Origin of the sequence: uncultured Pedobacter sp. (assembly GCF_913776295.1) — a bacterium.
Classification (GTDB): Bacteria; Bacteroidota; Bacteroidia; order Sphingobacteriales; family Sphingobacteriaceae; genus Pedobacter.
On sequence record NZ_CAJYOJ010000053.1, the window covers coordinates 115344 to 173014 of the forward strand.

57 protein-coding genes (2 of these 57 cut by a window edge) are annotated in these 57671 nt (G+C 38.5%); 27 read left to right on the forward strand and 30 right to left on the reverse strand.

The genetic code is table 11. The features are described 5' to 3' along the window. From QZ738_RS11370 to QZ738_RS11380, 3 genes are all read right to left on the reverse strand, one after another. Positions 1–251, reverse strand: the 5' end (the start) of a protein-coding gene (locus QZ738_RS11370) for a glycosyltransferase family 2 protein (RefSeq protein ID WP_293787584.1). 496 nt of this gene lie to the left of the window's left edge; the window shows 251 of its 747 coding nt (coding positions 1–251); it begins with the start codon at positions 249–251; the stop codon falls past the left edge of the window. Positions 252–253: 2 nt separating this feature from the next. Then, entirely contained in the window at positions 254–1399 is a 1146-nt protein-coding gene (locus tag QZ738_RS11375; protein ID WP_293787585.1) for a PDDEXK nuclease domain-containing protein, read from the reverse strand. A gap of 122 nt (positions 1400–1521) precedes the next feature. Continuing rightward, the gene (locus QZ738_RS11380; RefSeq protein WP_293787586.1) at positions 1522–2793 is read right to left on the reverse strand and encodes a glycosyltransferase family 4 protein; all 1272 of its coding nucleotides are present in this window, start codon (positions 2791–2793) and stop codon (positions 1522–1524) included. Between the two features lie 136 nt (positions 2794–2929). Here QZ738_RS11380 and QZ738_RS11385 point away from each other — a divergent pair, with 136 nt between their 5' ends. After that, a complete protein-coding gene (locus QZ738_RS11385) occupies positions 2930–6127 on the forward strand; it encodes a S41 family peptidase (protein WP_293787588.1) in 3198 nt (1065 codons plus the stop codon). Positions 6128–6393: 266 nt separating this feature from the next. Continuing rightward, a complete protein-coding gene (locus tag QZ738_RS11390; RefSeq protein WP_293787590.1) occupies positions 6394–7143 on the forward strand; it encodes a methyltransferase domain-containing protein in 750 nt (249 codons plus the stop codon). Between the two features lie 172 nt (positions 7144–7315). Here QZ738_RS11390 and QZ738_RS11395 read toward each other — a convergent pair whose 3' ends face one another. Then, positions 7316–8767 carry an alpha-L-fucosidase gene (locus tag QZ738_RS11395; RefSeq protein ID WP_293787592.1) on the reverse strand — a complete coding sequence of 484 codons (1452 nt, stop codon included), beginning with the start codon at positions 8765–8767 and terminating at the stop codon, positions 7316–7318. 164 nt (positions 8768–8931) lie between these two features. Between QZ738_RS11395 and QZ738_RS11400 the strand changes: the two genes are divergently transcribed. Continuing rightward, positions 8932–9621 carry a hypothetical protein gene (locus QZ738_RS11400; protein WP_293787594.1) on the forward strand — a complete coding sequence of 230 codons (690 nt, stop codon included), beginning with the start codon at positions 8932–8934 and terminating at the stop codon, positions 9619–9621. 17 nt (positions 9622–9638) lie between these two features. Continuing rightward, a complete protein-coding gene (locus QZ738_RS11405) occupies positions 9639–10019 on the forward strand; it encodes a hypothetical protein (protein WP_293787596.1) in 381 nt (126 codons plus the stop codon). 74 nt (positions 10020–10093) lie between these two features. On the opposite strand, the gene QZ738_RS11410 is transcribed toward QZ738_RS11405, so the two are convergent. The 6 genes from QZ738_RS11410 to fumC all read right to left on the reverse strand — a co-directional run bounded on the left by QZ738_RS11410 (position 10094) and on the right by fumC (position 14600). Further along, positions 10094–10861 carry a ThuA domain-containing protein gene (locus tag QZ738_RS11410; protein ID WP_293787598.1) on the reverse strand — a complete coding sequence of 256 codons (768 nt, stop codon included), beginning with the start codon at positions 10859–10861 and terminating at the stop codon, positions 10094–10096. A 44-nt stretch (positions 10862–10905) separates the two neighbouring features. Beyond that, complete coding sequence (locus tag QZ738_RS11415; RefSeq protein ID WP_293787600.1) at positions 10906–11340, reverse strand: low molecular weight protein-tyrosine-phosphatase; 435 nt, start codon at positions 11338–11340, stop codon at positions 10906–10908. A gap of 29 nt (positions 11341–11369) precedes the next feature. Beyond that, positions 11370–12176 carry a S1/P1 nuclease gene (locus QZ738_RS11420; protein ID WP_293787602.1) on the reverse strand — a complete coding sequence of 269 codons (807 nt, stop codon included), beginning with the start codon at positions 12174–12176 and terminating at the stop codon, positions 11370–11372. 2 nt (positions 12177–12178) lie between these two features. Continuing rightward, on the reverse strand, positions 12179–12694 hold the full coding sequence (locus QZ738_RS11425) for a fumarate hydratase (protein ID WP_293787604.1): 516 nt from the start codon (positions 12692–12694) through the stop codon (positions 12179–12181). A gap of 8 nt (positions 12695–12702) precedes the next feature. After that, a complete protein-coding gene (locus tag QZ738_RS11430; RefSeq protein ID WP_293787605.1) occupies positions 12703–13053 on the reverse strand; it encodes a hypothetical protein in 351 nt (116 codons plus the stop codon). A 149-nt stretch (positions 13054–13202) separates the two neighbouring features. After that, the gene (gene fumC, locus QZ738_RS11435; protein ID WP_293787607.1) at positions 13203–14600 is read right to left on the reverse strand and encodes a class II fumarate hydratase; all 1398 of its coding nucleotides are present in this window, start codon (positions 14598–14600) and stop codon (positions 13203–13205) included. 196 nt (positions 14601–14796) lie between these two features. On the opposite strand from fumC, the gene rsgA reads away from it, so the two are divergent. From rsgA to QZ738_RS11510, 15 genes are all read left to right on the forward strand, one after another. Then, positions 14797–15717, forward strand: coding sequence for a ribosome small subunit-dependent GTPase A (gene rsgA / locus QZ738_RS11440; RefSeq protein WP_293787609.1), 921 nt, complete (start codon positions 14797–14799; stop codon positions 15715–15717). 108 nt (positions 15718–15825) lie between these two features. Next, complete coding sequence (locus QZ738_RS11445) at positions 15826–16779, forward strand: Smr/MutS family protein (RefSeq protein WP_293787611.1); 954 nt, start codon at positions 15826–15828, stop codon at positions 16777–16779. Positions 16780–17049: 270 nt separating this feature from the next. Further along, positions 17050–17349, forward strand: a complete 300-nt coding sequence (locus QZ738_RS11450; protein WP_293787613.1) for a hypothetical protein — start codon at positions 17050–17052, stop codon at positions 17347–17349. A gap of 135 nt (positions 17350–17484) precedes the next feature. Further along, on the forward strand, positions 17485–20961 hold the full coding sequence (locus QZ738_RS11455) for a preprotein translocase subunit SecA (RefSeq protein ID WP_293787615.1): 3477 nt from the start codon (positions 17485–17487) through the stop codon (positions 20959–20961). A gap of 286 nt (positions 20962–21247) precedes the next feature. Next, positions 21248–21460 carry a hypothetical protein gene (locus QZ738_RS11460; RefSeq protein ID WP_293787617.1) on the forward strand — a complete coding sequence of 71 codons (213 nt, stop codon included), beginning with the start codon at positions 21248–21250 and terminating at the stop codon, positions 21458–21460. Further along, the gene (locus QZ738_RS11465) at positions 21451–21843 is read left to right on the forward strand and encodes a type II toxin-antitoxin system VapC family toxin (RefSeq protein ID WP_293787619.1); all 393 of its coding nucleotides are present in this window, start codon (positions 21451–21453) and stop codon (positions 21841–21843) included. The genes QZ738_RS11460 and QZ738_RS11465 overlap by 10 nt, the downstream gene beginning before the upstream one ends. A 129-nt stretch (positions 21844–21972) precedes the next feature. Then, positions 21973–22416, forward strand: a complete 444-nt coding sequence (locus QZ738_RS11470; protein ID WP_293787621.1) for an SPOR domain-containing protein — start codon at positions 21973–21975, stop codon at positions 22414–22416. Beyond that, positions 22403–23587: a M20 family metallopeptidase gene (locus tag QZ738_RS11475; protein ID WP_293787623.1), complete on the forward strand. Its 1185-nt coding sequence runs from the start codon at positions 22403–22405 to the stop codon at positions 23585–23587. The genes QZ738_RS11470 and QZ738_RS11475 overlap by 14 nt, the downstream gene beginning before the upstream one ends. 91 nt (positions 23588–23678) lie before the next feature. After that, positions 23679–24620: a hypothetical protein gene (locus QZ738_RS11480; RefSeq protein ID WP_293787625.1), complete on the forward strand. Its 942-nt coding sequence runs from the start codon at positions 23679–23681 to the stop codon at positions 24618–24620. Between the two features lie 249 nt (positions 24621–24869). Next, entirely contained in the window at positions 24870–26438 is a 1569-nt protein-coding gene (locus tag QZ738_RS11485) for a serine hydrolase (protein ID WP_293787626.1), read from the forward strand. A gap of 18 nt (positions 26439–26456) precedes the next feature. Then, positions 26457–27116 (forward strand): SGNH/GDSL hydrolase family protein, encoded by a 660-nt coding sequence (locus QZ738_RS11490; RefSeq protein WP_293787628.1) that lies wholly within the window; start codon positions 26457–26459, stop codon positions 27114–27116. Positions 27117–27308: 192 nt separating this feature from the next. Further along, positions 27309–27608, forward strand: a complete 300-nt coding sequence (locus tag QZ738_RS11495) for a GIY-YIG nuclease family protein (protein WP_293787630.1) — start codon at positions 27309–27311, stop codon at positions 27606–27608. Positions 27609–27766: 158 nt separating this feature from the next. Continuing rightward, positions 27767–29752 carry a DNA primase gene (dnaG, locus tag QZ738_RS11500; RefSeq protein WP_293787632.1) on the forward strand — a complete coding sequence of 662 codons (1986 nt, stop codon included), beginning with the start codon at positions 27767–27769 and terminating at the stop codon, positions 29750–29752. A gap of 221 nt (positions 29753–29973) precedes the next feature. Beyond that, positions 29974–30339 (forward strand): YraN family protein, encoded by a 366-nt coding sequence (locus tag QZ738_RS11505; protein ID WP_293787634.1) that lies wholly within the window; start codon positions 29974–29976, stop codon positions 30337–30339. Next, positions 30317–31399, forward strand: a complete 1083-nt coding sequence (locus QZ738_RS11510) for a glutaminyl-peptide cyclotransferase (RefSeq protein ID WP_293787636.1) — start codon at positions 30317–30319, stop codon at positions 31397–31399. Before QZ738_RS11505 ends, QZ738_RS11510 begins: the two co-directional genes overlap by 23 nt. Before the next feature lie 116 nt (positions 31400–31515). Here the strand turns inward: QZ738_RS11510 and QZ738_RS11515 are convergent, their stop codons facing one another. The 4 genes from QZ738_RS11515 to QZ738_RS11530 form a co-directional block, all read right to left on the reverse strand. Continuing rightward, positions 31516–32046 carry a DUF4251 domain-containing protein gene (locus tag QZ738_RS11515; RefSeq protein ID WP_293787638.1) on the reverse strand — a complete coding sequence of 177 codons (531 nt, stop codon included), beginning with the start codon at positions 32044–32046 and terminating at the stop codon, positions 31516–31518. 107 nt (positions 32047–32153) lie between these two features. Continuing rightward, positions 32154–32774, reverse strand: a complete 621-nt coding sequence (locus QZ738_RS11520) for a hypothetical protein (protein WP_293787640.1) — start codon at positions 32772–32774, stop codon at positions 32154–32156. A 263-nt stretch (positions 32775–33037) separates the two neighbouring features. Beyond that, on the reverse strand, positions 33038–33388 hold the full coding sequence (locus QZ738_RS11525; RefSeq protein WP_293787642.1) for a TfoX/Sxy family protein: 351 nt from the start codon (positions 33386–33388) through the stop codon (positions 33038–33040). Continuing rightward, positions 33388–33972, reverse strand: a complete 585-nt coding sequence (locus QZ738_RS11530; RefSeq protein ID WP_293787644.1) for a hypothetical protein — start codon at positions 33970–33972, stop codon at positions 33388–33390. The genes QZ738_RS11525 and QZ738_RS11530 overlap by 1 nt, the downstream gene beginning before the upstream one ends. 97 nt (positions 33973–34069) lie before the next feature. Between QZ738_RS11530 and QZ738_RS11535 the strand changes: the two genes are divergently transcribed. From QZ738_RS11535 to QZ738_RS11555, 5 genes are all read left to right on the forward strand, one after another. Beyond that, on the forward strand, positions 34070–34678 hold the full coding sequence (locus tag QZ738_RS11535) for a ribonuclease HII (protein WP_293787646.1): 609 nt from the start codon (positions 34070–34072) through the stop codon (positions 34676–34678). Positions 34679–34700: 22 nt separating this feature from the next. Continuing rightward, positions 34701–35903, forward strand: coding sequence for a glycosyltransferase (locus QZ738_RS11540; RefSeq protein WP_293787648.1), 1203 nt, complete (start codon positions 34701–34703; stop codon positions 35901–35903). Positions 35904–36098: 195 nt separating this feature from the next. After that, positions 36099–37178 carry a glycine cleavage system aminomethyltransferase GcvT gene (gcvT, locus tag QZ738_RS11545; RefSeq protein WP_293787650.1) on the forward strand — a complete coding sequence of 360 codons (1080 nt, stop codon included), beginning with the start codon at positions 36099–36101 and terminating at the stop codon, positions 37176–37178. Positions 37179–37211: 33 nt separating this feature from the next. Next, positions 37212–38276: a PDDEXK nuclease domain-containing protein gene (locus QZ738_RS11550; protein ID WP_293787652.1), complete on the forward strand. Its 1065-nt coding sequence runs from the start codon at positions 37212–37214 to the stop codon at positions 38274–38276. Between the two features lie 10 nt (positions 38277–38286). Beyond that, positions 38287–39006, forward strand: a complete 720-nt coding sequence (locus QZ738_RS11555) for a 2-phosphosulfolactate phosphatase (protein ID WP_293787654.1) — start codon at positions 38287–38289, stop codon at positions 39004–39006. 373 nt (positions 39007–39379) lie between these two features. Here QZ738_RS11555 and QZ738_RS11560 read toward each other — a convergent pair whose 3' ends face one another. The 3 genes from QZ738_RS11560 to gldB are packed head-to-tail and all read right to left on the reverse strand — an operon-like array spanning position 39380 to position 42459. Continuing rightward, positions 39380–40678 (reverse strand): hypothetical protein, encoded by a 1299-nt coding sequence (locus QZ738_RS11560; RefSeq protein WP_293787656.1) that lies wholly within the window; start codon positions 40676–40678, stop codon positions 39380–39382. Positions 40679–40691: 13 nt separating this feature from the next. Then, positions 40692–41462: a patatin-like phospholipase family protein gene (locus QZ738_RS11565; RefSeq protein WP_293787658.1), complete on the reverse strand. Its 771-nt coding sequence runs from the start codon at positions 41460–41462 to the stop codon at positions 40692–40694. A 52-nt stretch (positions 41463–41514) separates the two neighbouring features. Beyond that, positions 41515–42459 (reverse strand): gliding motility lipoprotein GldB, encoded by a 945-nt coding sequence (gene gldB, locus QZ738_RS11570; protein WP_367268584.1) that lies wholly within the window; start codon positions 42457–42459, stop codon positions 41515–41517. A 118-nt stretch (positions 42460–42577) separates the two neighbouring features. Between gldB and QZ738_RS11575 the strand changes: the two genes are divergently transcribed. Together QZ738_RS11575 and QZ738_RS11580 are read left to right on the forward strand one after the other, a co-directional pair. Continuing rightward, positions 42578–43252: a porin family protein gene (locus QZ738_RS11575; protein WP_293787662.1), complete on the forward strand. Its 675-nt coding sequence runs from the start codon at positions 42578–42580 to the stop codon at positions 43250–43252. 71 nt (positions 43253–43323) lie between these two features. After that, positions 43324–44964 carry an NAD+ synthase gene (locus QZ738_RS11580; protein ID WP_293787664.1) on the forward strand — a complete coding sequence of 547 codons (1641 nt, stop codon included), beginning with the start codon at positions 43324–43326 and terminating at the stop codon, positions 44962–44964. A 48-nt stretch (positions 44965–45012) separates the two neighbouring features. On the opposite strand, the gene QZ738_RS11585 is transcribed toward QZ738_RS11580, so the two are convergent. From QZ738_RS11585 to rsmI, 8 genes are all read right to left on the reverse strand, one after another. Beyond that, entirely contained in the window at positions 45013–45702 is a 690-nt protein-coding gene (locus QZ738_RS11585; protein WP_293787666.1) for a hypothetical protein, read from the reverse strand. 106 nt (positions 45703–45808) lie between these two features. Next, positions 45809–46225, reverse strand: a complete 417-nt coding sequence (locus QZ738_RS11590; protein ID WP_293787668.1) for an OsmC family protein — start codon at positions 46223–46225, stop codon at positions 45809–45811. 202 nt (positions 46226–46427) lie between these two features. Further along, entirely contained in the window at positions 46428–47177 is a 750-nt protein-coding gene (locus QZ738_RS11595; protein WP_293787669.1) for a M57 family metalloprotease, read from the reverse strand. Positions 47178–47308: 131 nt separating this feature from the next. Then, positions 47309–47815, reverse strand: a complete 507-nt coding sequence (gene lspA / locus QZ738_RS11600) for a signal peptidase II (protein ID WP_293787670.1) — start codon at positions 47813–47815, stop codon at positions 47309–47311. A gap of 3 nt (positions 47816–47818) precedes the next feature. Continuing rightward, the gene (locus QZ738_RS11605) at positions 47819–48280 is read right to left on the reverse strand and encodes a DinB family protein (protein ID WP_293787671.1); all 462 of its coding nucleotides are present in this window, start codon (positions 48278–48280) and stop codon (positions 47819–47821) included. Then, positions 48273–49901 carry an apolipoprotein N-acyltransferase gene (lnt, locus tag QZ738_RS11610; protein WP_293787672.1) on the reverse strand — a complete coding sequence of 543 codons (1629 nt, stop codon included), beginning with the start codon at positions 49899–49901 and terminating at the stop codon, positions 48273–48275. The genes QZ738_RS11605 and lnt overlap by 8 nt, the downstream gene beginning before the upstream one ends. A 131-nt stretch (positions 49902–50032) precedes the next feature. Then, entirely contained in the window at positions 50033–50686 is a 654-nt protein-coding gene (locus QZ738_RS11615; RefSeq protein ID WP_293787674.1) for a PH domain-containing protein, read from the reverse strand. A gap of 37 nt (positions 50687–50723) precedes the next feature. Beyond that, positions 50724–51437, reverse strand: coding sequence for a 16S rRNA (cytidine(1402)-2'-O)-methyltransferase (gene rsmI / locus QZ738_RS11620; protein ID WP_293787676.1), 714 nt, complete (start codon positions 51435–51437; stop codon positions 50724–50726). Between the two features lie 98 nt (positions 51438–51535). Between rsmI and serS the strand changes: the two genes are divergently transcribed. After that, complete coding sequence (serS, locus tag QZ738_RS11625) at positions 51536–52807, forward strand: serine--tRNA ligase (protein WP_293787678.1); 1272 nt, start codon at positions 51536–51538, stop codon at positions 52805–52807. Positions 52808–52906: 99 nt separating this feature from the next. Here serS and QZ738_RS11630 read toward each other — a convergent pair whose 3' ends face one another. The 5 genes from QZ738_RS11630 to kdpB form a co-directional block, all read right to left on the reverse strand. After that, a complete protein-coding gene (locus QZ738_RS11630) occupies positions 52907–53221 on the reverse strand; it encodes a hypothetical protein (protein ID WP_293787680.1) in 315 nt (104 codons plus the stop codon). 98 nt (positions 53222–53319) lie between these two features. Then, positions 53320–54006 (reverse strand): SIMPL domain-containing protein, encoded by a 687-nt coding sequence (locus QZ738_RS11635; protein ID WP_293787682.1) that lies wholly within the window; start codon positions 54004–54006, stop codon positions 53320–53322. 512 nt (positions 54007–54518) lie between these two features. Next, positions 54519–54971 carry a cold-shock protein gene (locus QZ738_RS11640; RefSeq protein ID WP_090983040.1) on the reverse strand — a complete coding sequence of 151 codons (453 nt, stop codon included), beginning with the start codon at positions 54969–54971 and terminating at the stop codon, positions 54519–54521. 299 nt (positions 54972–55270) lie between these two features. After that, the gene (locus QZ738_RS11645; RefSeq protein WP_293787684.1) at positions 55271–55807 is read right to left on the reverse strand and encodes a GNAT family N-acetyltransferase; all 537 of its coding nucleotides are present in this window, start codon (positions 55805–55807) and stop codon (positions 55271–55273) included. A 500-nt stretch (positions 55808–56307) separates the two neighbouring features. Further along, positions 56308–57671, reverse strand: partial view of a potassium-transporting ATPase subunit KdpB gene (gene kdpB / locus QZ738_RS11650; RefSeq protein WP_293787686.1) — the 3' portion only. Its footprint extends 664 nt past the window's final position; only the last 1364 of its 2028 coding nucleotides appear in the window; the start codon falls outside the window, past its right edge — the gene reads right to left on this strand; the stop codon is at positions 56308–56310.

The window sequence follows — 57671 nt, forward strand, 5'->3', positions numbered from 1 at the left end:
AGCACATAATCGCCTGTTGCCAACGCCAAACCTTTGTTCATGGCATCATAAATGCCCTTGTCGGGTTCTGATATGATTTTCGAAATCTGATCTCTGTACTGTTCAACGATCTGTAGTGTTCCATCAGTTGACGCGCCATCAATTACAATATATTCTATGTTTTGATAAGTTTGATTTAAAACAGATTTTAGCGTACGTTCAATATCGCGAACGTTATTGTACACAATGGTGATAACGGTTAATTTGGGCATGGTTAATCCATTAATTTTTTAAAGGTTTCGGCATCAGGAATTAAACCTTTAAATGCTTTAGGTAATGTTGTGCTGGTTTTGTAGGTAGAAACACCCATTGCTTTGTTAAAATCGCGGAATGAAAATTCTACAATTTTGTTTTTCTTTTCTTTACAAAGTATGATGCCTATTGATGGTTGCTCGTGTGGCTGTTTAACATATTCATCAAGGGCAGATAGATAGAAATTCATTTTGCCCAGGTACTCAGGTTTGAATTTTCCGGTTTTTAGTTCGAAAACAACCAAGCATTGCAAACGGCGGTTAAAAAACAAAAGATCTATAAAGTATTCCTCATCCTCAACAATCAATCTGTACTGGTTGCTGATAAAGGCAAAATCGGCCCCTAACGACATTAAAAACTTCTTAATGTTGTTTACGATTTCACTTTCTAAAACCCTTTCATCTTGTTCATCAGGATCCTCTAGATTAATAAAATCCAGAAGGTATTCATCTTTAAAAGACTGCAATGCTTGGTCTCTTAATTCTTCATTGGAAATTGTTTTCGAAAAATTATTTGGCAAACTGCCAGAATTGCTAAACGACTTATTTTTAAGGTGATGTTTTAAAGTGGTCAAACTCCAGGATTCTGTAGCTGTTTTCTGAATATAATATACTTTTTCAGCAAGCGTTTTGGTAGCCAGAATAAGCTCAATGTGATGCGAGAAACTTAACTTAAAAAAATAACGTCCTATTTGGTCCAACACTGTTGGACTAAATTCAATGTCCTCTACGTCAATAAGTTGTATTTGGTCCAACACTGTTGGACTAATTGTAATTTCATCGGTATAGATGATAGATAGCGGCTCAGTTGCTGATGATTTAATATAAATATATTCTTCCCAGGATTCAAAAAAGAATCTCATCCTTTTAATCCCTGTGGCAGAGAAGCCTCTTAAGCCCGGTAGTTCTGCCTGTAAATCTGAAGAAAGGTTATCAATAACTTTTGCACCCCATTTTTCCTGTTTTATCTTTTCGGAAATAAATTTACCTACCGTGAAATAGAGCAACAAAAGTTCTTTGTTCACAAAAGTAGCTGCTTTATACCGGCTCGATAAAATAGCAGATTTTAATGCTTTAATGCTTTCAGAATAGTTCTCGATGCTTTCCATTTACAAATTTCGGTCGGTATAAATTTAATAAAGATTGACCAATTTTTTACTTGTGGAATGGAGAATAAGATTTTGCAAACCGAATGATGAATAGCATTGTAAAAATTTATTAAAATATGGAGTTATTTAGGCTGTAAATCAATCAGCGTCTCGTAAAGATGGATATGCTCTGTAGCAACAACTTCCTCCGCAAAGTTTGTCAAAATGCTTAATCTCGCCGCTTTCTGGATTTCCTCTTTATCGGGGCGGTGATATAACCATTCAATACCATTTGCTAAATCCTCTGCATTTTGATATTTGGCCAGGTATCCGTTTTGCAGGTGTTTAACCATATCCGGAATGCCGCCAGTGGTGAAAGCAATTACAGGTGTGGCACAAGATAAACTTTCCATCACCGTATTCGGGAGGTTATCTTCTAAAGAAGGTGTAATAAAAGCATCGGCGGCAGAATAACATTTCGCTAAATGATCATCTCTGTTAATGGTTCCCAGGAATGTGGTTTTAAAGGGGAATTCGGGCATTTCTGCATTTTCCCTGTTCCCAAAAATAACCAATTCAATATTTTCTTTTTGTATCCCACTTCTGCGTGCCAGGATTTCCAAAGCCTCAATTAGGTAGGGCGTTCCTTTATGTTTGTCGTTTTTTGAGGGCATAAATCCACTCATCAGCACAAATTTATCCGGATTAATTTTCAGGACTTTTTTTGCTTCAGATTTAACATAAGGTTTAAAAATATTTGTTTCGATCGTATTCGGAATCACGGTAGTCTTCCTTGTACCCAACAAACTGCTGAACTTTACTGAGGCAGCCATCCACTGGCTTGGTGCTACGATATGGAAATTTAATCTGGTGTAAGCTTGTTGTTTGCGCAACCAGGTTTTGTGCGAAATATCGTTTTTACCGCTAATTTTTAAAATGGGGCAATCGCCACATTGCTGGTGAAAATGTTCGCAGCCGTAGCGTACATTGCAGCCACCGGTAAAAGCATTGCTATCATGAAAAGTCCAAACGATCGGTTTTTCCAGTTCATCCAGCTGCGCGATGAACTTAGGATTGAGAAAACCATGGTTTATCCAATGTAAATGGATTAGATCGGCGTTTTTAACATCGGGGTGGTTAATCACCGAGCGACCAAACCATTGCAAACTGAACGGCGTTTTGACCGATTTGCTTAACCATTTGGAAAAATATCTTTCTGATAGGATATTATAAACGGCTTTTGCTTTTTGTAAAGGTGATTTGCTGAAAGTATCTATCTTGGGGTTTTGACCGAATTTATAATAAACCAGTACTTTTGAATCGATTCCGCTGGCCTTTAATGCATCGCTCAAGCGCAAACAGGCTCTTCCTGCTCCGCCATTTCCGTCATAGGTATTTAGGTGTACTACTTTCAAATCAATCAAAAATACATTTTATTGTTTACGAATATAAAATCTGTTGCGTAATTTCATCCATAAATTTTATCGTTCTTGAGGTCAGGTTGTTTTTATCAAAAAAGAACTGCCTTTTCAGAGCCAAACTAACTTCATTATGATCAAATCCTTAGTAAAATTATTTACGGTATTGGCTTTTTTATGGCCTTCATATTCTTTCGCCCAAAATCAAACTTATTTTGCCGCCTATCCTGCTTTAACGCCCGATGCACAAACAATAGTATTTAGTTACGATGGCGATATCTGGAAAGTACCGGTAAAAGGTGGGGTAGCATCGCGTATTACTGCCATGCAGGGCGAAGAAATTAACCCTAAAATATCTCCTGACGGGAAATGGCTGGCTTTTTCATCCAATCAGTTTGGTAATTATGACATTTATGTAATGCCTTTAGCAGGCGGTGATATTAAACAATTAACGTTTAACGATGCCAGTGATGAAGTAGATAACTGGAGCTGGGATTCCAAAACCATTTATTTCACCTCTGGCCGTTATAATTCTTTCTCCAGTTATAAGGTAAATGTAAACGGCGGAACAGCGGTACGTTTGTTCAATAACTATTTTAATACCACACACCACATTGCCGAATCGCCAACCGGAGAGTTGTTTTTTAACGACACCTGGGAAAGTATGCGCTTCGCTAACCGCAAACACTATAAAGGAGCCTATAATCCCGATATTCAATCATATAATCCAAAAACAAAAAGTTATAGACGTTATACCGATTATATCGGTAAAGATTTCTGGACGAGTGTCGATCAGAAAGGAAATGTCTTTTTTGTATCGGATGAAAGCAACGATGAATATAACCTTTATACTTTTATCAATGGCAAAAAAACTGGTTTAACGCATTTTGATACCTCCATTAAACGTCCGTTTGTTTCGGCTAATGGCACTACGGTTGTGTTTGAGAAAGATTATCAGTTGTATACCTATAATGTTGCAACTAAGAAAGCCGAAAAAGTGAACATTAGCACCTCACGCAACCAGGTATTGAGTAAAGAGCAGGAGTATGATGTACGCGGCAATATTTCAGCCTTTGATGTTTCAACTGACGGGAAAAAAATGGCATTCATTTCGCGTGGTGAGGTGTTTGTGAGCGATGCCGATGGAAAGTTTATCCGGAAGATTACCAACAGTGGTGAACGTGCAATGGAATGTAAATGGCTGGGTGATAACAAAACAATTCTCTTCAGTCAAACCACTAATGGTTACCAGAACTGGTTTACCATAACAGGCGATGGAAAAGGTACAGTAAAACAGCTCACAAAAGATAAAGCAAATGTTCGCGACATTACCCTGAATAAAGCTAAAACCATGGCCGTGTATTTAAGCGGAAGGAATGAGCTTAAACTGATGGACCTCAAAACTTTTGATGCCAAAACCCTGGTAACTGACGAGTTTTGGGCCATACAGAGCGCAACGCCAAGTTTTTCACCTAATGACGAATATGTGCTTTTCACGGTATATCGGAATTTTGAACAGGATCTCATGGTGCATCACATCAAAAATAATAAAACCATTAACTTAACGAACACCGGCGTTACCGAAACCAGTCCGGCTTGGTCTCCGGATGGCAAATATATTTTTTTTACCAGTGCCCGTACTAAACCTTCTTATCCGACAGGAATGCAAAATGCACACATTTACCGCATGGCTTTAAACAACTACGATGAGCCTTATCGTTCTGATAAATTCGACGACCTTTTTAAAGAAAGCAAGCCAGCGCCAGCAGACGTTAAACCTGTATCGCCCGAAAATAAAAAGGATAAAAAAGCAAAAACCGATACGGCTAAGAAGAAAACTGAAGTTAAACCTACACCTAAGCCAGCCAATGTCATTACTATCAATACTGAAGACCTCCTGGATAGAATAGAGCTGGTTGGCCCTTCATTTGGGGGGCAGTATGGGACAGATGTGTATGCCAAGGGCGATAAAACTTATGTTTTTTATTCATCTAACCACGAGGGTGGTGCGCCAGGCCTGTATCGTACCACGATCGAACCCTTTGAAGCCAATAAAACTGAAAAAGTTTCCGATGGTGGCGATTTTTCCATCATTTCAGCAGGGGACAAATTTTTTGTTTTATCGAGGGGTACAATCAATAGGTATAGCTTAGAAGGAAATAAGCTTGATCGGGTAGACCATGGCTATAAATTTACCAGAAACCTGAATGCCGAGTTTAACCAGATGTTTTATGAAACCTGGGTAGGTTTAGACGAAAATTTTTACGACGAAAAATTTCATGGTGTAGATTGGGATAAAATGAGAACACGTTACGCCGCATATTTACCTTATGTAAATAACCGTAGCGATTTAAGGATTTTATTGAATGATATGCTGGGCGAATTGAATTCTTCGCACATGGGCTTTAATAGTGCAGGTGCAGAAGAACGCAAAAACCTCAATTACATTACTAATGAAACCGGCATTATCTTTGACAATGCAAATCCTTTAAAGGTAGAACGTATCGCTGCTAAAAGCAATGCTGCCCGCACCGGAAACAACATTTTAGCGGGTGATATTTTAGCGGAGGTAAACGGGGTTAAAGTTGATGAAAAAATAGACCGCGATTATTATTTCAGCAAACCATCATTGGATCGTGAAATGACATTAACCTTCAAACGCAACGGCAAGGATGTTTATGTAAATGTACATCCTGAAAGTTCGGGCACCCTACGCGGGAACCTTTATGATGAATGGATTAGCCAGAATCATAAAAATGTAGATAAGTGGAGCAATAACCGCATCGCTTATTCCTACATGAAAAATATGGGTAGTGGCGAGCTTGAAAATTTCCTTTTGGATATGGTGGCCCAGGAAGAGAACAAGGAAGCCATTATTCTTGATCTGAGATATAATACGGGTGGTAATGTACATGATGACGTACTGAAATTCCTTTCGCAGCGTCCTTACCTGAAATGGAAATACCGGGGAGGTAAATTGGCCCCCCAAAGTAACTTTGGCCCGGCTGCGAAACCAATCGTATTGCTGATTAACGAGCAATCTTTAAGTGATGCTGAGATGACAGCTGCAGGTTTTAAACAATTAAAACTGGGTAAGATTATCGGTACAGAAACCTACCGATGGATTATTTTTACTTCGGCGAAGGGTTTGGTTGATGGTTCTTCTTACCGTTTACCGTCATGGGGCTGTTATACCATGGATGGTAAGAATATTGAAAAGGAGGGTGTTAAACCAGATATTTTTGTTAAAAATACTTTTGAAGACCGCCTGGCAGACAGAGACCCTCAACTGGAAAAAGCAGTGGCTGAGATTTTAAAAGATTTGAAATAAGGTTAATTGAATGTGTAAAATCGTCATTTCGACTGAAGTGCAACGAAATGCCTGCCCGTACAGGCGGGGAGAAATCTTTTCCGTAAATTTAAAAGATTTAGCTTGGCTAAGCCTTCAGGTTTTCCACCACTGTCGAAATGACAATAAGTTTTAAAATAACATTTACGCAATTCAGCATTTAATCAAAATTCACAATTCAAACGGTTAATGACTTTAACCAATTACCCATTTTTTTCCGTTTCTTTGAATCTGGAATTATTTAAAACATGGCAAATTTATTAACCGACAGGGCCTTTTGGGTAAATTATTGGGAAAGTAAAAAAGGACTAGCGGTTCAATTACCTGCTAATTATCTATTTCACAAGCAACTGGCGGATGTTATCCGGAAAGATCAGGTCAAGACGGCTATCGAGTTAGGCGGCTTTCCCGGTTATTACGCCGTGTTCCTAAAGAAGTATTTTCAGCTTGATGTTACACTTTTAGATTATTTTGTACACCCGCCTGTTGTTCATGAACTTTTGGCAAAAAACAGTTTAACCGAAAAGGATATCCATATCATCGAAACTGATCTTTTCAATTATACACCCGAAAAGCAATATGATCTGGTATTAAGTTGTGGTTTAATTGAGCATTTCAATGATACGGCAGATATTATCAGGCGCCACATTGCTTTTATAAAGCCAGGTGGTACGTTATTTATCACCCTACCAAACTTTAAAGCGGTTAACGGCTGGTTTCAGAAAAATTTTGACAGGGAAAATTACGACAAACACAATATTGATAGCATGGATCCAGTCCTGTTAAAATCTATTTGCGAGCATGCGGGACTTAAACAAGTAAAATCGGGCTATTTTGGCCGCTTTAGCGTTTGGCTGGAAAACGAAGATCAAAAGTCGGCAGGCGTGCGTTTATTTAAAAAGGCAGTTTGGCTGACCGGAAAAATATTTACGAAACTGATCCCATTCGAGAGCAAAAATCTGTCACCTTATATTATCTTAATAGCGAAAAAAATCTAAAAACCCTATGTCCATCAGGTGGGCTTACTCGCGTAAAATTGAAAAGTAATGTTCCTAAGCCGATTTTCGTATTCAATTGTCGAAAACAAGCTGTCAAAATCCTGGTTAGAGCTTAAATCATTTTTTAGTGAAAGATATTCGAAATCATTTATAAAGTAGAAGAATAAAGCCTTTACTGAGCTTTTCTATACAACCCGATTTCGCTTAGTGTAATACAAACAGGCGATTTCGTAATGGTTATTTTTACTTTATTGGTTGTAACAGGTTTATCCAGTTTAACCAGGCGTTTCGCGCCGATACTTGTTCCATCATAAACCTTTTTCCAGGCGCTGTTTTGGAATATTTCAATGGTGTAGGCTTCTATCCGCTGACCTAAGGGAATGTACTCTTGCAGGCTGATAATATCAAAGTTTTTAGCCGTTTTCAAATCAAGTTCTAAACTTGCCTGGTGTACAGCATCTTGGGTGGCCCAGTAAGTCTTTCTATTGCCATCAAGCAATGTGGTAACATCATACTTTTTGCCTCTGCTATTGCTTGCTTTTAGCGATGCATTTCTGGCCAGGTTATTTTCGAAAGTATGTCTAACCATGTCGCCGAACTTTTTGAGTGCAGCAACATCATCATCATGAAGTTGTCCACGGGGATCGGGTGCTAAACCCAGGTCTAAGCCTGCACCCCTGCCAACACTTTTTAAATACAGATCAAATAATTCTTCCGGGCTCTTTGGCTTTTCGTTAGGGTGAAAGAACCAGCCTTTTCTTAGCGGTACATCGCATTCTGCCGGCATCCAGAATTTACCATTTCTGATTCCTTCAGGGCTTTGCGGATAATTCGCTTGTCCGGGTACGGCTACACTTTTGCCATCCGGAGCCATAGGGGTGAAAGTTGCCCAGGAGGTTGGTGCAGCATGTCCGTCTTCATTGCCTACCCAGCGGATATCTAAACCGATATCACTAAATATATTTGCCATGGGTTGCATTTTGCGTGTAATGGCCCAGGTATTTCTCCAATCGTAATAGGTGGTATTGTCTATGGAACGTTTTTCCCTGGCACCACCATAATAGCCATCGCCGCCGTTAGCACCATCATGCCAGCTCATGAAAAGTTCTCCAAAATTGCTGTACAGTTCTTTTAACTGTGCCTGATAAACAGCCAGATATTGATCTGTACCATATAGTGGATTATTTCTGTCCCATGGCGAACAGTAAACCCCAAACTTTAAGCCGTTTTTACGTACGGCCAGTTCTACTTCTTTAACTAGATTTCCTTTCCCTCCTCTGAACGGACTTTTACTAATATTATATGATGTAGTTTTAGTTGGCCACAAAGCAAAACCATCATGATGTTTTGCCACCAGAACAATGCCCTTCAAACCACCCGCTTTAGCAGCTTTAATGATCTGTTCAGCATTAAAATCTGTTGGGTTAAATATTTTTGGATCAGCGTCACCAAAGCCCCACTCTTTATTTTCAAAAGTAGTTGGTGTAAAGTGCATGATGCCATAAACTTCCACATCATGCCAGGCCAACTGCCTTTTTGATGGTAATGCACCATAGGGTTGAGGAGGTAACTGGGCATAAATAGCTGTAGAAAGAAGTAAAAAAAGGATCAATAAGGGTTTCATATACTTATAGCTTAGATTCAACTAAAGTACAAATAATTAATATTGCTGATGGTAATTGTAAACCAATATTTAACCTGTTGAAAATGTGAATAGGAAGTTATTTTTACATCTTGAGTGTTACACTGATCTGTCAAACATTTTATTTTACTATACGTTGACTAAATATGAGCGCTTTTAACCAGACTCCTCCTGATGGAGGTACCATATATGCGGAAACCAATCTGAACCAGTTATTTCCGGAGCCTTTGAATACCCTAACAAGTTGCTTTTTCCTGGCTATAGCGATATATTGGACAATTAAGCTGTGGGGTAATTTCAAACAGCATACCTTTTTAAGTATTGCATTGGTGCTGCTTTATATTGGTGGTATTGGAGGCACTACCTACCACGGATTGAGGCGCTGGCCAATCTTTATTATGATGGATTGGATGCCAATTATGCTTTTGTGCCTTTCGGCCGGTGTCTACTTTCTTTCCAAGCTGACCAAATGGTATTTTGCTGTTTTAATTGTAGTGGCATACGCCTTTTTTCAGTTTTACATACGAAGACTTTTTAGTAATGGCGATTTTCAGATTTTTATCAATATCAATTATGCTTTTATGGCGGCGCTGGTTTTGTTTCCGGTATTCGGATACTTGATCAAAACAGGATGGAAAAACGGGAAATGGGTTGGCTTTGCCTTAATTGCTTTCATCTTTGCCTTAACTTTCCGTATTGCAGATCAATGGGATATATTGAGTACCGGCACACACTTTTTATGGCATACCTTCGGGGCAGTAGCTTCTTTTTGTATGTTGAATTATATTTATTTGGTTAATTTTAAGAAGGTTAACCCAAATTCTTATGTTGATTAAAAAAAGTAATATTAAGTTTGTTTTTTACCTGTACTACAGGATACTTTGCCTCCGCCCAATCTTATCGGAATGATCATAAAGAGGTTAAAGAATTTATAATAGATACACTGAATCTGGATAAGGTCATGTTTGAAATGGAAAGCGAGTTAAGGCTTACAACAACTCAAAAACCTGAAATCAAAGCTCAACTTAAAAAGTACCTGATCAAACGGATGCAATATCACGAATTCGAATATCGGGAATCTGAAGAATGGAGGGGAAGATCCAATAATGAGCTATTTAATTTTTCTCAGAATTTAGAAAAGATCCTTGATGAAGAACAGATTGATTGTTTTTGGGCGATGAAACCTTTGTATAAAAACAATAATATATGGTGGAATATATTCGTAGTTTATTAATCATCAACCGTGAAAATATTTTTTGAAATAACATCGGGCTTTTTGAACGATAATCCAGCAAGCCCGATTACTATTTAGAACTTGGAATGGGCTTTACTATAATCCAGTTTCTTCTGTCCGCCTAGGGCATATTCAATGCCTCCCCATAAATGTTTCTGAAATTTATCGTCAGCCCAGCCTTCTTTGGTATGGCCCATGCAGGTATAGAAAGCTCTTCCGCCATCAAAATCGTGGTACCATGCAAAAGGATGAAAATCGCCATTTTTACCGCCAGTGTACGATTTCTCGTCTAAATTGATCAGCACTTTAATGTCCGGGTTGATATTCTTGAAGTTATAAAGTTCATCTTTTCTCATCCATACTGAGTCTGTAAGGAATTTTGTAGCGGGATGTTTTTTGTCTTTAACCACAAATCTGGCTTCCTGAACAGCGGGGTGACTTATAAAATAAGCACCAGCCAATTTGCCATACCAGGGCCAATCGTATTCGGTATCTGTTGCTGCATGAATGCCTACATAACCTCCGCCTGCCTGGATGTACCTTTCGAAAGCTACCTGTTGTTTATCATCTAATACATCACCTGTGGTATTCAGGAAAATAACAGTGGCATATTTTTTTAGGTTATCCTCAGTAAAGGCGTCAGCATTTTCTGTCGTATCCACTTCAAAATGATGTTCGATACCTAGTTTCCGGATCACCTCTTTTCCTGTTTCGATGGAGTTGTGCCTAAAGCCCTTTGTTTTGGTGAAAACTAGAACTTTGGCCGATTTCTTTGCTGCGGTATAGCTTTGAAATAAAATTACTGTTGCAATTAATAAACATAAGGACAGGTATTTTTTCATTTTTTTTCTGACTTGGTTAGTATGAAAGATTATAAGCTTTAAATTTAAGAAAGTTGTTCGATAATTTCCATACATCTTTCTTCAACCTGTTTACAAACAGGGCTAAACAGGCTATTATCCCAATATGGGTCTGTAACTTCATCGTTATCCAGGAAAAGTTTAACCTTTTTTCGCTCCTCATCTGTTTTTCCAAGGCTTTTAACATCAGCCAGATTTTTCTTGTCCATTACCAAAATCAGGTCATAGTAGTCAAACATGGAAGGGTTAAACTGCTGCGCCCGCTGTTTGCTAATGTCGTAACCCAAGGCCTTCGCTGCAGAAATACTTCTGTGGTCTGGTGCCTGGCCAATATGCCAATTGCCCGTTCCTGCCGAAGCAATTTCCCAGTTTAAGTTTTGTTCATCTGCCAGATGGCGCATGATGCCTTCGGCGAGCGGCGAACGGCAGATGTTACCGAGGCAGACCATTAAAATTTTCAATATTATTGTGCTTTAAAGTAAAGTATTCTTTATGCGTAAATATCATTCAGCATTTTGGCCAAACGCACGCCACCTTTTAACAATTGGTTGTTAAGCGTATCAACCCAGTCAAAATTGTAGCGGTAACTCAATTTAGCATCTGGTTTGGTCGTATCATAAATTTTATTGCAAATCGTATAAGATTCATAGATACAATCTTTCAGGCTGGTGTTCTGCCAGTTATAAAGTTGCACAGCAGAAGCATGATTGATGGCTTTTGCATATTCGGTATAGCTTAGCTGTTGGTACTCGATCAGCTGTTCGTCCCAAACCCTGTGGATATTTGATTTCTCATTGAACCATAATACCGAAACCCGGTTACCGCCCAAATCTTCTTTACGGGCAACGTGCATGGGCTGACATAAATCTCCGGCAAGGTGAACCAACATGCGCAAAGCTAATTTCTTTTCCGAAGCTGTACTACTTGTTTTCTTTAAAATGGCAATCAGGTCAGGGATTTTGTTGTACAGATTTGGCGATTTTTCAGTGTCCAAAAAGTTGTAAACACCATTTTTATCCAATCCAGCCGGAAGATTAACAAAATGCCAGTTGTACATATAGTTATAGGTAGAATCAGATTTAATAAAATCGCCCCAGTTGGCCGACATCGCCAGGGTTTCGTAGCCTAAAATACTTTGAATGGCCTTGCGTGTTTTTGCTTTTAAATAACTATCGGCAATTTCGCCAACTACACGATGGCCGATGGTACCCCATGCATTTGCCTGGATAGGCAAATACGCTAAAAGACCCAGCGTTAAAGCAATAGTTAATTGTTTTTTGATTGATGTTAAAATCATTTTTATAATTCTTTTGGTACGCAGATAATTTTTTCTTTAAGTGTTAGTTTAATCTCTCGCTGATCGCTCAAACTTTCTAAAATCAAGGTATCTGCCGATTTTTTATGGATCAGGAAATTTTTGTCGTACCGACCAATGCGGTAACATCCAGATATTTTTTGTTTATAATTGGCATGTGTAAAGGTTGCACCTATAAATAACGTATCACCTTTAACAGCATACACGCCTTTGGCATATTCTTTCCAAATACCATTGTTGTAACAAGAGGCCTCATAAAAATTTACTTTGCTATGGGTAACCATATCGATATAAACCGAATCACAGGTAAATTTGAAATGATGCTGTGTGTAATTGCTCAACTTACTGCTATAAGCAACGGAATCTTCATTCCAAACGCCTTGCATAAAATCTTCGCCCTTACCCTGTATATTGGGCCGCAGGCTACAGGCCAGGTGCAAGAGCGGCAATGTGAAAAGGATGATGTAGCAATTCCTGAAAGCCAGATGCAGTTTCTTCATTTGTATTATTAATCGTTGCTCTTAGGGAACTGGTTGTAGATGACCTTATTCTTTTTAACGGTATTGATCACCAGAATCAAAAGACCTGCTGCAAAACATAAACCAGCTGTAAAACTAATAACGCCCACAATGGTATTGTATCTGATCACTTCTGTAGGGGTTAGATTTTGCGCAGCCATGAGCAATGGCATCAAAAAACTATAAAGAATGTTAACAATCAACGCAATGCCTGAGCCAATAGTCATTAAGATGGCTTCAACGGAAGATTTTTTTATTAGAAAAAAGCAACAGGCTCCAAATACAATGCATGGCGGAATGATGGGCGTTAAGCTTAAAAGGTTAGCAAGTATTGAATTCATATTAACTTATTTTTAATTAACCGTGTTGATTTGGGAAATAATTTTAAAAGTGACGTGATTCCCGCGCAAGCGGGAATCTTAAAACGTATCGCATTAAGATTCCCATCCAATGGCTATCGGATCGGGTTGGGAATGACGACCCATCTAATTTATTTCAAGCTGCCCACCATGTCTTCAGGTCGTACCCACTCATCAAACTGCTCATTGGTTAATAATCCCAACTCTACAGCAGCTGCTTTTAAGGTTTTGTTTTCTTTATGGGCTTTCTTCGCAATTTTAGCTGCATTTTCGTAACCCACATGTGGATTCAAAGCTGTAACCAACATTAAAGAATTTTGAAGGTGTTTTTCAATTTCAGGTAAGTTAGCGGTGATTCCTTCCGCACATTTATCGGTAAAAGAAACACAGGCATCGCCAATTAAACGTGCCGATTGTAATACATTAGCTGCAATTAAAGGTTTAAATACATTCAGTTCAAAATGACCATTTAAACCACCTACTGAAACTGCAACATCGTTACCGATTACCTGGGCGCAAACCATGGTCAAAGCCTCTGGTTGCGTAGGATTCACTTTTCCCGGCATAATAGATGATCCCGGTTCGTTATCTGGAATCACGATTTCACCAATACCGCAACGTGGACCAGAACTTAACATTCTCACGTCGTTGGCTATTTTCATTAAGGCAACTGCCGTGCGTTTTAACGCGCCAGAAAGTTCTACCATCGCATCGTGTGCAGCCAGGGCCTCAAATTTGTTAGGAGCCGTAACAAAAGGTAAACCGGTTAAATCTGCAATTTTTTTAGCCACTAAAATATCATATCCTTTTGGCGTATTTAAGCCTGTACCAACAGCAGTTCCGCCCAAAGCCAGTTCAGCAACCATAACCAGCGCATTTTTAATAGCCCGGATGCTGTTGTCGATCTGTTGTACATAACCAGAAAATTCCTGGCCTAAAGTTAATGGCGTTGCATCCATAAAGTGCGTACGGCCGGTTTTAACAATCGTACTAAACTCTTCTACCTTTTGGGCTAGTGTATTTCTTAGTTTTTCTAAACCCGGAATGGTATTTTCTACCGTAAGTTTATAGGCCGCAATGTGCATTGCGGTTGGGTAAGTATCATTTGATGATTGCGATTTATTTACGTCGTCATTCGGGTGAAGCACTTTTTTATCATCAGCCAGCGAACCACCATTAATCACATGGGCACGGTTTGCAATTACCTCGTTGCCATTCATGTTACTTTGTGTACCCGAACCTGTTTGCCAGATCACCAAAGGAAACTGATCATCCAATTGCCCTGCAATAATTTCGTCACAGGCTTTAGCAATTAAATCTGCTTTTTCAGCAGATAATACGCCAAGCTCAGTATTGGCTAATGCTGCTGCTTTTTTCAGGTATCCGAAAGCGTGGATAATTTCTTTTGGCATCGAACCTTCCGGACCGATTTTAAAGTTATTGCGTGAGCGTTCTGTTTGTGCACCCCAGTATTTGTCGGCAGGTACCTGTACCTCGCCCATGGTATCGTGTTCTATTCTGAAACTCATTATATTTTCAATTTTGTTGTCGCAAATTTAGGTTTTTTGATTTTAAAGCGTTTGATTTATGTAAGATATTTAATGGATTAGGAAATATATAGCAGAAATATCTGCATTCCTTTTTGTTCTCCATCAGTAATGTAAAAACATTATCGGCACCAGCTGCTTCTACCAATGAAATCATATTCATACCTTTACCGCAGATATGCAGGGATTAGTTATTAAATCTACAGGGAGCTGGTATAGTGTTCTGGCCGATAATGGCGAACGTTATGATTGCAGGATTATAGGCAAATTCAGGATTAAAGGACTTAAAACCACCAACCCGATTGCGGTTGGCGACCGCGTAAAATTTGACCTGGAAAAAGATAGTAACCAGGGTTTGATCAACGAAATGTTGCCGCGTAAAAACTACATCATCCGCAAATCGATCAACCTGAGTAAGCAGGCGCAAATATTGGCTGCCAATTTAGACATGGCTATGCTCGTAGTTACACTTGCTTCACCTCGTACCTCTTTAGGCTTTATAGATCGTTTTCTGGTTACGGCCGAAGCTTATGATGTACCAGCGGTATTGGTATTTAATAAACTTGATTTATTTAGTAAAGAGGGATTAGAAATTCTGCAGGAATTTAAAGATATATATGAAAATATTGGCTATGCCTGTTACGAAGTTTCCGCTTTGAAAGGTATTAACATTCCGGTCATCCAGGAATTGATTACTGATAAAATTACGTTGATATCCGGGCATTCCGGTGTAGGAAAATCAAGCTTGATCAATGCATTAATGCCGGATCGCGATCTGAGGACGGGCGAGGTTTCTGAATGGAGCGATAAGGGGCAGCATACCACTACTTTTGCCGAGATGTTCGAACTGCCACAAGGCGGTTTTATTGTAGATTCTCCCGGCATCCGGGAATTGGGCGTAATTGATATTGAGAAGGAAGAATTGGGGCATTTTTTTAGGGAAATTTTCGAAACTTCGCATAACTGCCGTTTTAACAATTGCAGGCATATTAACGAGCCAGGCTGTGCTGTTATTGAAGCTGTAAATGAAGGCGAAATTGCGGTTTCGAGATATGAAAGTTACCTAAGCATTTACCATGGGAACGATACGCGACATTAGTTTAGTCAGAAGTCGGATGTCCGCAGTCTTGGACATATGACATGCGCCAAGAAACCTCTTAAACATAACAACTAGATATATTATAAACCTTTGCTAAAAAACATAGAGATGAAGTTTAAACTGGGAGATTTTGTGCGTTTTGTTGATGAAAAACGTGAAGGTTATGTAACCAAAATTATCGATGCACAAACTTTGGGTGTTACTGATGAAGATGGTTTCGAAATACCTGTTGCAGTGAGTAATTTGACCTCTGTACATGGTCATGGTGTGGTTGCCGAAGAATTAGATTCGCCTAAACCCATCCAGGTAAACATCCCGAGCATTAACAAAATCGAAAATGGCATTTATATAGCTGTTGCTACCGATGATAAAGCGGGTAATGTGGTACATTTTCACCTGCAAAATCATTCGCCAAATATTTTATTAGTAAGCTTAACCACCGAACGTAAAGAAAAATATGCGGGTGCTTTTCATGGGATAATTGAAACTTACAACTCCACTTTGGTTTATTCTGCATCTTTAGCAGATCTTGACCTTTGGCCGGAATTTAACTTTCAGGTTTTAGTATTTAGCAAAGCTGATGTGAAACCTATCGATCCATTGGTGATCCGTAAAAAGTTCAGGGCAAAAGATTTTAGTACCGAACAAAAGGAACTGCCGCAATTGAGGAATAAAGGTTGGCTGATCCGTTTGGATGACCTTGTTCCGGTAACTATTGATCCGCAGAAATTAAAGGAAAGTTTCTTTAAATCATCAGAAGAGAAAAGAACGGTTGAAGCACCACAAAAAGAAATCGATTTGCACATCGAAAAACTAAGAGATGATCATCATTTTTTAGAAGCTGATGAAATGTTGCAAATACAGATTAATCATTTTCAAACCGCTATGGATGCTGCAGTAGTTCATCACTTTGATAAAATCGTTTTTATTCACGGTACTGGGAATGGTACCTTAAGGGATAAAATCCATAAACTGATCAGTAAAAACCCACATGTAAAAACCTATATGGATGCCAGAAAAGAAAAGTTTGGTTATGGGGCTACTGAAGTAGTTTTTAAATGATTTTCAGTTGTCATCCTGAATGCAATGAAGGATCTTTATTGTGGTTGGCAGTATCACTAACGTAGGCAATGTTTTAGTTTACTAGTTTTAGTTTATACTTTATAGGCGAGGGATTCTTGCCTATGTTCAGCATGACAGTTTTTAGTGGTGTAAGACGTTTCCATCTTGCACTGAATTGGTTTTTTAAACATTGACTAAATCAAAGGGTACACTTTTTGCAGCGACGTAATTTCTTTTTATAAAAGATTAAAACTAGCTTTGCCGCAATTCATGAAACACTTTGTTACCATATCGCTTGTATTTTTTAGCTTAACACATTTGGCAAAAGCCGAGCGTGTTGAAGGGCTAAGGATATTAAACGAATATTGCAATGAGCATAATATTTGCATTAAGGCAAATGGTAAAACCTCGGTTCAGCTCAATGAAGACCGTAATCCTTATTTGTTATCGTACACTAAGTTAGCCTTAATCGGAACGCAAGCTCCCTTAAAAGTGGCAAAATATGTAAGTGCAGACCAGGTAATTGCTGATTTGACCATCAGAAAAAAACCAAAAAATAATAGTCCTTAGTTCTCTTTCTCTCTAAGCAATCTGTAAAGATTTAAACCCCATTACACCAACAACTGCCAAACTGACTTAATAAAGGCAATGGCTTAGTTGTTGTAACACACCCATTTTTAATAATAAAATACGATTTAAAATATAATGTTAGGATTTTTAGCGAAGATTTTCGGAAGTAAATCAGAAAGAGATATAAAGGCTATACAGCCATTGGTGGTTAAAATTAACGAGCACTACAGTAAACTATCTGCCTTAAGCAATGATGAGTTACGCGACAAAACCACTGCGTTCAAAGAAAGAATTTCTGCTTTTTTAGCCAATATAGATGAGAAAATTTCGGCCCTAAAAGCTGAGGCAGAAAGTGAAGAATTAGACCTTCACCAAAAAACGGCAATTTATGATCAGGTTGATGCCTTAGGTAAAGACCGCGATACCGAATTGGAAAAAGTACTTTTGGAAATCCTTCCGGAAGCTTTTGCGGTGATTAAAGAAACTTCACGCCGTTTAAGTGAAAACGATTATCTGGAGGTTACTGCAACCCAGTTTGACAGAGATTATGCCGCCAGAAAAAACAACGTAAAAATTGTTGGAGATAAAGCGCAATGGGCCAATAAATGGGATGCTGCCGGCACGGAAGTAGCCTGGAACATGGTACATTACGATGTACAGTTAATTGGTGGTATTGTATTACATAGCGGTAAAATTGCCGAAATGGCTACAGGTGAAGGTAAAACCCTGGTAAGTACTTTGCCGGCTTACTTAAATGCATTGGCCGGACAAGGTGTACACATTGTAACGGTGAATGATTACCTGGCCCGTCGGGATAGTGAGTGGAACGGCCCGTTATTCGAGTTCCATGGTTTAACGGTTGATTGTATTGATAAACACGAGCCAAACTCGGAAGCCAGAAGAAAGGCCTACGCTGCTGATATCACCTATGGAACCAATAATGAGTTCGGTTTCGATTACCTGCGTGACAATATGTCGCAAACGCCAGATCAGTTGGTACAGCGCAAGCTGCACTTTGCCATGGTGGATGAGGTCGATTCGGTTCTAATTGATGATGCCCGTACCCCTCTGATTATTTCTGGTCCGATTCCGCGCGGAGATGAACATGAGTTTTATGAGTTGAAACCACGCATTGAGCGTTTGGTTAATGCACAAAAAGCCTATGTTACACAAGCATTAAACGAAGCTAAAAAATTAATTAATGCAGGTAACAGCGGGACTGAAGAAGGCGAAGGTGGTTTAGCCTTATTACGCGCATACCGTGGTTTGCCAAAAAATAAAGCTTTAATTAAATTTTTAAGTGAAACCGGTATCCGTGGTTTGTTGTTAAAAACCGAAAATCATTACATGGCAGATCAATCTAAGAATATGCCAAAGGTAGATTCTGAATTGTATTTCTACATTGATGAGAAGAATAACCAGGTTGAATTAACTGAAAAAGGTATCGAACTGATTACCCAATCGGGTGAGGATCCTCATTTCTTCGTATTGCCGGATGTGGGTACTGAAATTGCAGAGCTTGAAAAATCTGACCTGCCTTTAGAAGAAAAGGTTGTGCAGAAAGATGCTTTAATGCGCGATTACGCTGTTAAAGCAGAACGTATCCACTCGGTTAACCAGTTATTAAAAGCCTATACTTTATTCGAAATTGATGTGGAATACATCATTGATGAAGGAAAAATTAAAATTGTTGATGAGCAGACAGGCCGTATTATGGATGGCCGCCGTTACTCTGATGGTTTACACCAGGCCATTGAGGCTAAAGAAAATGTTAAGGTTGAAGATGCTACCCAAACTTATGCAACGGTAACCTTACAGAACTATTTCCGTATGTACCACAAGCTTTGCGGTATGACGGGTACTGCAACTACAGAGGCAGGTGAGTTTTGGTCGATCTATAAATTGGATGTGGTAGAGATTCCTACCAACAGAAATATTTCGAGGATTGATGAACAGGATTATGTTTACCGTACTGTTCGTGAAAAATATAATGCTGTTGCAGCAGAGATACAATACCTGGTTTTCCCATATTCTCATTACGAAACTGAATATGAAACAGATAAAGAAGGTAACATCAAACAGAAAGATGGCAAACCGGTTGTTAAATACGATCAAACCGGTAGGGCTGTACCTAAGCTTGATGCTAAAGGAGCATTAATTCCTGCAGTTAATCCTCAAACAGGGCAGTTAGAACCAAAAGCTGGTCGTCCGGTATTAGTAGGTACCACTTCTGTAGAGATTTCTGAATTGTTAAGCCGCATGCTTAAACTTCGTGGTATTAAACACAACGTACTGAACGCTAAAATGCACCAGAGAGAGGCCGATATCGTTGCAGAAGCTGGTCAGGCCGGAACGGTGACCATTGCCACCAACATGGCTGGTCGTGGTACCGATATTAAATTAGGGCCAGGTGTGAAAGAAGCTGGTGGTTTAGCTATTGTTGGTACCGAGCGTCACGAATCCCGTCGTGTAGACAGGCAGTTACGTGGTCGTGCAGGTCGTCAGGGTGATCCCGGATCATCACAGTTCTTCGTTTCATTGGAAGATAACTTAATGCGTTTATTTGGTTCAGAGCGAATCTCTAGTATTATGGTACGTATGGGTATCGAAGATGGTGAGGTAATTCAACATTCCATGATTACCAAATCTATCGAGCGTGCACAGAAAAAGGTAGAAGAAAACAACTTTGGTATCCGTAAACGTTTATTGGAGTACGATGATGTGATGAACTCGCAACGTACCGTGATTTATGCTAAACGTAAAAATGCTTTATTTGGCGAACGTTTGGACGTGGATATGAACAACATGGTTTTCGATGTTGCTGAAGACATTGTAAGCGAATATAAACAAGAAGCAAATTACGACGGTTTCAAGCTTGAAGTAATCAAAAACTTCTCTCTAGATACAGAGATTACTGAAAAAGAATTCTCTTCAACCAGTATTCCTCAGTTAACCGAAAGGTTATTTGAAGAAGCAGAGTCGTTTTATGCACGTAAATCAGAAGCCATTATTCAGCAATCGTTGCCGGTATTAACCCAGGTGTACGAAGAGCGTGGAGAGCACATTGAGCAAATTGTAGTGCCGTTTACAGATGGTATCAGGGGCATACAGGTCGCTGTTGACTTAAAGAAAGCAATTGAGAATAAAGGAAAAGAGGTGGTTCGTTCATTCGAAAAAACCATTGTTCTTGCTTTAATCGATGATAGCTGGAAAGAACACTTACGTGAAATGGACGATTTGAAGCAATCGGTACAAAATGCGGTTTACGAGCAGAAAGATCCATTGGTAATTTATAAAATGGAAGCTTTCAACTTATTTAAAAACATGCTTAATGCAGTGAATAAAGAAGTGGTGAGTTTCTTATATAAAGGCGGTATCCCGGTACAGCAGGAACCAGATCAGGTGAGAGAAGCACCAGCACCGGTTAAACAGCCAAAGCTGCAGACTACTAAACAGGAGTTTGGCAGAGAAGAGCCAGGAATCGAGTTTGGCGATACACGTGAAGCTGTTCCGCAGCAGCCCATCCGCAAAGAGGCAACTGTTGGCAGAAACGAACCCTGCCCATGCGGTAGCGGTAAAAAATACAAAAACTGCCACGGTGCTAATTTATAATCAAGATATACAGTTCTTTACTGAGCCTCAACATTTGTTGAGGCTTTTTTTGTAACTAAATTTTTAATTTTCAAATATTCCTCGTTTTATTGTTGATGCCGCTACAAGCGCAATGATGAGATACGAACCAAAAGTTTACGAATTTACATTAGAGTCTAAGAAAGCGAATTAATCAATTGCCTGATGGTTATAATTCTTAAAGCCAGGTTTCCAAAAGGAATCTGGCTTTTTACATGCTGACATCTGTACGTCTTGACATCAATATATATATTTAGTATTTTTGAGTATGAGAACTGTAACATTGGATATTTTAAATGATAGAGCATTGGATCTTTTAAAAGATTTAGAATTGCTAAAAATTATTCGTTTGAGAAAAGATTCTAATATTCAGGATATCACTGGTAGCAATCTGATTTCAAAATATAAGGGTTCGATGAAAAAACAGCCGATCTCGGATGTAGATGATCAGTTAAATAGTATCCGGAACGAATGGGAATAAATTATCTTTGGGATACTAACACTGTAATCTATTTCCTCCAAAGGCAATTTACACCTGCAGCAGAAAAATTTATTGACAATACTTTATTAACCAGTCAGCCCGCCATTTCTGCAATTACTGAAATTGAACTTCTTTGCTGGAAAGCTGCCACTGAAAACGATTTATTGATACTAAGAGACTTTATTAAGGATTCTTATGTATATGAATTAAACCAGGAAATTAAGAATCAAACTGTAGAGGTACGCAAATACTATAGCCTGAAATTACCAGATGCAATAATTGCTGCAACAGCTATTGTGAATGAACTTACGCTCATAACCAGAAATGCTAAAGACTTTGATAAAATTCAGCAACTAAAAGTTTTTAGTCCCTATTCCCTGTAAGATTTTCTCCCAAATAATAACCATTTGCTTAACCCATAAAGAATGCCGATTTTCGCAACGATTTCGGCATTCTTGTTGTTAAGAAGATAGAGACAATACATGTGCTCATCATAAGCCAATTATTTACTCATGAAAATAACATTAACTTTTATATTCTGTTTGTTTCTCACCCTAACCGCTTTTGCACAGAAAGGCGAAGTAACTGTTATAAAAGATCCTTTAATCGATAGTTTAATCGCCAGGCGACTGGAGGTTTACAAATCCTCGGGTGAGGTAAAGCCAGGCAAGCCGATTGTTTCGTCCTACGGCTACCGCGTACAGATTTTTTACGGCTCAGACCGGCGCGAAGTTTTTAACCAGCAGGCACGTTTTAAAGGAATGTATCCTCAATTAAATACTTACCTTACCTATAAAGAACCCAACTATTATGTTCGTGTGGGCGATTTTAGAAGCCGTTTAGAGGCTCAACGCCTGATTAACGAACTCCGACCAACTTTCCCAACCTTGTTTATTTTTAGGGAAAAAATAAATGCACCAACTTTAGATACCACAACAACCAATGATCAAAAATAAAGTACAGGAACTGGCCGCTCAAATTTTTAATGATGTAGTAAGCTATCGTCAACATATTCACGCCAATCCCGAATTATCGTTCAAAGAATTTGAAACTTCTCTGTTCATTAAGGATAAATTAAAAAAATGGGGGATTGAATATACCGACTGTGCCAATACAGGTGTGGTGGGTTTAATTAAAGGTAGCCATCCATCTGATAAAGTTATTGCCTTACGTGCTGATATGGATGCCTTACCCATTCACGAAGCAAACGACAAACCTTACCGATCCAAAAATAATGGGGTAATGCATGCCTGCGGACACGATGTGCATACTTCGTCCCTTTTAGGCACAGCTTATATCCTGAATCAAATGAAAGATGATTTCGGTGGGACCATCAAACTGATTTTTCAGCCTGCTGAAGAACTTTTGCCTGGTGGAGCAAGCATCATGATCAAAGAAGGTGTACTTGAAAATCCAAAACCACATCATATTGTTGGACAGCATGTAATGCCACTGATTGATGCCGGGAAAGTAGGTTTCCGTTCGGGTATTTACATGGCCTCTACTGATGAACTTTATGTTACGGTAACCGGAAAAGGAGGGCATGGTGCACAGCCCCATCAAAATATTGATCCTGTTGTAATTGCATCACATATTATCATTGCATTGCAGCAGATTGTAAGTCGCAATGCCGATCCGCGTATTCCATCGGTTTTGTCTTTTGGTAAAGTAACGGCCAACGGTGCGACCAATATCATTCCGAATGAGGTTAAAATTGAAGGTACATTTAGAACCTTGGATGAAAACTGGAGAGATGAAGCACACAAACGCATGAAGAAAATGGCCGAAGGTATGGCCGAAAGTATGGGCGGAAGTTGCGATTTCGATATCCATAGAGGTTATCCTTTTTTAATCAATGAAGAAAAACTAACCGCAAACGCAAGAGCCTTTGCAGAAGATTTTCTGGGTAAGGAAAATGTGGTTGATTTAGATATCTGGATGGCTGCTGAAGATTTTTCTTTCTACTCACAGGTAACAGATGCTTGTTTTTATCGTTTAGGTACTGGTAATGCAGCTAAAGACACTCAATATTCGGTACATACGCCAAGGTTTGATGTGGATGAAGATGCCCTGAAAATATCAACCGGATTAATGGCTTACATTGCTTTAAAACAACTAGGAAATTAGTACGGAAGATGTAAAAAGGTAAGATGGATGATGGGAATTTACTTCCATCGTCCATCTTACATCACCCATCTTCTACCATACATCATCATACATGAAAAAAATACTTCTTCTTTTATTATTCATCCCATTCTTTCACCAGGGGTTTGCGCAGGAAATCAACCGCTTTAATCCGGATACCATTAAAACCATTGTACTGGATTCAGCTGTAAATATCAAGGCTGAGAAGTTGAATGTAGAAACCTTTATCAGAAAGGTGATGTATGATACTTCCTTTTATCAATCGTTCAGGGATATGAAACGTTATACTTTCATTGCTGAGAACAGGATTTATAGTTATGATAAAAATAATAAAGTAGATGGGAAGATTTACCGTAAAATCCGCCATAACAATAGCGGCCCCTATAAAATGGAATATCTGGTAAAACAGGATACGGGAAAAATTTATAAAAGAAACGGGAAATACCAGTTGTATACCGTAGAAATGTTTGATTACATTTTTATGAACGCCTATAACACCGATTTCGTCCCAAATGCACCCAAGCCTGATGGAAAAGGAGGAACAAACGAAAGTTATAAAGATAAACTGAAAACCTTAATCTTTAATCCTGGCCGCCCGATAAAAGTACCGTTCATCGGCAGTAAAACGGAGATATTTTCGGCCAATATGCGCCAATATTATGATTATGGTTTCACCAGTGGTACTTACCTCGATTCTATTCCGGTGTATCGCTTTAAAGTTTCTGTTAAACCTGATTTAAGCAAATGGACCAAAGATGGTATCATGATCAAAGAACTGGTTACCATTTTTGATAAGCGTAATTTTAATATCCTGGGCCGTTATGTCGACATGAAATACAGCAATATGCTATTTGATTTTGATGTGCAGATGAATATAGAAATGGGTTATTTCGGAGACGATAAATTGCCCACCAAAATCACTTATCAGGGCAACTGGGACTATCCTTTCAAAAAAGAAGAAAGAGCGAGCTTTTTAATCGTACATAAAGATTATAAACTCGAAAAAGCTAAGTAATCACTTAAAATTAGCTATTTCCGAGATATCTAAATCAGGATTGTCAATTATAAACCTTATCAAAACAGGTTACTGAATCAACTGCTTAAAATTGGGCGTCATTTCGACTGGAGCACAGCGAAATGTAGAAATCTCTAAACGGTGTTTATAAAAAGCAGGAAGATTTATTTTCTTTGATAACCTGTCCTCAATTTACTATCGCATAAAAAGATTTAGTATCTTTAAAAGATTATTTTAAAAGCCATATTCATGCAACTTTTTTCTTCCTTTAAATTCAAAATATCCCTTGCCTTTTCACTGTTTTTGAGCTTCCAGTTGCATGCGCAGATACTCACTTCAAAACAGATTGACAGTGTGGTCGAGAAAACCCTTAGCACGTTCAATGTACCCGGTATTGCCGTTTCTGTAATTAAGGATGGAAAAATTATTCATTTGAAGGGTTATGGGGTGAGTTCCATCAAAACCAATAAAAAGGTTGATGAGCATACCCTTTTTGGTGTGGCATCAAATACAAAGGCTTTTACCGCGGCCGCTTTGGGTATGCTGGTTGATGAGAAGAAGATAACCTGGGATACGAAAGTAACGGATGTAATTCCCGAATTTAAAATGTATGATGCGTACGTAACCAGTGAGTTTACTATCCGCGATTTGCTTACACACCGCAGTGGTTTAGATTTAGGCGCAGGCGATTTAATGATCTGGCCTGATTCATCAACAGTAGATAAAAAGCAGCTTATTCACAATTTACGGTACTTAAAACCAGTTTCTTCTTTCCGTACCAAATACGACTACGATAACCTGATGTACATTGTAGCCGGAGAAGTGGTGGCAAGGGTTTCAGGAATTACTTATGAGGATTTTATCGAAAGCAGAATCATCAAACCACTGGGTATGAGTAAGACTGCCGCCTCCTGGTACCGTTTAAAGGATAAATCGAATGTAATTGATGGCCATGCACCTTATCAAGGTAAACTGCTTCCTGTAGGCTTAAGCTTTGGCGAAATTGCGAATGCGGCAGGAGGGATTTACTCAAACGTTACCGATATGAGTAAATGGGTAATGGCCATGATTAATGGTGGTAAATATGGCGAAACCTTGGATAAAAAACTGTTCAGTCCTGCTGTGGCCAGAGAACTTTGGACCCCGCAAACCATTATTGCTGGTGGAAACCCGGCGGCTTTTAGCAGTTACGGTTTAGGCTGGTTTTTGAGCAACGTGAATGGTAATTTCCAGGCGACACATACGGGTGGTTTGTCAGGAATTGTAACACAGGTTACCATACTGCCAGAACTGAAACTGGGTATCATTGTATTAACCAACCAGCAGTCCGGCGCAGCTTTCAATGCCATTACCAACTCGATTAAAGATGGTTATTTAGGTATTAAAGGTCAGGACAGGATTAAAACGTACAATGATAACAGGTTAAGAAATGAAAAACAGGCAGATGAGATGGTAACCAAAGTTTGGAGCGATATTGCTGCTCAACAAAAATTAGCAGCTTCGAAACCCGACGCTAAAAATTACTATGGAACTTTCCGCGACTCCTGGTTTGGCGAGGTAACTATTAGTGAATTGGATGGTAAAATGCATTTTCAATCCAAAAATTCACCAAAACTGAGAGGCGACATGACTTACTATAAAGGTAATACTTTTATAGTGAAATGGTACGACAGAAGTTTGGATGCTGATGCCTTTGTTAATTTTAGCTTAGATAACAATGCCCTGGCCGATGGTTTTAAAATCGAAGCCATTTCTCCATTAACCGATTTTAGTTTCGACTTCCAGGATCTGGATTTCAAAAAGACCGATAAAAAATAACCTAACCAATTATATATAATGAAAACAGCATTAAAAACGAGTATTTTACTAAGCTTTTGCTTAATTGCATTAACCTCAATGACATTTAAACCCAAACGGATTATCTTTTTCGGCGATTCCATTACGCAGCAGGGCGTTTCAAAAAACGGATACGTAACGCTGATCAAAAAATCGCTCGATTCTACCAAATATGATATTATAGGCGCTGGTATCGGCGGTAATAAGGTTTATGATCTTTACCTGCGTTTAGAGGACGATGTATTAAATAAGAAACCTGATCTGGTAGTTATTTACGTTGGTATTAATGATGTGTGGCATAAACAATCGTCTCATACTGGTACCGACTATGATAAATATCTAAAATTTTATCAGGCCCTGATTAATAAAATTCAGGCTGCGGGCAGTAAAGTGGTATTGGTTACGCCTTCAGTTGTTGGGGAGAAAAAAGATGGAACCAATGAACTGGATGCCGATCTGAATAAATATGCCGAAGGAATTAGAGCATTGGCCGCGAAAAATAATCTTCCGGTATGCGATTTAAGGAAAATTTTTGCTGAATATGAAGCAAAAAATAATCAGGAAGATAAAGAAAAAGGTATTTTAACCGTTGATCGGGTGCACTTAAACGAAACCGGAAACAAATTAGTGGCTGATCAATTGCTGCCTTTGGTGAAGTAACAGGTTTTTTAAACCGCAAGGTTCGCTGAGTATTCCGCAAAGCACACAAAGAAAATTTCTCTGTGTGCTTTGTGTTTTATCTCTGTTATCTTTGTGGTGAAATGGGCCGATTCTTCATTGCGAACCGAAGAAAGGGAAAGTGTGTTGGAGTGAAGCAATCTTTCCTGTTTAGCGGTAAATTTAAAATGTAATATGGAAAGAGGTGGAACAATCTACATCATTACTAATTTTACGCATACAACATTTTACACTGGAGTTACCTCTGATATAACATCTAGAATAATAGAGCACAAAGAAAAAGCACATCCGAAATCTTTTTCTGCAAAATATAACTTAGACAAACTTGTTTATTTTTGTTCCTATGATTCGATAGAGGAAGCAATTGCAGAAGAAAAGAGAATTAAAGGCGGAAGCCGAAAAAGGAAAATAAAGTTAATAGAATCTATAAATCCTGGATGGAAGGATTTATGGGAAATAGTTAAAGAATGGTGAAGGTCAATGCGATTAAAAATATCGTCATTGCGAACTGAAGAAGGGAAATGTGCGATGGAGTGAAGCAATCTTTCCTGCAGGTAAAATCAGTTTAAAATAAAAATAGCAAAAAAGATTGCTTCGTCGTGCCTCCTCGCAATGACGGACAATAACTAAGTATGATAAACCGCGAAACAATAGATAAGATAATGGATACCGCCCGTATTGAGGAGGTAGTTGGGGATTTTGTGCACTTAAAAAAACGCGGAACCAGTTTAATCGGGAACTGTCCTTTCCATGGTGAAAAAACACCTTCTTTCCATGTATCCGTAACTAAAGGCATTTATAAATGTTTTGGCTGCGGTAAAGGGGGCGATTCAGTACGCTTTATTATGGATCATGAAAAATATTCATATCCGGAAGCACTTAAATTTTTAGCCAATAAATACAATATAGAGGTAGAGGAGACCGAACTCTCTCCTCAGGCTGCCGAAGCACAGAGCGCTAAAGAAAGCCTGTACATCGTATCGCAGTATGCTGCCGCGTTTTTTGTAAAGCAGCTCTGGGAAACAGAAGAGGGTAGAGGCATAGGCCTCAGCTATTTTAAAGAGCGCGGATTTAGAGAAGATATCCTAAAAAAATTCGAAGTGGGTTATTCTCCTGATGTTTGGGATGCATTAACACAAAGTGCTACAAATGCCGGACATAAGCTTGAGTTTTTGGAATCAACAGGTTTATCCATTAAAAACGATAACGGTAAAATATATGATCGTTTCCGTGGGCGTGTGATGTTTCCCATCCACAACTTTACCGGTCGGATCATTGGTTTTGGCGGCAGAACGCTCAAAACAGATAAAAATGTACCGAAATACGTCAATTCTCCTGAGAGCGAAATTTACCACAAGTCGAATGTGCTTTATGGTTTATTCCACGCCAAAAAAGCCATCCGCGATTTAGATAACTGTTACCTGGCAGAAGGTTATGCCGATGTGCTTTCTGTTCATCAGGCTGGGATAGAAAACGTAGTCGCCTCTTCGGGTACCTCTTTAACCGTAGAGCAAATTAAACTGATCGGGCGTTTTACCCAGAATATCACCATTCTTTTTGATGGTGATGCCGCAGGAATAAAAGCCTCGCTCCGTGGTCTGGATATGATTCTGGAAGAAGGATTGAACGTAAAGATTGTTTCCTTCCCTGATGGTCACGACCCTGATTCTTATATGCATCATGTGGGCGCTGGTGCATTTAAAACCTATCTGGAGCAGAATAGAAAAGACTTTATTCTCTATAAGGCAAATGTACTGCTCAAAGATGCCGGTAATGATCCCATCAAGCGCGCAGGTATTATCCGAGATATTGTAGAAAGTATTGCCAAAATTCCAGATCCGATTAAAGCTTCGGTTTTTATCCGCGAGAGTAGCAGTTTGCTCGAAATTGAAGAGCATATTTTGCTGAGCGAACTCAATAAAATGCGTTCGGCAAAGCTTAAAAAGAGTTTTGAGGGTAATCAGCGGGCAACTCCTTCGGGCAATCCGAAATCTTATAATTCAGGCCCACCAGAACCGCTTGGTCCACCTGATGATTTATGGGATGATAGTGTAGGACCATCTGGTTACGAGCCACAGGAGACAGCTAAAGAAGAAGAATATCAGGAAAAGGAAATTGTACGCTTACTACTGGCTTTTGGGCATGAATTTGTTAACTGGGATAAGATTGATGATATGTACATTGGTCCATTCATCATGCAGAACCTGAGCGATGTTGAATTCGACGATCCGCTTTGCAAGCGAATTATTGATTACTATAAATCTGAAATTGACAACGGCAGGTTACCAACTGCTAACCACTTCGTTAAACATGAAGACAGGGATATTGCAGATTTAGCGATTACGCTGTCTACTTCAGAGTATGCTTTAAGTGAGAATTGGTTAAACAAACATCTTATCTACGTTAAAGATGAATCAATGAATTTAAAAGCAACCATTTTAGGTGGTATTTTTCACCTTAAAAAACGTAAGGTGGAGAAGATATTAATGAACCTGTTGAAAGAGATAAAGGAAGAAAAGAACGAAGAGAACCAAATGATTTTAATGCAACGCTATGGTGTGATTAAAGGCGTAGAGCGTGAGATTTCGAAATTTTTAGGCTCTGTTATTGTAAAATAAATTACAAATGACTGGAGTCCTGTAGAGATTTTGTCATCTCGAATGAAGCATAGCGAAATGGAGAGATCTGTCTAAACAGATTTTGCTTCGCAGAGCCTTCGGGTTCCCGACTGCCTTGCTCTCTGCTCGAAATGACGGCTTTTCAATCATGACGATCGTCCCTGATGAAGAGACTATAAAATTCATTCATTCAAAACTCACTCATTCAATAATTGTTAGATATGGCGCTTCATAACGATTTAGGCAGAGTAGGCGAAAAAATTGCAAAACAATATCTGGAAGATCTGGGATATGAAATTTTAGATGAAAACTGGACGCATGGTAAAGCCGAAGTTGATTTGATTGTATATAAAAACGGCATCATGGTTTTTGTAGAAGTTAAATCCCGCAGCTCCATTGCTTTTGGCGAACCCGAGGAATTTGTTCAAAAATCTAAACAAATTCAAATGGAATTGGCCGCTAATGCCTATATTGAAATCATGAATCATCAAAATGATATCCGTTTTGATATTATTGCGATTACCTTTACAAAAAATAAAACTTATAACTTAAACCATATAGAAGATGCGTTTTGGCCTGAAGATTAACCATATCAAAAATTTCATATTTGTCGGAACTGCACTTGCATTTGCAACTGCCTGTAAAGAAAGTGCTACCACAACCTACCGTAACTTTGTTTCTCCATTAACCGGTCTTAATGTGTCCTCTGGTAATGAATTTGATGTTAAAGTACAATTTGGGGCCGATCAGAAAGTAGATTCCGTTGTGTATTTGATCGACACCATCAAAGTTGCTTCAAAAACCGACACTTTGGCGCTTAAACTTAAAACGGAAGGTCTAAAGCTGGGTAATCACCTGTTAACAGCTAAAATATTTGGTGAAGGAAAATCAGAAGATGTCACTTCAAATATCAACGTTTTAGCCGCTCAGGCGCCTGCAGAATATACGTATAAAGTGATTAAGAGTCTGCCTCATGATACCGCTTCATATGTAGAAGGTTTGGAATACCATGACGGCATCTTTTACGAAAGCGCCGGCGATTATGGCCACTCGAGCTTACGTAAGGTAGAGCCTGCTACAGGGAAAATTCTTCAGCAAACAGATTTAGATAAACAGTATTTTGGCGAAGGCATGACCGTGATCGGAAATAAGATTATCCAGTTAACTTATCGTGAAAAAGTCGGTTTTGTTTATGATAAAGCTACCTTAAAAAAACTATCTGAGTTTTCTTATACTACAGGAAGAGAAGGCTGGGGTTTGGCTTTTGATGGGGAGAAAGTGTTAAATACCGATGGTTCCAATACGATATTTTTCCTGGATAAGGATACTTATCAAAAAATTGGCTCAATCGATGTTTTCGATAATAAGGGGCCGATCCAAAATCTGAACGAACTGGAAGTGATCGATGGTAAAATTTATGCAAACGTATATACCACGAATGAGATCATGATCATTAATCCACAATCGGGAGCTGTTGAAGGTAAGATCGATTTGTCGGGACTATTGCCAGCCGATTATTTTAAAACTGATGATGAAAAAAACAACAACGTTCTAAACGGAATTGCTTACGATAAGGTGGGTAAAAGGCTGTTTGTAGCGGGTAAAAAATGGCCATACATTTTTCAGATTGAGTTGGTAAAAAGATAGATTAAAAGTTATTGTCATCTCTTTAGGTATGTCACGTTGAGCTTGTCGAAACGCCTATAATTATTAGGCCCTTCAACAGGCTCCGGATTGACAAATCTTGTTTTTCAGACTCTTAGTTAATCCTTTCTCTTCGGTTCCTCTAAATATCCATTAAAAAAGATGGGTTGTTTATTCATACTGCTGGCCGTTAAAGAAGCATAACCATTGGTAGAGACATTGAGCGTAAACCGGTAATTTTCTCTTGTTACATCTTTGGTCTCGATTTGAATGGTGTACATTCCCTTTTTATTTTTCGATTCTTTGTAGGTGAAATTTTTTGAAGTAAATCTAATTCCGCCCTGTGTCGGATCTATCGGAGCAGAAAAGGACCTGCCAAAATAAGGAAGATAGGCCACAATACTGTCTTTGGTAACCCTTACATCATATTGCGATCCGGTTAAGTTTATCGAAGAGCCTGCCTGGCTGCCTGGCATCATAGACATGATTCTGTTGATATCGTTATTGGCCATCGGTGTGGCCGTATTGGCCACAAAAGTATAATTTTTACCTGCCACAATTTTTATGGTCGTTTCCTTATCGGTTTGGGCAAAAGACTGGAAGCCGAACGAAAGAAAAGTAAGGCTTAATATAAAATTTAAATATTTCATAATGTGTGTTTTAAATGTATAACAATTTAAAGATGCACAGATTTGAAAGATTCCATAATAGTGCCAAAAATGGAAGGAAACGTAAATTAAACGGTTTTTGTTTTTAATCAGGGGTTTGCCGTTTCCGAATAACTTGATTTGTATATAGGATTATTTTTCTCCCCTTCGGAGGCACCTGTTGCTGTGAATTTATAGTTGCCGGCAGAGAGGTTATTCAATTCTATTTCACCGTTGTCGTTTGTTATTAAAGTGATTGAGTTTCCACCAGGATTTTTACCACCTTTAACAATTATTCCTCCGATTGGCGATCCTGCCACCTTCGATTTGGGATTGGTAACAGGCACTGAAATGATAAATTTATAATTTCCCGCGCTGGTATTGTTAAACTCTATTTCGCCATTTTGATTAGTTACTAGTGTAACCGTATTTTCTCCGGGCTTTTTGTCTGCTTTTACCACAAGTCCGCCAATAGGTTGCCCAGCTGCAAAACTGATCTCTCCCGTAGTTACATCTAGTTTGCCTTTAATGGATTTCATGATGCAGGGGAAATGGGGTTCCGGGTAATTCAGTTTACAATAATCACAATAATGCCCTTCAGGTGCCTGCGTTTTTAACTGTGGTGTATTTTTTTCTTTGGTTGCTATTGATGGGGCAGTTGTTTTAATTTGAGCTAGAACGGTTAACGAGATAGATAGCAGAAATACCGCTAGAGCAACTCCTTTTTTCATAAAATTTGATTAGAAAAGTAAAGTTAATCAAAAAATATGGCTCTTACTAGCGTTAGCACGTTTAAGTTGGGGAATTGCTTTTAAAACATGTGCAAAAATTAATTAGCCACGGAAACACAGAAATCACGGAGTAAACTAAAGTCTTTCCGTGGTTTTCGTGCCTCCGCGGCAAACATAATGCTTAGGCTTGCGCAGAAAGAAGAAGAATGATCAGAGAAAAGTAAAAGCGATTTACTTGGCTGTCTTGGCGCTTTGTAGGTCCTTTATACCTGTTTTTTCTTTTTTGATGATTTGGCAAAAGGGTTAAAATCCAGGGCAAGCTTAACCCAGAAATTGAGTTCATCATTTCGGTTTAATACATCTTCCGATACCGAAATATAGCCCTTCATCGGTCGGCCGCCCATCACCATTTGTTCCCAGCCATCCTTATCTGATAAATTGTCTAACGCATTTGGATCCAGTCTTAACATCAGACCCTCTTTGGAAACACCGATGCACATTTTGCCATTTACCATGAATACCAACCCGCTAAACATCAGTTTTTCTTCTACATCAGCAATGTGCATTAAACGTTCAGCTACACGCTGGGCAAGTGTTTCGTTATAATCTCTCATTATTCATCTGTATAGCTTCCCGAAACAAATTTGATCCCAGTTGAGGTAAAGAAATTTTTTAGCATGTTAAATTTTTCAGTACATTTTTCACCAATACGTATTTTATTCGAGCTGAATTGCATACGCAGGCAATCGAAGCAGATTTCAATATAAGCGATTACTTTCCTCTTGTCGTTAAAGAATAAAATAGCATTGTGTGGGTCGTAGCAGGACATTCCATCTTCGATCACTCCATATTTTTTAGATCTGTAACCATAGTTAAAAAGTAAATCAGTTAGTTTGTTGATATCTTGCTTGGATAATCTGATTTCCTCTTTTACCATCCCAGTATCTAAAACTCCTTTTTTTACTGGCAGATGGCTTGAAAATTTTGATATCGTATCTATAAAGGATATTAAAGACACAAATTCTGTCCGGTTAAAAGGATAAAACATTTTCCTTTGTTCAGAACTATATTTATCGAAGTGCATGCAATGGGAATTTTCTTCCATTAATGAATCTTGCTGTTCAATTGATAAGTTTTCTGATCCTTTTGTCTGTGCAGATAACAAACTACAGATGAAAACAAGGCAAATGGTACTCAAGATTTTTAACATCTCATAAATTCTTTGTGTTCAAAACTAAATTACATCTTTATAAACCATTTTTCAATAATCGGACGTTATTATTTAAATTTGCAACATGTTGTTAAACTGCTATCAGGAGGAATTATTAGAAGCCGGCTGTGATGAAGCGGGAAGAGGTTGCCTGGCTGGGCCAGTTTTTGCTGCGGCAGTAATATTGCCCAAAGGGTTTGTACTGGAGGGTTTAAACGATTCCAAACAGCTCTCCCATGAGCAAAGAGCACTGTTAAGACCAATTATTGAACAGCAGGCTCTGGCCTGGGCAGTGGCCTCCTGCGACCATGAAGAAATCGACCGCATCAATATTTTAAATGCATCATTTTTGGCCATGCACAGGGCGATTGAAAAATTACATACCCATCCACAATACCTGGTGATTGATGGAAATCGTTTCAAAACCTATCCGCAGATTCCGCATAGTTGCATTGTGAAGGGCGACGGTAAATACCTTAACATTGCTGCAGCATCAATATTAGCTAAAACCCACCGCGATGAATATATGACCAATCTGCACGTGGGCTATCCTCATTATAATTGGCAGCAAAATAAAGGTTATCCCACCATTGCACACCGTAAGGCCGTACTCGAAATTGGTTTATCACCTTTTCATCGCAAAACTTTTAATGTGAGCGACCCTCAGTTGGAGCTGTTTTCAAAAAACGCCTAAAATTTCGTATTTTCACCACATCGTGAAAATTCTGTTGATTACTAAGCGGATCCCTTTTCCGCCAAATAGTGGTTATCCGATTGTGGTATATAACACCATAAAAGGCTTGCTACAACTTGGTGCAGATATTACATTGTTTAGCCTTAACCCCACCAAAGGGCGGATTGACATTGAAGATATCTATGACCCTGTTTTTGAACAGATTAAATACCATACCTGTGATTTAGATACCGATGTAAATGTATGGTCGGCTTTTTTCAATATTTTCACCAACGAATCGTATAATGTTTCCAGATACTATAGCGAAGATGCTGCGCGGCAGCTCGAAAGTCTCTTACGGGAAAATGCATTTGATATCATCCAGTTCGAAGGTCTGTTTGTGGTGCCTTATCTTGATGTGGTTAAAGCAAACAGTAGTGCCAAGCTCATCTATCGGGCGCATAATATCGAATTTACGTTATGGGAACGTCTTTCGCATTCAGAAAATTTTCTCATTAGGCGCAAATACTTAGCTTTTTTAGCACAACGGCTTAAAGCTTATGAAACCGATCAGATTAACCGGTTTCATCATATTTTTGCCATTTCCGAGCCCGATCGCCAGAGTATACTGAGGTTTGGCTGTGAAATCCCAATGTCGGTTTTTCCTGTGGCCATCGATTTGGAAAAATATAAGGTAGATAAGGCCAAAACCAGTTTTCCTACGCTTTTCCATTTGGGAGCAATGGATTGGCGGCCTAATCAGGAAGGATTAGAGTGGTTTTTAGATGATATCTGGCCAGATATTGAAAAGTTGAATAAAGATCTGCGGTTTTATATAGCCGGAAAAAACATGCAGAAACATTTTTTCGAATACGATTCTGAAAACCTGATCGTGGAAGGGGAGGTATTTGATGCAGTAGAGTTTATGAACTCCAAAGCCATTATGATCGTACCCTTAATTTCCGGTACTGGAATGCGGGTAAAGATTATTGAAGGTATGGCGATGAAGAAATGCATCATTGCTACTACTACCGCAGCTGAAGGAATTAACTGCAGGCATGGACATGACATCTTAATTGCTGATTCTGCAGATGAGTTTTACCGTTCGATTTTGCAGTGTGTCATCAATCCTAAGCGCTGGGTAGAAATCGGGGAGAATGCGCGTAGAACAGTCGAAAATGATCATGGCATTCAGTTAATCTCCGGTAAAATGTTAAAGATTTATGAGGAATTGGTAAGTGCTTAAATTCATTTTAGTAGATGCTGAAACACGTTCAGCATGGCGCATAAATAGAAAATCAGCTAAAAAAGTCACTTAAAATTAACCTCAAAATTTTGTCTTTTTCTTAGTAGTTTTGCGCCACGAACAATAGCAATAAAATCGCCACAATTGGGGTTCAAATTGTAATCGCTTCATTATTCATAAAAAATAAATTTACGGATGAAAAATACCGCATTAACAGAAAAACACATCGCTTTAGGCGCTAAAATGGTTCCATTTGCAGGTTATAATATGCCTGTTACTTATGAAGGTATTAATGCCGAACATGCAACTGTTCGTAATGGAGTAGGTGTTTTTGATGTGAGCCACATGGGTGAATTTATTCTTAAAGGTGAAAATGCACTAGATCTTATACAGCGTGTGACCAGTAACGATGCCGCTAAATTATATGATGGAAAAGTGCAGTATTCTTGTTTGCCAAATCAAGATGGCGGTATTGTTGATGATCTTTTGGTTTACAAAATAGATGATAAAACTTATATGTTAGTGGTAAATGCCTCAAACATTGAAAAAGATTGGAACTGGATACAACAATTTAATACAGAAGGTGTAGAAATGCACAATATTTCTGATCAAACTTCTCTTTTGGCTATTCAAGGGCCAAAGGCAGCTGATGCTTTACAAAGCTTAACAGAGGTTGATTTGGCTTCCATGGAATATTATACTTTCGTGAAAGGTACTTTTGCCGGTATTGACAATGTAGTAATTTCTGCAACAGGTTATACCGGTGCAGGTGGCTTTGAGATTTATTTCGAAAATCAATACGCTGATCAGATCTGGGATGCTATTTTTGAAGCTGGTGCGCCGTATAACATTAAACCAATTGGTTTAGGTGCCCGCGATACTCTACGTTTAGAAATGGGTTTTTGTCTGTACGGAAATGATATCGACGATACCACTTCTCCAATTGAAGCAGGGTTAGGTTGGATCACAAAATTCTCTAAACAATTTACAAATTCTGAAGCTTTACTGGCACAGAAAGAGGCCGGTATTCAAAAGAAATTGGTTGGTTTCGAAATGATTGATCGCGGCATTCCCCGCCATGATTATCAAATTGCTGACGCTGAAGGAAATGTTATCGGTAAAGTAACTTCTGGTACGCAAGCGCCGTCTTTGCAAAAAGCAATCGGGATGGGCTACGTAGCAAAAGATTTCGCTAAAGAAGGAACTGAAGTTTTTGTTTTAATCCGCAATACGCCGATCAAAGCTAAGGTAGTGAAGTTTCCTTTTTATAAATAAAATTTAGTTCAAAGCAGCAATATTTTATAACTGATGAAACCGGAGGAAAATAAATATAATGAGCTGCTTTATCAAATAGAATCTACCTTACAAACGGCCAGGCAGAATGCGGTAAAAGCAATTAATATTGAACTGATTACCGCTAATTGGAAAATCGGACGCTATATAGTTGATTTTGAACAGCAGGGCAAGCGGAGAGCTGATTATGGGAAGGAGTTGTTAGTAACACTTTCTGTAGATTTAAAGTTGAAATTTGGGAAAGGGTTTAGCCGTTCGAGTTTGCAGTTGATGCGCTTGTTCTATCTTAATTATCCAAAATTTCAGCCGTTTATAGATAAAGATTTAATTCGCCAGACAGTGTCTGGCGAATTTTCAAATAGCCAGACACCGTCTGGTATTTTCCTCAGCTGGAGTCACTATGCAGAACTTTTAACTATTTCTGACGAACTTGCCCGAAATTTCTATGAAACCCAGGCCATAAAAGAAAATTGGAGTTTTAGGGAGATGAAACGACAGATTGATTCATCTTTATTTCAAAGACTTGCACTCAGTAAAGATAAGAAGGGCGTGCTGGCTTTGGCTGAAAAAGGTTATCTACTTAACAGTACTGACGATCTGGTCCGAGATCCCTATGTGTTTGAATTCTTAAAAATCCCAATGGGAAGTATCGTTAAGGAATCTGGACTCGAAAAAAAACTTATAGACAATTTACAGAAATTTCTGTTAGAGCTCGGTAAAGGCTTTTCATTTGTGGCCAGGCAGTTTAAAATCACTGTAGATAACGAGCATATGTTTGTTGATATCGTATTTTATCACCGAATATTAAGGTGCTTCGTACTTATTGATCTGAAAACAAAAAAGGTGAAGCATCAAGATATCGGGCAAATGAATTTTTACCTTAACTATTTTAAAGAAGAAGAAAATGTTGAAGGAGATAATGATCCTATTGGGATTATTATTGCTGCAGATAAAAATGAGTTTTTGGTTAAATATGCTACAGGCGGACTTTCGAATAAAATCTTTGTCTCCAAATATCAACTCTATTTACCTGATCAAAAACTTCTGGAAGAAAAGGTAAAAGAAATAATTAATAAATAAATCTCCTGAAATGTCAAAAAAAATAGAAGTTTGTTTAACTCCAGCCCTGATCGATCTATACGATATTGAGGAAAGCATTGTGGTAGTGATCGATATTTTGAGGGCTACCTCTTCTATTACCTATGGGATAGATAATGGTGCTGAAGCAATTATTCCAGTAGCTCAGGTAGAAGATTGTTTAAACTATCGCGATAGCGGATTTTTATTGGCTGCAGAACGAAACGGAGAGGTTGTAGCAGGTTATGATTTTGGTAACTCACCCTTTTCCTATACCCCTGAAAAGGTGAATGGAAAAACAGTTGTTCTCACCACTACAAATGGCACCAAAGCTTTGCATTTGGCACAGAAAAGGGCCTATCAGGTAGTAATAGGTTCTTTCCTAAATTTAGATTCACTTTGTGATTATTTGAAAAGCCAGGATAAAAATGTGCTTTTGCTTTGTGCAGGCTGGAAAGATCAGTTTAATTTAGAGGATACCCTTTTTGCTGGTGCATTGGTTACAAATCTCCGTCAGAATTTCGAACATTTCGATGATTCAAGCGTGGCAGCCGAAGACTTATATAGCCTGGCCAAAGGAGATCTGAGGAAATACCTTCACAAATCTTCACATAGTCATCGCCTGGCCCAATTGAATATTGAAGAAGATGTTGTTTTTTGCCTGCAGCTGAATCTGTGCAAAACAATCCCGGTACTAGTGGGCGAACGTTTGGTAGCCTTAAAAACTAATTAATATAGGAGCCTGTCTCACAATATCAGATTCAGTAATGGCAAGGAAATTAAATTTTGCGATGTCGTCATGCTCAGCTTGACTGGGCGTCTTAATGCTTTAATATGAACTTATTTAGTCGCCGTTTTATCGCATTAAGATTAGCTTCACTGAGCATTTCTTGGTTCCCGTTTTCACGGGAATGACACCCTTTCAGAATATTATTCTGCCAAAATCTCCAAAATCATTTCTGAGCCAGCCCCTTGTGGGGAACCACATTGGTAGTGTGATTGCATCAGTTACAGAGAAATGTTTCCTCCCGGCAATACAATTGCCATTCTCTTTTATCCTCGTTGCAAATGAGGACAATGAGGGGGATTGATAAATAATTTATTAACTATCTGTTCACCGCAATAAAAATACATCCAACTAAACTTAAAATAATTATTGCTGTTACAAGTAAATATATTTCTTTAAGCTGCTCATTTTTATAAACCTGAATTTCTTCCCAATGGGGGACCAGAATGTAGTTTTGCTTAGATGCATTTAAGTTTCCGTACAAGAGTTGGTTTGCTATTCTATCATTAAAGTTATTTTTGTAAAAAGCTGGTATAATTCTAAAAAGATTTTCAAATTCAATTTTTGTCTCATTATGAAAATGCTGAATGAGATTGGATCTCAATTCTACGCCCAAATCTTTTCTGATTTTCTGCTTGAAAGTTTTTACCAACCAAATATTATATCTTCCATTGACACGAATAGAATCCACGCTCGCCAAAGGTGTAGCAAAATAGTGAGTAACGTTAAATGTTCTTTCCCTGCTGTTACTATTTGTAGAAATTACGTAGGTAGAAACGTCAATTATTTTAGGATTAATTACAGTTCGATCAAATCGATAAAATAAATATGGTCTTTCCGCAATTAATTCATGAGGTTTTTTGAATGAAATAGGTTTGCTTCTTATCTCTTCGGTTTTCCAGCAGATTATAATCGCTAATAGGGGTGCCAGATAAATAAACAGATTAGGAAACACGTAAAATGCCCCAAACCTGAAAAGCGCTTTTTTAATTGGCTTTCGAATTATAAATAGCCACGCTGTTATATTAAAGCAGGCGCATAAGATGAAAGTGAGAAAGTTTGAGAACTTGGCATACTCGACTATGATAAAGGCAAAGATTGTTGTTATAATTAAAAAAAATGCGACTTTCTTAATTGCAAAGGCAAATCCTGATAAAAAATCAGGATATTTTGGGTGCGTATCTTTTGTCAGCTTATTCAAAAATGTAGAAAGATATGCTTCCAGTTCAATAGCTTCACTATACCTCCGTACCGAGAATTTATGATAATCTGAATTAGCTAAATAAATAATTATACTATAGCTGCCCCGAGTGATTTGTTCCAGTCCGAAACCTCTTACGGTTGCTAATGGAATATGAAGTGTACGGTAAATGTTTAGGTTTCTGGCAAACAAAGTAACCTCTAATGTTTGCTCGTCATGTGTAAAATTAGCCTCTGCGCTACAAATCCACATGGCCAGATAATAAATGCCAAAGCCCAAAGCCGTTACTAAAACCGCCGACCATGCTTGAAATTCCGAAAGTAAACTCAAACCGATTATAGCTGCAGTTGAAGCAATTAACAGGGAAAAAATTAAATGATAATCGTTTAAAAAAGTTTTTAAGGTTTGTCGAGGCATTAATTTTAAACAATTATTTTTTAATCAAATCCATTATTGTAGGGCTATTTTTAATGGTAATCAAGGCCTCTTCATGTGCCAGCCAGTAAATGTCTTCTGCACGTTTCATATCGAACGTACTGATGGCCCCTAAACCTTTTGGCTCAATTAGTACATTGCAAAATTTTGCTTTTCTTTCCATATCGTGGTTGATGGACATGATCCCCGCTCGGCCCATTAAATTGGTGATTCCTGTAATTTTATCAACAGGCTTAAGATGGTTACAAGATGAGCCAATAATAAAATCGCAGGTTTCCATTAGAGGTTCTACAGGAAAATTATTTAGAATCCCTCCATCTACATACATCTGCCCATCAATCATGATGGGTTTAAAAATGCCGGGTATGCAGCTTGAGGCGTGGACGGCCCTGATGAGTGGCCCTTTTGTAAAATAAACCAACCGGCCTTCGCTAAAATTTACGGCAGCTATGGTTAAAGGTATCTTCAGCTTTTCGATGGAATCTTCAGGAAAATATTCCTTCAGAATCAAAGCGGTATTTTCAATATTGATTAAGCCCAAAGAACCCACCGCCGGGCGTACAAAGCGCCAAAGCTTGGTTTTCAGGAAAATACTCAACCCTTCTTCCGGGTCAATGCCGGCAGCAAAAAATGCTCCTGCAATGGCTCCTGCACTTGTTCCGCTAATGTGGCTAAAGGTAATTCCTAAATTACTAAAGGCCTTTAGCACGCCTAAATGCGCTATTCCCCTAATGCCTCCGCCCGATAATACAATGCCTACTTTCATTTCTCTGGGTTAATCGTTTGAACTGGTTAATCGGTTAACTGATAACGGCCAACTATTTTTGTTGTTTCGGTTTATATTTTGATTGATTTAAGATTTTCTGTGCATCATTATCAGCCATTAACTGTTGTAATGTAATATCGGGATGCGTGTTCATATATTTCCTAACCATCTGCCAACCTATCCATACGCCCAATTTTGGTGCCGATTCTCTATTTTCACCTAAACCTGGTGTAAAAGGTCCTTCTGATAAAAAAACCTGGATTTTTTGGTAATCGGTTTCATACAGATAATTGTTTTCTAAAAAATAGGCCCAAATATCTCCTTCAAAATTTTGTACCCAATCCAGTTGCTGTTGGGTATATCCGATTTTGGTCGAATCGCCCACATTTTCAGGTAAAACCTGATCGAGAAAATACAAAATCTTTCCCTGGAAAATCATTTTGGATAATAAGGTCCTGTTATCATCAGGCTCGGCAAAAAGTTCCTCGTGGGCATAGGTTTCGGCCACACGTGGTACAATATATTCAGGTGTAAACCTCCTCGAAAGATATAGGGGTACACTTTGCACTATGGCCCTGTAAAATTTGCTGTCTTTGCCTAAAAACATATCTAAACCAATGCCCAGATAGTTATCGCCTACGGGCATCTGGTAAGCAAAACCTGAAGCAAAGGAAATAAATTTTGGAATCCTGGCCTTTGGATAATAGTATTTAATGTATTTAAAAGTCTCGTTCAATCCTTCTTCCTGTACTTTCAAATTTGGGAAAACACTATCCACTTCTTTGCTTAAATCGGTATAGGCCTGATCGTGGTATAAATTGGCTAATGATTCGGTATTGGAATACTTACTATCTAAAATCCGATGAATAAAATCGTCATAAAATACCCCATACTTTGACGCGAGTTGTTTATCCACATCAATTATATTTTTGTTTTTTCCATTAAAGAGTTCCTGATCAAATCTTTCAATTTTGATGTCTACCTTTATGTTACTCACATCAGGCCGGTTGCTATGCTTACAGGAAATAAATATGATGGCAAAAAGAAAAATTAGATAAATTTGCCAGTGTTTTACGTTATACATCATGTATCACAAATATATAAACACCTATAGCATGAAAAGAATATCAACCATTTTAATTTTATCTGTTTTGGGTTTTGGCGCCTGGGCGCAAAACTCGCCTTTAACCAGTTATGGTTTCAGGTTAGGTTTAACTGCCAGCCCAACTTTTGGTTGGTTTAAGCCTGAACAGGGAAAAACAGATGGTGTAGCTTTGGGCTTTTCGTATGGATTAATTGGCGATTTCAATTTTGCTCCAAACTACAGTTTCTCTACCGCCCTAACCATTACATCTATTAACGGTAAAAGTACAGAGGCCAATGTTTTACCTTATTACGCAGCCAGTGGCAGTAAAACTCCTAAAGCTTACGATTTAAAATACAAGTTACAATACATAGAACTTCCTTTAACCATCAAGCTGAAAACCGTAAAAACTGACGGAAAACGCTGGTATGGCCAGTTCGGATTATCTAATTCAATTAATATCACTGCAAAACAAGATGCCGTTACAGGTGGCATGGTTGTTGGCGATAATTTAAAAGTATCTGATCAGATCAAATTTTACCGTGCCGGATTAATTATTGGTGGCGGTGGGGAATTTGATATTTCGGGCAATACCAGCATAGTAGCCGGGTTAACTTTTAACAACGGTTTCACTAATATTGTGACCGATAAAGCCAGAGATGTTAGAAATCACTATTTAACACTTAATTTCGGCGTATTTTTTTAATCTGGATATCTCTCTTGATACTTGATACACACTACCTGATACTAACTACTCACTAACCTGATACTACAACCATGAAAATAGCACTAGCACAACTTAATTATCACATCGGGAATTTTGAGGCCAATACCCAAAAAATAATCGACAATATTCAACTGGCTAAAGATAAAGGAGCGGATTTAGTAGTTTTTGCGGAATTGGCTATCTGCGGTTATCCACCCAGAGATTTTCTGGAGTTTGAAGAGTTTATTGCATTGTGTGAAAGTGCTGCTCAGGAGATAGCCAAGTATTGCACCGGCATTGCCTGTATTGTTGGTTTACCTATTAAAAATGAGTTATTGCAAGGCAAAGACCTCTATAATGCGGCCTATTTTATTGAAGATGGAGCAATTAAAGCAATTGTTAAAAAAGCATTATTGCCAACCTACGATGTGTTTGATGAATATCGTTATTTTGAACCTGCCACACAGTTTAACTGTATCGATTTTAAGGGTAAAAAAATTGCCCTGACCATTTGCGAAGACCTCTGGAATATTAACGATAATCCATTGTATATCTCCAATCCGATGGATGAGCTGATTAAAGAGCGGCCGGATGTTATGATTAACATCGCGGCATCACCGTTCTCTTATACCCATGATGATGAGCGTATTAAAGTATTGGCCGATAATGCAAAAAAGTACCACATGCCCGTATTTTATGTTAATCAGGTTGGTGCACAGACGGAGATTATTTTTGATGGAGGGTCTTTGGTTTTTGACGCTGATGGCGCCATGAAAGCAGAAATGAAATATTTTGAGGAAGATCTTCAGGTATTTGATCTGGAGGAAGTTGAAAATGTCCGAAATAAGTATCCGCAATCGGAAAGATTAACGGATATCGAACAGATTCATGATGCGCTGGTTTTAGGGATAAAAGATTATTTCAAGAAATCTGGTTTTAGTAAAGCCGTTTTAGGTTTATCTGGCGGAATTGATTCAGCTGTGGTTTGTGCCTTGGCCTGTCGCGCGTTAGGCCCTGAGAATGTAATGGCCGTTTTAATGCCCTCTAAATTTTCATCCGACCATTCTGTTCAGGATGCGCTGGATTTGGTTAATAATATTGGCTGTATGCATGAGATTGTACCGATTAAAGACGTTGCAGAAGCTTTTGATCATATATTGGCACCAGCTTTTAAAGGTTTACCATTTAACCTCACCGAAGAGAATATTCAAGCTAGGATCCGGGGCATCATTAACATGGCGATGAGCAACAAATTCGGCTATATTTTATTGAATACCTCTAACAAAAGTGAATGTGCAGTAGGTTACGGAACTTTGTATGGCGACATGTGTGGTGCAATTGGTGTTATTGGCGATGTATATAAATTACAGGTTTTTGAGCTGGCGAAGTATATTAATAAGGAAAGGGAAATTATACCGGTTAATACCATTGTTAAACCACCGTCAGCAGAATTGAGGCCCGATCAGAAAGATTCTGATTCGTTGCCCGAATATGAAGTCCTCGATAAAATATTGTATCAGCACATCGAAAAGAAACAAGGATCAAAAGCCATTATTGCCCAGGGTTTTGATGAGGCATTGGTACTGCGGATTTTAAAAATGGTAAATATTGCCGAATTTAAACGCTACCAAACGCCACCTATTTTAAGGGTATCGCCCAAAGCCTTTGGTATGGGAAGAAGGATGCCAATTGTAGGGAAATATATGGCTTAGGTTATTGAAGCTGAAAGTTTGTAAATCTAAATTATCAACTGAAGCCTGTTAATTATGCTTAAGCTGATTTAATGCAAGTTCCCTTATTTCAGCTTCTTTCTCGAAAGAAATGATATGGTTTAAGTTAGACTGGTCATTCATTTTGCTAACAGCTTGTTTTCTGGTTGCCGCATCTTTGTCAAAACAGGCTACATGAAACAAGTTTGCCTGATCATTCATTTTGCTAACTGCCAACTTCCTTATTGTGGCATCCTGATCAAAAGAGGCTATGTGAAATAGATTAGACTGGTCGTTCATCTTTGTAACGGCAAGGTTCCTTAAGGTGGCATCTTGATCAAAGGAAGCAATGTGGAACAAGTTAGATTCATCGTGCATTTTAGCAACAGCAATTTTTTTGAATGCGATATTGTTATTAAAGGTTGCCACGTGAAACAGGTTTGATTCATCTTTCATTTTACCTACTGCAGTTTTTACAATTGCAGTATCATTGTCAAAAGAAGCAATGTTAAACAGATTGGATTCATCGTTTAGATTTTGAACAGCTAGAAGCCTGACCTTTTCGTTTTTACTTGTTCTTGCTATTGTAAATAAATCCTCTTCGCTAATCGGTTTGTCAAAATCTATACTATCAGCATAGTTGCCGGAAGTACTAGTAAAGGTCTGCTCATTTTTGTGGGTAAAGCTGACGCAGCCACTTAAAAGCATGGATGTGCTTAAAAATAGAAGAGATTTTTTCATGTTAACTTAGATTATAAAACTAAGTTATACAATTAATTTAAATTTTTTTGCAAAAAAAAACGTTGTACCGAGGCAAAAGATATCTCAGCACAACGAAATATTATCATTATGCTAAAGTAGCATCAACCGTAATGGTTGTATTCAATAATTTAGAGATCGGGCAGTTTTTCTCTGCATCTGCTACCAACTCATCAAATTTTTCTTGGGTCAAATCAGGTACAGAAGCTGTTAAAGTTAAATGCGACTCTACAATTTCACCTTTTGACGGATCAAGGTTAATTTCACATTTAGTTTCCAGTTTATCGGCTGTAAAACCTGCTTCGGTTAAATTAGCAGATAGTTTCATGGTAAAGCAGCCTGCATGTGCTGCGGCAATTAATTCTTCTGGATTTGTGCCCACACCCTCTGCAAAGCGGGTATTGAAAGAATATTGAGTATTATTTAGAGTAGTGCTTTGTGTAGTGATGTTACCACTACCTTCTTTGATAGAACCTTGCCATACGGCTGTTGCATTTCTTTTCATGATTGGATTTTATATTTAAATTGTTAACACCTAAAGATAAAAATATGTTTGTTTAAAGACGATAGTTCTTGGAGCAGAAATCCTTATTCTGTATAGATATTTTGCTACATCTTTGATAAAAGTTTTTTAAAAAAAAGAAGCTGTTTCGTTGAAGCAGCCTCTTTTCCATTACAACCTTTTTAGGTTATTGATCTGATTTTAATTACAAAGGGTACAATACTGCGGTTGCTTGTTTATCTTTTGTGGATAAAACAGTAGCGCCACTTCCACATTGTCCGCCGTTCATTAGCGATTGTGCATCTGTTCCGCCAACACCAGGAACATTGGTTGTGGTAGATTGGTTAGTATGCTTAAATGAAATGGTATGACCAAATTCATGAGTGATGGTTCTGGTACGCTGTGCAAAAGAATTGTTCTGGATCAGGGCCTGGTTGATCCAAACGGTATTACCCGCTTTACCATTTGATGTGGATAGATACGCTTGTCCACAGGTGGAACTTCCGATTGTGTTATCCACTTTGATCAGGATATCATATACTGTTCCGGTCGTGATTACAAATTTTAGTTTAGAATTTGGTACCGTATTCCATTGGTTAATAGCAGAATTGATCTCGCTGGTCATGCTTGTTATCGAAGGATCAATCTTTACGCGAATGTTGGTGCTGTTGGTTACGATATAACCGTTGTAATATTGTTCTGTGATCGCTTTTCCATAATCAGCCGGAATCTCCATTTTCTTGCTAAATACGATATCGCCATCTACCACGTAATTATCGCCGCTTTCTACAATCTGTGCATCTGTAAATCCGAGATTTTTAATGTAAGCCAGTACTTTCTCATTTTGATTAGTTTCGATTCCCTGGTCAGCAGGAACATCATTTTTTTTCGAACACGATAGGATAACTGTTGATAGCAATGCAACCAAAGCAGCTTTTTTTAGTAAGTTTTTCATTGTTTAGGTTTTTAGTTTAGATCGTAATTAAGTTTTCACATCAATAAATATAGTCATAAAAATGTATGATTGTATTTTTATGACTATTATTTTGTAGTCTTAATTAGTTTTTTCGAATCTAATTTGTCATCCTAATCCATTTTTTGTTCAAACCGATTATTTCTGAAGGATTGGAAAATTAATATGCCTATACCTATCATAATGGAGATATCGGCAAAATTGAAAACACCTGTTTGGAAAAGGTAAAAATCCATGTGCATAAAATCGGTGACCGATCCATGTACTATCCGGTCATATAGATTACCAATTCCGCCGCCTATTAGGAAACACAACGCAATTTGCATGGTAATGGTTAAATTACGTTTGGCGAAGAGAAAATATAAGCCGTAAACCAGAAATAATAAGGGCAGACCTGTTAAAATAATCAGCCTGAAAATATAGGGCATGTTATCACCCAAACTCAAGAATGCACCCGTATTTTCTACCTTTGTTAAGGTGAAACGGTCTTTAATTACGCTAATGCTTTCGTAATCGCTGATTTCGTTCCGCACGATTCTTTTAGAAATCTGATCGCAGCCAAAGTTTAAGGTTAACAATAAGAGCAATACCGACCAGCGGAGGTTTTCTATTTTCTGCATAATTTATCTGATAATATCGGCATCCACGGGTGTGTAGCCTAAATGCCTGCTTAACGACATGATTTGCCCCTTGTGATGAAACTCATGGGTAATAACATGAGTAAATAACTGTAAAGGATTTACGATCAAAATTGCACCGTTTCTGTCAAGTTCCATTTCCTGCAGCTCATTCCCTTTAAATTTTTTGGCAAATAAGCCTATATATTCATCCACCTGGTTAAAATAAGTTTGGCAGTTTTGTAAGGTCTGGTAATGTTCGAAAGGTAAAAACTCCTGATCTATGCCTAAAGCTCTTTCGCCAATCCATGCGCAATAGGTCTGGCAAATATGGACCAACAGATTTCTGATGGAACCTCTACCGAACGAACTGTTATCGATTAAAAAATCATTTTCCGAAATGCTCCCGATATAATTTAAAAGGGTATTCCTGGACGATAAGACGAAATCGTATTGTTGTTTAAGCATGGTCCGGTTTCCTGATCCATTTTCTAAAAGGGATAATTAAAGCTAAAAGAATAGCAGTAATACATAATATTTTTGCAATGATATCTCCACTTTTTACATAAAAGGTAATTTCGTCATTCAGATTGATATTGGCTTTGAGTGCAGTTCTGGTCCACCATTTGGTTTTTTGTATAACGTCGCCACGTTGGTTAATAAAGCAGGAAATTCCGGTATTGGCTGAGCGTGCAACATCCCGATGGGTTTCAATGGCTCTCAGTTTGGCATACATCATATGCTGATCTTTTCCTGAAGTATTTCCCCACCAGCCATCGTTTGTAATAACAGCAATAAATTGTGCCCCGTCTTTAATCTGTTCACCGATCCAATCGCCCCATAAACTTTCATAACACACCACAGGAGCAACCCCAATGCCGCTTTGAGCATACAACACACTGGGCTTATCTTGCCAGCCCCATCCGCCAACCGTTCCGCCTAACTGCGCAAAAACACCATCTAAAAATGAAAATACTTTTGGGAAAGGCATTTTCTCCACCCCGGGAACCAATTTTGATTTATGGTAAAACTGAACATTGGCAGAATTTTCGACCTGCATAGCGGTGTTGAAATTATCAAAATAAATACCCCGCTGATCACCAAACTTTGAGGTTATTGTTCTTTTATCCTGGTAAATTTTAATACTTTCTATACCTGTAATCAATGTCCCGTTTTTATACTTGGATAAAAAGCTTTGAAGGGTGATGAAATCGTTATTGCTTCTGATCCGATCTTCATCTGCATAATTTGGAATGGCAGTTTCCGGCCAGATAAAATACTCCGTATTGGTTTGCCCGACAGAATCTGATAAGTGTGTCAGTATCCTGATCTGTTCGGCCGGTGGAATATTCTCCAGTTTCTGGTAAGGATCGATATTCGGCTGAACCACCACAACATTACTGGGTGTTCCCTTTTGTTCTGCCGTAAAATATTTGCTTAATGAAATGCTAATGGGAATAATGATTACCAAAGCCCAGATACCCGCTGTTCTAAACTTTAAATAGCCGGTTTGTGATTTAAATTTCTGATAAGCTTCAAAAGCCAGGATATTGCTTACTAAAATCCAAAGTGAACCACCATAAACACCGGTGTAATCATACCATTGAGCCAGCTGGTGCATTCCTGCTAAACCATTGCCTAAGGTCATCCAGGGAAAAGCTAAATCCCAGGTTTGCTGCAGATATTCTAAAGCAATATAAAAGGCAATCAAGCCCAGATAAGAAATCTTTTTATTTACATATTTTCCCAGCCTGTAGTATAGCCAAAAAGCAAAAGTCATTAAAAGTGCACCCAATCCAAATGGGATTAAAGAGACGGGTAGGGCTACAACTGGCCCGTTATAAGCACTTATCGCATTATATACCCAATAGATGGATGCCGTATTCCAAACCAAAAAAGTTAAACCTGCCGTCAGGAAAATTCTTTTGCCCTGCTTCTTCTCAGCATCGCCCGAAATGGAATGGAGTGCTATGAACAGCGGTACCAGACCAATTAACAACAATGGTGTGGTAAAAGGCATTGGAGGCCAGGCCAGCCAAAGTAAGAATGCACTAAATAAGGCAAGGAGATAGGTTTGTTTAGATTTCATATAAAAATACTTGTCATTCTGACGCAGAAAGAATCTCTATGCGATAGAAAACTGACTTTGTTTTTTGTCAACGTAAGTGCAGTATGTTATTTTAAAGATGCTTCGTGCCTCAGCATGACAGCGGTTTTTATTTACATACTATCTAAAATATTTGCTTTTTTGGCTTCATATTCTTCCTGGGTAATCAGGTGTTTATCATATAGCGTTTTTAGCTTACGTAATTTTAACGTGGTTTCATCTTCCGGCTCTTCTACCACTTCAGCGATCTGGATAACAGGTTGTGCCGGCTCTGGAGCGGGTTCGTAAGTCGGTATTTCAACAGGAGGCTGGGCAGTTAAATTAATAGGGGAAGCTGTTGCACGGTTTTCTTCCAGTTTTTGCTGGCGCAGCAATTCCTTATACTCTTCTAATTGCTGATTCGCAGCCTGATGTAGTTTGCGCGCCTGTACTTTTGGAATAAACTCGGTTACGATGTTTTCGCCATGTTGAGGAACGCAGATAAATTTAGAGCCAAAAAACTCTTCTTTAAACGAAACTTCTTTAATGCTTTTCCATGAAATATCTTTAAAATTCATCGTTAAGCCCAGATTACCCGGTTCGCAATAAAAAATGCGTTTATTGGAAATGGCAATGCTATCTGGTAATAAGTTTACCGCTGGTTTTTTCTGTACGGCTAAATATAAAAGTTCTTCGCCCGTGGTTAAAAGGTCATTTAATTTTCCGATAACTTTTTCAACCGCTTTTGGGTCTTGCTCGTCACTCAGAAATCTATCTATACTCATCATAATGTTTTAAATTGTGGTGTTGGTTATGTTTTTGATGCTATTCTTCCGCATCGTTATATTTGTTTTTGCTTTTAACATAGGGTTTTCCTGCTATGCAAATTACAAATTCTCCCTTTAAAGTATTGTTTTCAAAATGTGATTTTATTTCAAGCAAAGTTCCGCGAACAGTTTCTTCGAACATCTTCGTGAGTTCTCTGCTTACCGATGCCTGCCGATCGGCACCCAGATATTGTGCAAACTCCTCTAAAGTTTTTAATAAACGGTGCGGACTTTCATAAAGTATAATGGTGCGTTCTTCTTCGGCTAATTTTTTAAACTTGGTTTGCCTGCCTTTTTTCACCGGTAAAAAACCTTCGAAGCAAAATGCATCGGCAGGTAAACCCGAATTAACCAGGGCAGGCACGAAAGCTGTTGCCCCAGGTAAACATTCTACTGCGATATCATTTTTGAGGGCTTCGCGTACCAGAAAAAATCCCGGATCTGAAATGGCCGGTGTTCCGGCATCCGATATAAGGGCAATTTTTTGCCCCTCTTTTAAAAATTTGATGATTTCTGAAGTAGCTTTGTGCTCATTGTGCTGATGATGTGAGAATACCCTTTTGTCAATGCCAAAATGTTTAAGCATTGGAGCGCTGGTGCGTGTATCTTCAGCTAGGATCAGATCACATTCTTTTAGTATACGGATTGCCCTAAAGGTGATGTCCTCCAAATTGCCTATGGGCGTTGGTACGAGAAATAGTTTGCCATCCATATTTTAGTTTTCAGTTTAAAGTTACCGGTTTTCAGTTTTTTCCAAACTCCTTACCCCAAACTCCAAACTCTTGTTATCTTTGCTTAAAAAAATCAATAATGCTGCAAGTTAACTATATCCGCGAAAATAGAGAGAAAGTTTTAGAACGTTTAAGTGTCCGTAATTTTAAACAACCAGAACTGGTAGACGAAATCATTAGAATTGATGAAGAACGTCGTTCCACTCAAACTTCGTTGGATAGTATTTCTGCTGAAGCTAATGCAGCTGCCAAACAGATTGGCGATTTAATGCGTACGGGTAAAAAAGAAGAAGCCGAAGCCATTAAGGCCCAAACGGCTTCTCACAAAGAAAATATAAAGAGCCTGAGTGATCAATTAAATGAGTTGGAAACTGCTCAGCACAATTTGATTGTTCAACTGCCTAACTTACCTTATCACCTCGTAAAACAAGGGTCGACGGCAGAAGACAATGAAGTGGTTTTAACACATGGTGAACCTGCAAAACTACCAGCCAAGGCGTTACCACATTGGGAGCTTGCTGCAAAATACGATATTATCGATTTTGAGCTGGGTGTAAAAATTACTGGTGCTGGTTTTCCGGTTTATAAAGGAAAAGGAGCGAGATTACAGCGTGCACTGATCAATTTCTTTCTAGATCATGCTACTGCAGCCGGTTATAAAGAAATGCAGGTGCCGCATTTGGTTAATGCAGCTTCTGGTTTTGGTACCGGCCAGTTGCCGGATAAAGAAGGGCAGATGTATCATTCTACGGTTGACGATCTATATTTAATACCAACGGCCGAAGTTCCGGTAACGAATTTATACCGTGATGTCATTCTTAAAGAAGAAGATCTTCCGATTAAAAATACAGCTTATACACCTTGTTTCCGGAGAGAAGCAGGATCATATGGTGCCCATGTACGTGGTTTAAACCGTTTACACCAGTTTGATAAGGTTGAAGTGGTTCAGCTTACACATCCGGATAAATCTTACGAAACTTTGGAAGAGATGAGCCAATATGTGCAGTCTTTATTGAAAGAACTGGGATTACACTATCGCGTATTGCGTTTATGTGGTGGTGATATGGGCTTTACTTCTGCCATGACTTACGATATGGAAGTATGGAGTGCTGCCCAGGAGCGTTGGCTGGAAGTTTCTTCTGTTTCAAACTTCGAAACCTACCAGAGTAACCGTTTGAAACTGCGTTTCAAAGGTAAAGAAGGTAAGGCGCAGCTTGCGCACTCATTAAACGGAAGTGCGTTAGCATTACCGCGTATCGTGGCTTCGATTTTAGAAAATTATCAAACTGAGAATGGAATCAAAATTCCGGAAGCTTTGGTGAAATATACCGGGTTTGATAGGATTGATTAAGGTTCAATAAATCCTCATCAGCGGCGATAGTCCTAAAAAAAAAGCTTTGCATTGATGCAAAGCTTTTTGTTTTTTATAGGATAGATGGGTTTTTTGCGGTTATAAAATCAGGATCAATAATAAAATGATGATGATGATTGCACCAACTGAAAGGTAAACACCACCAGAGATTGCACGAGCCTGGCCTTTTAACTCTTTTAGCTCGCTACGCAAAGCCTTACGTTCTGCTTTTGTTAAGTTGGATTTGTCCATGTCTCTGATTTCTTCAACACGGGTTTTAATTTTTTCTAGCTTCAATGCTTGTTCTGCCGATAATTCTGTTGGGTTTTTCGCAGGTTTATCAGCTGCCTGAGCTGAATTAAAACTAATGCCTAAAGAGAAAACCAGCACTAGCGTGTAAATGAATTTTTTCATAATCTTTAATTTTTTAGTGTTCAATGTTTAGGTAACAAAAAACCCACCAAAATGTTCTTGGTAGGTTTTAAAAGCATTAATTTAATTATTGAAATTTCTTATTTGATCTCGAAAATCGCATTTACTGTAAAATTCAGTTTAATTTTTTTAAAATCAATTTCAGGTGCGCTGGAAGCATCAGCCATTTCAGCTTTCATTGCAAAATTCCTGTAAACGGGTGGCATTACATTGTCTCCGCCATCCTGGATCTCGATCACACTACCTAGTTTATCGCCCAGTGCCTCTACCATATATGCCGCTTTCTCTTTTGCAGCTAATAATGCTTTAACTTTCAGCTCTTTTTTTAAGCTTTCGATTTTAGAATAATCGTAACTGTCGACATTTGTATTCGCAATTCCCTTAGGATCAATCGATTCTAATATTGCGTTGAATTTGTTCAGATCGCTAACCTTTAAACGGTACTGCTTACTGGCCAGGAAATCGGGGTTTTTCTTTTTCTCAGTTTCGTAATTCCAGCTGCTTAAGTTGCTGATGGTTAAATTGTCTTTTGCAATACCTGCTTTTTGTACTGCGGCGTACAATTGTTTTTCCAATTCCGTGATGTCTACTTTTTTCTTTCCGTTTAAATATTCTTTAAGCGAAATGCCGATGTAGATGATATCGGGGGTAACTTCTGTTTCTGAAGTTCCGCTTACGCTAATTTTTCTGCGTAAATCTACTTGTTGAGCCATTGCTGACGATAAACCCAAAAATGCAACCAGTGCTAATGCTATTAACTTTTTCATAATCCGTAGTGTTTTTTAATTGGTAATGAAGCCTGCGTAAGTTTTTTGTAATTAGCTTTTGTTGCTTATGCAGGTTTCATACCTGTTTTTCTTTGTGTGTACTGTAATGATGTAAACGATGTGCAAATTCCACACCGAAATTTTATTTTTTTTACCTCATAAACGATTATCAGCAATTAAAGGTTACAATTTTCCCTTTTAATAATCCTATGTGATTTATTTACAGTATGATAAATTATCGCCGGCTGATGAGGAGAGATCAGATAGCATGTATTTTCGGAATGAACAATGCTTGAATAATTTGGATCTCTTATTCATTTGAAATCTAAATTCCTTAAAAACTTACCTATGCTTTCTAAGGATCATACACAATGAAGAAAATTATGCGCAAGGTTTTATGCTTAAATAGACGGAATTATAAATGGTTATAAAACCTGGCGCAGCAGAGTTTTCTGCAAAATTTTAATCATGTTTTGCAATTGGGAGTTGCAATGAGAACTGAGCGGAGGTTGTTAAACCTTTGATACTTTAACTGCCGTTGGTCCTTTCTGGCCCATTTCTACTTCAAACGTAACCTTATCACCTTCTTTAATCTGGGTGATTAAACCGTTTGCGTGAACGAAAATACTATCTTGTGTTTCAGTGTTTTTGATAAAACCGTAGCCTTTACTGTCGTTGAAGAATGTAACTGTTCCTTTTTTAACAGGATTTTCATCAACAATGTCCTCTTGTCTTGAAATGCCGATCTGAATATCTTCTGTGTTAATAACTTTCTTTTTCTTCGGATCTGGTGGAGTAGAAGAGATGTTTCCGTTTTCATCAACGTAAGCCATCATATCTTCAAGCGTTAAGCCTTTTTTGGCATTAGCCTGACGTTCTTCTTTTTTCTCTTGTTTGTCTTTTTGTTTTTTTAATCGTTTTTTTTCGTTCTCTTTTTTACTGTATGTTGCCTGAGATTTAGCCATATTTTATTTAATTGTTTTGTTTTTGAAAGGTGAGTGGAATGGAGAATTATACAAAGATAACAATACTTAAGCATAAACACGATTTTATTCGGTGATGCTCTTGTGATTCTGATTTGCGTAACCAATCAGCTGCAAATAGAATGGATACAGGTTGACAAAGTATCACCGCTGATTTGATGATCGGAAATTTGCTCTCAATTGCATGATAAGTGCGAACCTCGATCATCATATTTACGAACGATGAAAATTGAAATCTGGAAAATATCCTTTTTATCAGTAAAGATCTGTTATCCGAGATCTTAAATGCTTTTAATCCATTGATCTTTGTCTACCTGATAAACAAAATTCCATTTTAGCGGCTCTCCATAATAGGCTATTTCTGTTTCAGCAATTTTAACTCCGCCTAATTTTTCAGTTGCTTTTTGCGAACGAAAGTTAGTCGCACCGATATGCAAAAATACTTTATCTACAAATTGAAAAGCATGATTGAACATCAATGTTTTCAAAGCCTTGTTATGTCCCTCACCCCAAAACTCACGGGCAACAAAAGTATAGCCAACTGCAACTGAGGAGTTACCTTCATCGAAATCGTAATACCTGGAACTGCCCACAACCTTGTTGGTGTCGTTTTCGTAAGCGATAAAGGCACCTTTTGATTCTATGGCACCTTTGAAGAAATTTTCGAATACAGCTCTTTTGTAACGATCTCTGTTTGGATGTTGCTCCCAAATTAAGGGATCAGAAGCTACTGCAAAAAGTGCTTCAAAATCAGACTCTTTTAATGGAACTACCTTGATTAAATCGTTTTCTAGTGTGGGCTGTAAATCGAAACTCATTTTATTTGTAATGAAAAGGGCCGGCTTTTCAGCCAGCCGTTTGTGATTAAATTATGATGTAGACCCTTAAACAAATTACCATTGACGTTAATTTTTAATTATTTGATAATTAGTCACTTATGAAATATGTATTTCCATCCAACAAGGCCTTCGCACTGGGTTTCCGTTCTACTTAAGTCCGGCCTAACAAATTTTTCGGACTCCACCGACCAAGCCCTATTACTGGCTTTGAAAGAAAACGGCGTAGCCCTCATGAATGCAGCTGAAAACTATTAAAACGAATGAATAAATTTTCAGCCGGCATTTTATTAATGGTTGTATATTGTTTTTTATCTGTATTAATGAGCTCGGCAATGCCTCGGTTTTGTTACTTTTTGATGCCAAAAAGTAAGAGCCCTTCGGCGGCGGTGAGCCGAGGCAAGACTGTGCTGTATGGCATAAGAAATCAGTTACGTCATTTATATTGATTTTATACCATAAATTATTCCTCAGAATGACATTTATACAAATAGGCCAACCAATAAATCAATTATTTTAATCCCTATAAATGGAGCTACCACGCCGCCAATACCATAAATAAACAGGTTTCTGCGTAATAAAGCGGTTGCGCCAATCGGTTTATAAGCCACACCTTTTAGGGCTAAAGGAATCAGGATCGGAATGATTATCGCGTTAAAAATAACAGCTGACATGATCGCTGATTCGGGCGAATGCAGCCCCATAATGTTCAGGCTTTGCAAAGCGGGAATTGATGCAATAAACAGGGCTGGAACGATTGCAAAATATTTGGCCACATCGTTCGCGATGGAAAAAGTGGTTAAAGTACCACGGGTAATTAACAATTGTTTCCCGATTTCTACTATTTCGATCAGTTTGGTGGGGTCATTATCCAGATCGACCATGTTGCCTGCTTCTTTCGCGACTTGTGTTCCACTGTTCATGGCTACCCCCACATCTGCCTGAGCCAGTGCAGGAGCATCATTAGTTCCATCCCCCATCATGGCTACCAGTTTACCAAGAGTTTGCTCATCTTTAATGTAATTCATTTTATCCTCTGGCTTGGCTTCTGCTATAAAATCATCAACGCCCGCTTTCTCTGCAATGTATTTAGCCGTCAACGGGTTATCGCCAGTTACCATTACTGTTTTTACACCCATTTTCCTTAAACGCTCAAACCGTTCGCTGATGCCGGGTTTAATAATATCCTGTAATTCAATTACGCCAAGTGCTTGTTCATTTTCAGCAACTACCAAAGGTGTTCCGCCATTGGTAGCAATGGCTTTTACGTGGTCTTCAATATCAGAAGGAAAATGATTTCCCGCTTTCTGTACCATACTTCTCATCGAATCGAAAGCGCCTTTTCTAATCCTTTTACCATCTGCCGTGTCCAGTCCGCTCGAACGGGTTTCGGCAGTAAATTTGATAAACGCAGATCCTTCTGGCGTTCCCTGGATTTTAACGCCCTGTTCGGCAGCCAGCTCGATAATTGATTTTCCTTCAGGAGTTTCATCTGCCAGAGAACTTAGTACGCAGGCATCAGTAAAAGATTTAATGTTTATGCCTGCAGTAGGATAAAAGTTAGTGGCTTTGCGATTACCAATGGTAATCGTGCCGGTTTTATCTAACAGCAGTACATCAATATCTCCTGCCGTTTCTACCGCTTTACCCGATTTGGTAATTACGTTTGCCCTTAAAGCCCTGTCCATACCGGCAATACCAATGGCAGATAAAAGCCCGCCGATAGTAGTTGGGATGAGGCAAACAAAAAGCGAAATCAGCGCCGCAATGGTGATTGGCGTATTGGCATAATCGGCAAAAGGTTTCAAGGTTACACATACGATGATGAATACCAGGGTAAAACTGG

What these genes read in the sequence shown, in the direction of transcription:
- QZ738_RS11550 (WP_293787652.1), top strand. Translation starts at nt 37,212, where the DNA reads ATGAAACCGGAGGAAAATAAATATAATGAGCTGCTTTATCAAATAGAA.
- QZ738_RS11420 (WP_293787602.1), bottom strand. Translation starts at nt 12,176, where the DNA reads ATGATTTTAACATCAATCAAAAAACAATTAACTATTGCTTTAACGCTG.
- QZ738_RS11595 (WP_293787669.1), bottom strand. Translation starts at nt 47,177, where the DNA reads ATGAAAAACTTACTAAAAAAAGCTGCTTTGGTTGCATTGCTATCAACA.
- QZ738_RS11485 (WP_293787626.1), top strand. Translation starts at nt 24,870, where the DNA reads ATGCAACTTTTTTCTTCCTTTAAATTCAAAATATCCCTTGCCTTTTCA.
- QZ738_RS11490 (WP_293787628.1), top strand. Translation starts at nt 26,457, where the DNA reads ATGAAAACAGCATTAAAAACGAGTATTTTACTAAGCTTTTGCTTAATT.
- QZ738_RS11450 (WP_293787613.1), top strand. Translation starts at nt 17,050, where the DNA reads ATGAAACACTTTGTTACCATATCGCTTGTATTTTTTAGCTTAACACAT.
- dnaG (WP_293787632.1), top strand. Translation starts at nt 27,767, where the DNA reads ATGATAAACCGCGAAACAATAGATAAGATAATGGATACCGCCCGTATT.
- QZ738_RS11585 (WP_293787666.1), bottom strand. Translation starts at nt 45,702, where the DNA reads ATGAAAAAATCTCTTCTATTTTTAAGCACATCCATGCTTTTAAGTGGC.
- QZ738_RS11475 (WP_293787623.1), top strand. Translation starts at nt 22,403, where the DNA reads ATGATCAAAAATAAAGTACAGGAACTGGCCGCTCAAATTTTTAATGAT.
- QZ738_RS11430 (WP_293787605.1), bottom strand. Translation starts at nt 13,053, where the DNA reads ATGAATTCAATACTTGCTAACCTTTTAAGCTTAACGCCCATCATTCCG.
- QZ738_RS11510 (WP_293787636.1), top strand. Translation starts at nt 30,317, where the DNA reads ATGCGTTTTGGCCTGAAGATTAACCATATCAAAAATTTCATATTTGTC.
- QZ738_RS11445 (WP_293787611.1), top strand. Translation starts at nt 15,826, where the DNA reads ATGAAGTTTAAACTGGGAGATTTTGTGCGTTTTGTTGATGAAAAACGT.
- lnt (WP_293787672.1), bottom strand. Translation starts at nt 49,901, where the DNA reads ATGAAATCTAAACAAACCTATCTCCTTGCCTTATTTAGTGCATTCTTA.
- QZ738_RS11645 (WP_293787684.1), bottom strand. Translation starts at nt 55,807, where the DNA reads ATGAGTTTCGATTTACAGCCCACACTAGAAAACGATTTAATCAAGGTA.
- QZ738_RS11480 (WP_293787625.1), top strand. Translation starts at nt 23,679, where the DNA reads ATGAAAAAAATACTTCTTCTTTTATTATTCATCCCATTCTTTCACCAG.
- QZ738_RS11635 (WP_293787682.1), bottom strand. Translation starts at nt 54,006, where the DNA reads ATGAAAAAGTTAATAGCATTAGCACTGGTTGCATTTTTGGGTTTATCG.
- QZ738_RS11375 (WP_293787585.1), bottom strand. Translation starts at nt 1,399, where the DNA reads ATGGAAAGCATCGAGAACTATTCTGAAAGCATTAAAGCATTAAAATCT.
- fumC (WP_293787607.1), bottom strand. Translation starts at nt 14,600, where the DNA reads ATGAGTTTCAGAATAGAACACGATACCATGGGCGAGGTACAGGTACCT.
- QZ738_RS11385 (WP_293787588.1), top strand. Translation starts at nt 2,930, where the DNA reads ATGATCAAATCCTTAGTAAAATTATTTACGGTATTGGCTTTTTTATGG.
- gcvT (WP_293787650.1), top strand. Translation starts at nt 36,099, where the DNA reads ATGAAAAATACCGCATTAACAGAAAAACACATCGCTTTAGGCGCTAAA.
- QZ738_RS11410 (WP_293787598.1), bottom strand. Translation starts at nt 10,861, where the DNA reads ATGAAAAAATACCTGTCCTTATGTTTATTAATTGCAACAGTAATTTTA.
- QZ738_RS11505 (WP_293787634.1), top strand. Translation starts at nt 29,974, where the DNA reads ATGGCGCTTCATAACGATTTAGGCAGAGTAGGCGAAAAAATTGCAAAA.
- QZ738_RS11560 (WP_293787656.1), bottom strand. Translation starts at nt 40,678, where the DNA reads ATGCCTCGACAAACCTTAAAAACTTTTTTAAACGATTATCATTTAATT.
- QZ738_RS11520 (WP_293787640.1), bottom strand. Translation starts at nt 32,774, where the DNA reads ATGAAAAAAGGAGTTGCTCTAGCGGTATTTCTGCTATCTATCTCGTTA.
- QZ738_RS11460 (WP_293787617.1), top strand. Translation starts at nt 21,248, where the DNA reads ATGAGAACTGTAACATTGGATATTTTAAATGATAGAGCATTGGATCTT.
- QZ738_RS11525 (WP_293787642.1), bottom strand. Translation starts at nt 33,388, where the DNA reads ATGAGAGATTATAACGAAACACTTGCCCAGCGTGTAGCTGAACGTTTA.
- serS (WP_293787678.1), top strand. Translation starts at nt 51,536, where the DNA reads ATGCTGCAAGTTAACTATATCCGCGAAAATAGAGAGAAAGTTTTAGAA.
- QZ738_RS11555 (WP_293787654.1), top strand. Translation starts at nt 38,287, where the DNA reads ATGTCAAAAAAAATAGAAGTTTGTTTAACTCCAGCCCTGATCGATCTA.
- QZ738_RS11495 (WP_293787630.1), top strand. Translation starts at nt 27,309, where the DNA reads ATGGAAAGAGGTGGAACAATCTACATCATTACTAATTTTACGCATACA.
- rsmI (WP_293787676.1), bottom strand. Translation starts at nt 51,437, where the DNA reads ATGGATGGCAAACTATTTCTCGTACCAACGCCCATAGGCAATTTGGAG.
- QZ738_RS11470 (WP_293787621.1), top strand. Translation starts at nt 21,973, where the DNA reads ATGAAAATAACATTAACTTTTATATTCTGTTTGTTTCTCACCCTAACC.
- QZ738_RS11465 (WP_293787619.1), top strand. Translation starts at nt 21,451, where the DNA reads ATGGGAATAAATTATCTTTGGGATACTAACACTGTAATCTATTTCCTC.
- QZ738_RS11605 (WP_293787671.1), bottom strand. Translation starts at nt 48,280, where the DNA reads ATGCTTAAACAACAATACGATTTCGTCTTATCGTCCAGGAATACCCTT.
- QZ738_RS11535 (WP_293787646.1), top strand. Translation starts at nt 34,070, where the DNA reads ATGTTGTTAAACTGCTATCAGGAGGAATTATTAGAAGCCGGCTGTGAT.
- QZ738_RS11515 (WP_293787638.1), bottom strand. Translation starts at nt 32,046, where the DNA reads ATGAAATATTTAAATTTTATATTAAGCCTTACTTTTCTTTCGTTCGGC.
- QZ738_RS11630 (WP_293787680.1), bottom strand. Translation starts at nt 53,221, where the DNA reads ATGAAAAAATTCATTTACACGCTAGTGCTGGTTTTCTCTTTAGGCATT.
- QZ738_RS11390 (WP_293787590.1), top strand. Translation starts at nt 6,394, where the DNA reads ATGGCAAATTTATTAACCGACAGGGCCTTTTGGGTAAATTATTGGGAA.
- QZ738_RS11580 (WP_293787664.1), top strand. Translation starts at nt 43,324, where the DNA reads ATGAAAATAGCACTAGCACAACTTAATTATCACATCGGGAATTTTGAG.
- QZ738_RS11575 (WP_293787662.1), top strand. Translation starts at nt 42,578, where the DNA reads ATGAAAAGAATATCAACCATTTTAATTTTATCTGTTTTGGGTTTTGGC.
- QZ738_RS11565 (WP_293787658.1), bottom strand. Translation starts at nt 41,462, where the DNA reads ATGAAAGTAGGCATTGTATTATCGGGCGGAGGCATTAGGGGAATAGCG.
- lspA (WP_293787670.1), bottom strand. Translation starts at nt 47,815, where the DNA reads ATGCAGAAAATAGAAAACCTCCGCTGGTCGGTATTGCTCTTATTGTTA.
- QZ738_RS11400 (WP_293787594.1), top strand. Translation starts at nt 8,932, where the DNA reads ATGAGCGCTTTTAACCAGACTCCTCCTGATGGAGGTACCATATATGCG.
- rsgA (WP_293787609.1), top strand. Translation starts at nt 14,797, where the DNA reads ATGCAGGGATTAGTTATTAAATCTACAGGGAGCTGGTATAGTGTTCTG.
- QZ738_RS11615 (WP_293787674.1), bottom strand. Translation starts at nt 50,686, where the DNA reads ATGATGAGTATAGATAGATTTCTGAGTGACGAGCAAGACCCAAAAGCG.
- QZ738_RS11455 (WP_293787615.1), top strand. Translation starts at nt 17,485, where the DNA reads ATGTTAGGATTTTTAGCGAAGATTTTCGGAAGTAAATCAGAAAGAGAT.
- QZ738_RS11395 (WP_293787592.1), bottom strand. Translation starts at nt 8,767, where the DNA reads ATGAAACCCTTATTGATCCTTTTTTTACTTCTTTCTACAGCTATTTAT.
- QZ738_RS11425 (WP_293787604.1), bottom strand. Translation starts at nt 12,694, where the DNA reads ATGAAGAAACTGCATCTGGCTTTCAGGAATTGCTACATCATCCTTTTC.
- QZ738_RS11590 (WP_293787668.1), bottom strand. Translation starts at nt 46,225, where the DNA reads ATGAAAAGAAATGCAACAGCCGTATGGCAAGGTTCTATCAAAGAAGGT.
- QZ738_RS11640 (WP_090983040.1), bottom strand. Translation starts at nt 54,971, where the DNA reads ATGGCTAAATCTCAGGCAACATACAGTAAAAAAGAGAACGAAAAAAAA.